Here is a 57,671-nt window from a genome sequence, read left to right as displayed (position 1 = left end):
CGATAGCAGATGATGGGCTAGTTCGCTATCGTCCATAAGTATGACGCTCAACTGTATACGAGCGTGCGATGGCCTGAAAACATGACGCAGCATAGCTGCAGATTCGCTGGGAGCCGGTTGCGGTGTGTTGTAATTGCGGCTTCCCTTGTCAGGGGAGCTGTGCTAGGCGGCTGGCTGTGTCAGTTGAAGCCGAGTAGGGTGAACCATGAGCGAATATCGTAGAAGAATCCGGGATTGTTATGATCGAGCGAATCATCACGACCGGGCACAAAACACGACAGAATCGCTACCATGATCATCGCAATCATCACGAGTAATACCAACAGTCTCAGCCCATGCCGCCAGATCGACGTACGAATAAACGGCGACTCGTCCATGTTCTCATCCGCCACCCACGGACTGAACACAGCTTGCCCTTCTAACAATCGCAGCAGCATAGGCATCGAAGCGAGCGCAATCAACCATCCAAAATCACACATATATCGCCAGCCGAGTCCGCCTTCAATCACATCGACCACTACCAGCAGCAAACCCAGTACGAGCGCACTCATCAGCGTCGCCCAATACGGTCCAGTCATGCGCCGTCGTAACCGTGGCAACACAAACGCGAGCAACATCAGCGGGCACGTAACTAATAAGCCGCCGACCATTGCTTCCGTGAACCCCCACTCAGGCAACGGCGTCGGTTGAATCGATAGGTATGGGAATGCTCCCGTAAAACGCAACGGTAGGAACAAATAGTAGGCGATCATATACGCGACATCAGCCGCTGGTAGCCGAAAGTTTGTCATATCAGTAACAGTCATCTGATACGCACTACCAAAATCCAGTAGACTGCCAAACCGCGCCTTGTTATACGCCATCAACGGTATGACGGCGATCAACGCGGGCACCATAATCGTCAACGGAGCAACTAACGCATGACCAAGGTGAATATGACGAGTTCGAATGCCCGCGACCAAAGCCTTGATGTTCGGCCAAAACAGAGGAATAGCCAGTAGGGCAGCCAGTGAGAACGTTGGCCGGCAACCAAAATTCAATGCAATACACAAGGCGCCGCTAGCCAAATGAGGTAACGACAATGGGGGAGCACCGTCAACTGACCACAGACTTGCGTGTCGACGAGTATCGGCAGACTCGCTCGCAGATACAGCCTCAGTCGGCTGCGGTTGTATTGCGCCAAGCCACAGCCACAATCCCAAGCAAGTGAACATCATTGACGCAGCAATCGGCACCGAATAAAAATTCGTCCGAAACCACAAATAACAAGCGTTGGAACCCAAAATAAACAATGCTACGGCCATTGACGTAGCCGCTACTGAAGCGCGCGGTGCAAACCGATGCACGAGTCGCACCATCATCAGGCAGGCAAACACAAGAAAACCAAACATGAGCAGCAGATCAGCCGCACCAGTCGGCAACATACGACCATTACCGCCAAACAACCATGTGGTCACTGCTTGATATGGCATAAACAGTAGTATTGCGGGCACTACGCCAAAATATGAATACCAATGTCCTTCATAGTAGGCGTAATCCCAATAGATTGGCTTCACACCGGCAGCCATTAATTGATCGCGCGTCACAATACTGTGCGGGTCAGTTGCAGACGCCAACTCGCTAGGTACTTTTAGATCAAGCCATGCGTGACCATGCAGCAGCGCATCCGCCACATGTGCATACTGGTCATAGTCATACGTGTAACCATTCTCATTGTGAAACAGCAACGGTCCAGACGTAGCAATCTGCCAGATCACACTACTCAACGTTGGGATCGCGGCCGCAACAAGCACCGCTGATAACGCGACACGTTGGCGACGATCAGCTAAATCGAGCGGCGTACGCCACAAACGCGAACCCGGACGCCACGCTAACAACACCAGCACTGCCGCTGCAAGCACCACCACGCGCGTCCAACTCCACTGAAATGGCACACGCACGTTCGCACGCATATCTTCAATCGCAATCAATGTACCCTTCGGCTCTTGCACCCACGCGCGAATTGTGCCCGAGACGCCCCCAGTGCGCAAGTAAAGCGATCGCGGCGACCACAATGACATTGACTGCGCGCGCCCCTGCTGGCCTTGCGCGTCGAGCCGCAAGTGAAACACTACTGCTGGCTTGGCTTTGCTCACCAGTGACTGAGACTTGACAAGCTGCATCGCACCTTTCGCAATGTCGACGCGCGCGTATGGAGACGAGCCATCCGCATGAACCTCAAGCCACGCGGACGTTGGATCGTTAACACGTAACATGCCATTATCGGTACGTTCCAAACCGGGACCAAGCGTGTTTGTTGCAGTTGACGTATCGGTGCTGGCAGACAGCGTCGTCCAAAACGGCAGATTAAACGCAAAACATTCGAGCGCAGCAATCAGCATCATCGCCACGCAGGCGACAAGCATCGTACGACGGCGAACCGGGTAGCGGCGAATCGGGTAACGGTGAGATGAAGACACTCCATTATTCTATCGGCTTCATGATCAACGTCATGTCGGGCTGGATTGGAAGAATATTGGACATGTTTCAACGCACACCACACCACAGTCATGGCCGCGGCGTGCCGGCCGCGATCGGCAGGCTGGTGCGCTCGCTGGGCGGTGCCGTCTCCGGCGGCGGCACCGTGCCGTTTGTTGCGCCGTTCGCTGCTTCACACACCTCAGACGCAGGCAAAGGTATGCCTGACGGGCTGGCTGATCATGCAGTCGTACTCGGACCTCTTGTTAAACGTCACATATTTGACGGCCTGACTTGGAAACAGGACGAAACATTGCGATTCGGCTGGGCACAGCTACCGGGGCGGCAAGGGTCTGTACTGTCGCTGGGTGCGTTTAGTGACAATGATCATTTCGCTCAGATCGCGATCGCGGATGATAAAGGCCGTGTGTTTGCTGGAGATGATCCGGCAATGGATACGTACAATATGCAGGCGCGATTTATTTTCGGTAAAGAAGGGCAGGTGCGCTTGCCGGATGGTCCGCGGTTTGGGCATCGGCTGACTCCGGGCGGAGCTGGTGCTGGTGTTGCGGCCGGTGCCGGTTCCGGTGCAGGTCGTCGTGGCAGCGGTGCGCACATGGTGACGTGTGTGCAAGGCGGTATTGTCGGCCGAGATGATGCCGGTCGCATGAGCTGGCTGGCATCATGGTTGAAAACAGGCAATCGGTATACGCTCGAACAAATGCGTGCGGACTTGCCCGGTTCGATGCGTTACGATCTCGAATACCGTGATGCGATTACCATTGCGTTTTTTGCCACGTACTTTTTGCCGTCGATGAATGGTCTGTTGATCGGATTCGGGGCCGGCAATATTTTCCGCCGACTCAACCGTGAAGCGCCCATTGGTGCGATTCGTCGCTGCTTGCGCGATACGCTTGATGCGCGTGCTCACGGTATGCGCGCGTCTGGTCTTGAAGATCATTTCTCCGACCTTATGCATGAAGCAGGCGCGCTTGACCCGGCTACTGGTTTGGATGCGGTGCATGGCGCAGAACCGTTGCATTTATACACGTCGTCGTATTCTGGCGGCTACTTCCTTACATGGAACGCGGAATTGCAATTTCCTGCTATTTTGCAGGCATTGCGTATTGAAGGTAACCTCAACCGGTTCTCGAACGTGAGCGCATGGCTTGAACGCAACGCGCGACTTGGGCTTACGCCGACCGAAGACACAGTAACGCGCGCTGAAGCGGCACAGATTGACTGGATGTTGCTTGAAGATCCAGCGCTCGGCGCATTGCAGCCTGACCAAGCGTTTCCGTCACCTGCCGGCGTAGGCGTGCTCAACGAGACGGATGTTGTGCCGGGTCTTGGCAACGCTGAGGAAACCGGCACGGGTAGCGTGAACGTGAGCGGTAACGGCAGCGCATCCGGTGCTGGCGATACTCGACGTAAGCATAAGCCAGCACACGAGCATGAGGCTGATGGCCGTCACGCCGTATTGCGCTTAGCTGACGAAGCGCGTGCACTGGCACAGCGACTGGCTGAGCAGCACGCTGATCCACTCGGCAGACACGCGACATCATCCGAATGGCTGTATCGCCAAACCGTGTCGACACTACTGCGTCGACTGCGTTTGCCGTTCCGTTTCGATGTTGAATTCCGTTCCAATCTCGCCACTGGTGAGGCTGCGATCGGCTTCACCACATCGGGCCCGTCCATGATGCCGACCAGTCGATACGACGAAACCGAACATATGTGGACGTCATTGAATGAGCATGATCGTGCGGCAATGAGCACTGCATACAATCTGCGCGTGGGACTCATGATGGCCATGCTGCTGTTTGGCGCAGACGATCATATTCGTCGCGTATCGCTTCATATTGATTCAATCGGTCTCGAAGAAGCTGTTGCAGAACAGGATTCTGCAATTTCCGGCATGGTCGGGCAAGTATTACGCAAATTTGAACGTGCACGACTTGGCGATGTACGATTCGGCGGTTCTAAAGCCGACCCGAAAGACGGCGACTTCCACGGCGATCCATCATTGAGCTTGCCACACAGTGTCGAAGAACCGCATGATACTGACTCGCGCGGCAGCGGACAGTCGCAGGCTCAGCAGCAGTCTCAGTCAGCTGAGGAAACTGACAGTGCACATACAGTCAGCGACGATCATACTGGTGATACGCGGTCAACATCAGATACTAACAACGCCGATAAGCAGAGCGTCGACGATCAATTTGAAGATCTCATGCGCGGTATGGACTTCGATGAGGTCGCATTCAGCACGCCGGGTGACAATACTGCTGACGATAGTGACGATCAGGGCACAGATGGATTCCCTGACTTAACTGATCTGTTCGGCGTGTCCAATGGACTTGACACCGAGGCTCAGTCAGACAGTCAGTCAGACAGTGACAGTGATACTTCCGACCCGTTGCACGATGCATTACACACTAATCCAACTGTGCGCACGATGGTCACGGTTACGTTTGAACGCGACCGACTGTTGTCTCGCCTTTATGAAGATGGGTTGCAGCATCCGCTCGACACGTATCGTCAATTCGATGCGTCACTGCAGCTTGATGAGGATGGGGGACTGACACCTACACCGTCGGGATTTGACTTGCGAGACAAGCGGTTCGCGCCGAGCGGTGCTCAAGAAGAGCCGGAACTGTCCGATGTCACATTCGACCCGCAGGCTGCTCGCGTCTTCGGCACCAATGACGCGACAGGACTATCGATTCAACGTGCAGATTTACTGCAACGCGGTGTGACAGAATTCCATCACTTGGCCGCTGACGAGCATATGCCATCGGTAGAAAAAGCACAGCGTGCCATGCGACTCATCGACCGAATCGGCGACCCCGAGTTGAGTAGTCTCGCACCGCAAGTCACGAGCGCACTCATCGACGGTCGTGATACGCCCGATATTGATTTCCAGCTAAGCGCTGGGCTTGATCGAGAACGTTCCAAAGCACACGATCTACTGTTCTCCGGTCAAATCGATCGTGCGCTGGAAACCGTCGAAGCTGAAGTTGAACGTCTTGACCTCATGTACGCCAACAATCCCGGCGTGCCGCGATACTTCAACTCATATGCAGAACGTGTTGTCTATAACCGTTTGTTCGCAACTCCCGGCGAGCAAACCGTGCTCATTCCGGACAACTTGTTCTACGCACACATGGAAATCGCTGACATTCTCGCCCAAATTAAAGGTGCGAAAGCAGCATTGCCACATCTCAACGCAATGGTTTCCTACGCGCCGGCGTATCCGCTGTCACATCTCAGACTCGCCGTGCAACTCGCGCGTCTTGAAGACTGGGATTCAGCGCGTGCCGCATGCTTGAACGCGTTGCGCGTGGCACTCGACCGTGGCGATGCAGCATACGCCTACTACCGGTTTGCATACTGCGAATGGATGCGCGACCAGTTCGCCACCGCCACAGCCGCCTATATCATGAGCGACCATATCAGTCCCGGCCAAATCAACGCGCTAGAAGGTGAATTACGCGAACTCGTCGCACGCGCAGACTCTCAATGCGTACCAGTACCAGACGGAGTTGAGGCAGCTGCGGCTGTGCTCGCCGCGCATGATCTGCCAGTATGGCCGCGCACAGAAGTTGGCGATATTATCCGCGATGCAGCTCGCGTAAGCGTTGACGAAGGCATGTTCGTACCGGCACGCACACTGTCGGTAGCGTGGGCGCGCATGGCTGACGATGATGCTGACGGTATTGACGTGATTCAAGCACAGTTCTTGCGCTCGCTCAACGCCTGACCTGTGCTGCGTCTGGCTGGCTGCGGCTGGGTGCGGCTGGTGTATGGTGCTCGTCAGTGGGCACCGATATAAGGAATAACTATGACGAACGAACAATTGGCATGGGATTTCGATACGCCGGATAACGGTTCAGGTGCTGAACCTGCTGTGGTTGACAACACGGGAATCAACCGGTTTGCGCCGGGTAGTGAGCCGTGGATTGCCGCATTGCAGCCTACGGATGAGGATGCGATGCGGCTCGACCGGCTTGACGTGTCGTCCATGAGCTCCGAAGCGGCTGCGCGGCTATGGGCGCGTGTTGCCGCGTGGGTTGAGTCAGATCAGATCGCATACTATATTGACGACTCGCCTGTTTCTTCCGATGCTGCGTATGATGCGCGGTTGCGTTGCCTGACACGTCTTGAAGCTCAATTCCCGTCTCTTGACTCGCCGCAATCGCCTACGCATCGTGTCGGTGGTACGTTCTCGAATGATTTTGCGTCGGTTCGCCATCCTTCGCGCATGATGAGTCTCGACGACGTGTTTTCGATCGAAGAGTTGCGTGACTGGTATGACGGTGTGCGTCGCGATCTTGACTGGCCTGAGTCTAAGCCATTGCCGATGAGTTGCGAAGTCAAAATTGACGGTCTTGCGTTGAACCTGATTTACCGCAATGGCGTGCTCGAACAGGGCTTAACGCGCGGCGATGGCGTTACTGGTGAAGATATTACGCTTAACGTGCGTACGATTGGCTCAATTCCGGCGAATTTAGGCGGTCCTGCTGAGGATATACCAGAGTTTGTGGAGATTCGAGGCGAAGTATTTATGCGATGGGATGACTTCCGCGCGCTAAACGTTGAGCAGGAGGATGCCGGGCGTACGCCATTTGCGAATCCGCGCAATGCTGCCGCGGGTTCATTGCGTCAAAAAGACCCACGTATTACGGCGACTCGTCGTTTGAGCTTTTACGCGCACGGTATTGGCACATTGCGTTGGGGTGCGGGGCGTGCGGCTGGATCGCATGATGTGGTTAACGATCAGTCTGAAGCGTATGACCTGTATACCAAGTGGGGAATACCGGTTTCGCCGCATAATCGTCGTGTTTCGTCTTTTGACGAGATTCTTGAGATGATCGACTATTATGGCGAGCATCGCGGCGATATTGAACATGCACTCGACGGCATTGTCGTCAAAGTTGATGATCTTGGGCTGCAGCGTTCTTTGGGTGCGACTTCGCGTGCGCCTCGTTGGGCGATCGCCTACAAGTATCCGCCTGAAGAAGTGAATACCGAACTGCTCGACATTACTGTGCAAGTCGGTCGAACGGGTCGTGTGACGCCGGTTGCAGTGTTAAAACCGGTGTATGTTGCCGGCTCGACGGTGGCACGTACGACATTGCATAATCCGTCTGAGGTTAAGCGTAAGGGTGTGCTTATCGGTGACACGGTTGTGGTGCGCAAGGCTGGTGATGTGATTCCTGAGCTGGTCGGTCCGGTTCTGGAACGTCGTCGCGGGCGTGAATCCGCGCTGCGCGAGTTTGTTATGCCGTCGACCTGCCCGTCGTGTGGAGCCAAGCTCGCTCCAGCTAAAGAAGGCGACAAAGATATCCGCTGCCCGAATGTGGAAAGTTGCCCGGCTCAGCTGACTGAACGCATTATTAATCTTGCTTCGCGCAAAGCGTTTGATATTGAGCATCTCGGCGATCAGTCAGCCATCGCTTTGACTAATCCGGAGGAGAATCGTCCTGATTCAGTTGCGACTTATGCGCCGGGAGTAACGGAAATTATCGTCGCTCCCGGCGAGGAGCCGGAGCCCTATGAGCCGGTGTCGGGATTGGAATTGCCACCGGTGCAAACGCCAGTACTTTCCAGTGAAGCTGGTTTATTTGCTTTGACGGCCGCCGATCTGCGTGACGTGCGTGTGTGGCGTGAGGCTGCGATTATTGAAGTCCATGAGACGGTTGGTGATGATGGCAAGCGCCGCAAAGTTCGCCGGCGTATTGGAGGGTCTGGACTATGGCATCAGGTGCCTGCGTTCTGGACTGCGCCTACAGCGGCGAAAAAGCTCACGGCCAAGCAGGTGGCCGGGCGGTCTGGACATGGGACATACCCTGACTATGATGTGCCGGCTGACGCAGTCGTAGTACGTGTCGAACACAAAGTCACGCGCAATGGTGTGACGAGTGATGTGCCGATTATTATCCGGCCTGCTGAGAATACGCGCAAAATGTTTGACGAAATGGACAAGGCTCGTCATGTTGACTTATGGCGTGTGCTTGTTGCTCTGTCGATTCGCCGACTTGGCCCGCCTACTGCGCGTTTGATTGCGTCGACCTTTGGCTCGCTGGACCGGCTTGAACAGGCAAGTGTTGAAGAGCTGTCTGCTATTGACGGCATAGGGTTGGAAATCGCCGAATCGGTGACGAGTTGGTTTGCACAGGCGCGTGAGCCGGGCAATTGGCGTGGTGCGGTGCTTGACGCATGGAAGCGTGCTGGCGTGGGCGTTGGCAAGGCTGAAGTGAGCAGCCTGCCTCAGACTTTGGCTGGTAAGACTGTGGTCGTGACTGGCTCTTTAGAGGGTTTTTCTAGGGATTCCGCCAAAGAAGCCATTATTGAGCGTGGTGGCAAGGCTGCCGGATCAGTGAGTAAACATACCGATTGGGTTGTTGTTGGGGCTAATGCCGGTTCCAAGGCAGCTAAGGCTGAGGAGCTGGGCATCCCCATGATTGATGAAGAGCGATTTAAGGTGTTGTTGGAAACTGGCAAGTAACAGCGAATCGTTCTCAATAAGAAAAGTGTGAACCTGACGCAATGTCAATCGAACATGAGCGGCTTAGAACTGTTGCAAACATTGAGTTCTGCAAATGTTTGATTGTTTGAAAATGTGCGTTTGGCTCACACTTTTCTTATTGAGAACGATTCGCTGCACACAAGTCAGCTCATCAAACTCTTCGCAAGCCCCCTAAATGCAGCGCCTATGCCATCCGACCGCAGCGCACCATCCTTGTCAAGCACCGCCGGGCGCCCTGCCTCGCCAATCTCGCGCAAATCAGGGTCAAGTGGCAATTGCGTCATCAACGGCACATCATAACCGAGCGCATCAGTCAACTGATCAGCCACGCGTTGGCCGCCGCCTTCGCCAAAAATGCGCAGCTTCTCGCCCTTATGCTCATACCAGCTCATGTTTTCCACCACGCCGCGCACTTTCATCGGTACTTGCAACGCAACCAGTCCCGATCGTACAGCCACGTCGGAAGCGCTCGGCTGCGGTGTTGTCACCACTATGAGCTCAGCGTTCGGCAATGCTTGCGCCACGGAAATAGCCATATCACCGGTGCCGGGTGCCAAATCAAGGAGCAACACATCCGGCTCTCCCCACCACACGTCTGATAAAAATTGCTCAAGTGAACGCTGCAAACGCGGTCCACGCCATAAAATCGCCCGGTCTGCACCCGCGAACATGCCGATCGAAATAAGTTTGACGCCCCATGCAGTCACCGGCATAAGCATACCATTGAGATTCGTCGGCTGGGTATGCACGCCAAACAATCTCGGCAATGAAAATCCATAAATATCCGCGTCAATCGCCGCCGTATCATAGCCAAGCGCTGCGAACGTAGCCGCAAGATTTGCAGTAACCGACGATTTACCAACGCCGCCCTTGCCTGAGGCGATTGCGAAAATACGAGTCTTAATACCTGGCTTATTAAATGGATTCTGCTTGCGTTCCGCTTTGAGGTCGGCGACGAGGTCGGCGAGTTTGTCGTGACTCATCGACGTGACTTCAATATGCGGGGTGAGTGTTGCATCTGGATAGGATGTGACCGCACCATTGATCTGGTTGGTAATAGTTTCACTCAGTGGACAGCCGGGCACTGTCAGCTCAACCTGCACGGTTACATCGTAGACTGGCTGTTGCTCGTCAGCGGTGCGCGCTACCGCATTGATCGCTGCAATCATGCCGAGATCGGTAACCGATCGTCCGAGTTCAGGGTCAATCACGCGACTGAGCCGGTCGTAAATGGCTGCTTCGATATGCCGTGCATTTGCGCTGTCTGCTGTCATATATCCTCCTTATTGCCGCGTACCAGCCTAGCGTGCGATCGCGCGGCATGCCAGAGGACATTACGACGTCTCATCGTTTGACGAGGTGCAGGAGCAGTTGCTGTTGTCATTACCGGTGCATATACAGATTTCGTCGTCATTGGGAACGTAAATGTGTTTTTCGTCGGGTGCGACGATCAACATAATGATGGCTGCAACTGCTGCGACGATAAGGATTGCGCCAGTAATGCGCTGCTGGATGAGGAAAAATCGTGTTGGTCTGCCGCCTTCAGTGTCTAGATAATGCTGGATCTGCCATATCGCTTCGGGCGCTATGAGTGAGAGAATTCCCACGCATATGAGGGATATGAGGATTACAATCTCTAACGCCAGCATGGTTTCCTCCTTGAAACGCAACTACCTTATATTATAAGGTCGGTATTGGTTATTTTCGCTGTCACAGCATGCGAAGCGCGGCGAGATGACGTTGACGGGTGACAACGTCAATAATCATGCTTAATAGTCGCTGTCGGCTTTCATCTGTGCGCAAGTCGTCAGCGGTAACTTGCATGATCGTCCATCGTTGATGGTGCAGCTGATTGAACCGTGCCGCATCAGCGCGCATCTGCGCAGGATCGGCATGATATGCACCTTGATAGTCGAATCCGACATTGCAATCTGGGTAAGCAAGATCGAGTAGACGATATCCACCGTCGACTTCGACCCGGTAATTAGGTGTGGGACATCCTAGTCCGCTTTTGGTGAGCAACATGAGCAGCACCGTTTCAGGAGGCGAATCCGTGTCTTCGCGAATGTAGGGGAGTGCTGCAAGGCATGCAGCGCGTCCGGCAAAACGCGGGCTATCGTCAATATAACGCTCTAGGTCTGTTTTTGTTGCTACTTTATCGCGTCGGTCCCGTCGCATCAATGCTGCACCGATAATCGCGAGGTCTTCGATAGTGGCGTGCCGTGCCATTTGAGCCCACGCCATCGCGGGCGCACAAACCCAGAAGCGTTCATAATCTTGCTTGCGATAATCCTCTTTACCGCTAAATGTGTGAAAAATGACGCCTTGTACGCGTTTGCGTATATTAGGTTTTGGTACACATGCATGAATGGAATCAAGGCTGAGTGCGCAATGTTGTGGCACGGGTGCGCCCCAATATCGCAATGCGTTAATATAGCCTATGCGAAGTGGCGCGTTGGTACGTGCGGCCGCATCGTTGCAGCGTTGCCGCTCTTCTCGCCGGTTGGCGATGATTTGTTGGTGTGTAAATGAACTCATGGCGAGACTATAAAGCATTCGCGCGGGAAAGGTGGACAAAAATGGGGTATGTGGTCGAACGGTTGAGTTATCCACAACCCCTTTCTTGTTCTGGTGTGCAGCGAATGGTTCTCAATAAGAAAAGTGTGAGCCATTCGCACATTTTCTAACAATCGCACATTTGCCGACCATAATATTTTCAAGGGTTTTGGGTTGCTCATGTTCGATTGACATAATGTCAAGCTCACACTTTTCTTATTGAGAACCATTCGCTGCGCACACACCACACACAAAAATGCCCTTGACCTGCCAAACAGGCCAAGGGCATTTACCCACCTAATAAATATCAGATGTGGAAATACAGCTCATACTCGAGCGGGGTCGGCGACAGTCGAGCCTGATCGATTTCACCGCGCTTGAGGTCGATCCACGTCTCGATCAGATCATCGGTAAACACGTCACCAGCGGTCAGGAAGTCGTGATCAGCTTCCAGAGCGTCCATAGCTTCGGCCAGCGAGCTCGGCACCTGCTTGATGCCAGCGTGCTCTTCCGGAGGAAGCTCGTAGAGGTCCTTGTCGACCGGTTCCGGCGGTTCGATGTGGTTGAGGATACCGTCGAGGCCAGCCATGAGCTGAGCAGAGAACGCAAGGAACGGGTTGCAGGACGGGTCCGGAGCGCGGAACTCGATACGCTTAGCAGCCGGTGAAGTACCAGCCAGCGGAATACGGATAGCGGCCGAACGGTTACGAGCCGAGTACACGAGGTTGACCGGAGCCTCAAAGCCCGGGACCAGACGGTGGTAAGAGTTCAGCGACGGGTTGGTGAAGGCGAGCACGGAGGAAGAGTGCTTGATCAGACCGCCGATGTACCAGCGGGCGATGTCGGACAGACCACCGTAGTTCTTCTCATCGTAGAACAGCGGCTTGCCGTCCTTCCACAGGGACTGGTGGCAGTGCATGCCAGTGCCGTTATCGCCAGCGAGCGGCTTCGGCATGAAGGTCGCAGCCTTGCCAGCGAGAGCAGCGGTCTCGTGAACGACGTACTTGTACTTCATCAGGTCGTCACCTGCGTGCTGCAGGGAGTTGAAGCGGTAGTTGATCTCCTGCTGACCAGCGCCAGCGACCTCGTGGTGAGAACGCTCGAGGATCAGGCCGACCTTCTGCAGGTTGGCAACCATGTCGTCGCGCAGATCCTGCGTGTGATCGATCGGCGGAACCGGGAAGTAGCCGCGCTTGACACGGTTCTTGAAGCCGATGTTCGGCGTGCCGTCTTCTTCGGTGTCAAGGCCGGAGTTCCACGGCGCTTCAACCGAGTCGACCTCGTAGAAGGAGCGCTGCATGGAGTTCTCGAAACGAACCTTGTCAAAGATGAAGAATTCAGCTTCCGGAGCGAAAGATGCGGTGTCGGCGATGCCGGTGGACTTCAGGTAGGCTTCGGCCTTGCCGGCAACCTGACGAGGATCGCGAGAGTATGGCTCGTCGGTCAGCGGGTCGACGATGGAGAACGCCACGTCGAGAGTCTTGTGCTTGCGGAACGGGTCAACGAATGCGGTGGTGATATCCGGCACCAGCTTCATATCAGACTCGTTGATGGCCTGGAAGCCCTGCACGGAGGAACCGTCGAACGGCATGCCCTCGGTGAACGCATCCTTGATGAACTCGCTCGCCGGAACCGTGAAGTGCTGCTGAACACCGATCAGATCAGTGAAACGTACGGAGACGTATTCGATGCCTTCCTTGTTGATCAGGGCCTCGGCGTCTTCCTTGGACTTGAGTTCGGTCACGGGACCGCTCCTTTCATGAAGTTACTTACAGGCTTACAGTCTAGGAACGTGCGTTTCGCGCGCTCGCAGTTTCGGTTACGAGAATGTTTCGGGACGGCGACATGTATGATGTCAACGGCTGGATTGCCGCATAATGATGCGATTGTCGTGTTACGAGCGATAGTAGCGATACTGGCGATAATGTTCGCTTGGTGAGACTCGATGGTGAGATACAACAAGGGCCTTTCGACATGCATGCACATGACATGCTGTCGAAAGGCCCTTGCAACGAGTTGCGTTACCAATCACCTACCGCGCATGGCACGACGGCTCATACGCTGAGGCTTAGTCGGGTCAATGCCCTTAGGAATACCGTATCCAGCCTTTGTTTGCAGCGTATCGAGACGTTTATTGAGCGTTTCCAGCTCGTCCTTGGTTAAAATAAACCGCACAGTCGGCTTGATCTTGTACCACATCGTGTCCCACCATCCGGTCGGCTGAGACTTCGGGCGGTACGCCTTTTGCTTGACAACAGTCTTACGCAGATCCTTGAGTCGCGTCTGATGTTCTCCAGTGCCCACGTAAATGCGGTAGATCGGAATCTGAGAGCCAGCGGTAACGCCCTTAATACTTTGCTCCTGACGATGCATCGCGCGCTCGACACGCTTGTAATCGCCTTCGCCAAGTAGATAAATACCGTTGTATCCCGTACCGCGCCAGATCATATCGCGGGTCTTCGGATCAATCCACGCCGGCTGCTCAGGGAAGTTGAATCCAGCTTTGTTAATGTTTTTCAGCACGCTCACAGCCGCGCCCGGGCGCCCTTCGAGCTTAGCGTAGCCGACTTTATCGGCTCGATTGGTGAGGACCATTGTCGCGAGCAACATGGCGAGCATGATCGCGGTGATCATGAGCAGAATCCATGTGAACACTGACCAATGGAATACGATGCCCAGAATAATAAACACGATAATCGGTGCGGCAACAGCGCCGGCGATCATCCACGGTAGCTGCTTATCTTCGGCGGCCGTGTACTTGTAGATCTGCTTGATCTGATTGACGGTCGTGGAAATTCGCGAGAAGAAGCCGTTTTTCTTCTTTGCCTTCCCGTCCTGTTCAGCCATGTAATTCCTCACTTGACGTTAACGATTGACACACTATTTCGATATTTTACCAGTATCCCGCGTCGTCACCGCGTGTTGAGTGGGCGCCCGTCTGCTTTCAGTAGTGCCTCACCGAGCGTTTCGGAGAACGTAGGATGTGGGTGAATCAGTCGCGCCGCATCATGCAATGGCACTCGATTGCCGACAATCTGTTCAGCTTCCGCAATAAGATCCGATGCCATCGGTGAAATAATATGCACACCAAGCACGACTGATACGTCAGGATTGGACGTGTACGCACCTGACACAATCGACAGTGAGCCGGCCGACCCAGACATGAGCATGCGTGCGTTACCGAGCATCGGATACACTGTTTCGCTCACGCTATCTAGATCGTCTCGGGCCTGCGCTTGTTCGAGTGTAAGCCCAACACTTGCCGCTTCTGGCGAGGAGAATACGACTTGCGGTACAGTTGCGTCGTCAACGGGACGAGTAGTGAGACCGCAGATCGTTTCGGCTGCGACAATACCTTGCTCAAACGCACGATGAGCCAGCGCTGGACCTTCCGTAATGTCACCGATCGCCCATACGCCGGGCAGGTTAGTGCGGCCGTATGGGTCGGTGACGACCATACCTGCGTTATCGAATTGGATTCCCGATTGAGTCAGCCAAGCATCGTCCGTAATTGGATCGCGACCGATTGCAGCCAATGCGATTTCTCCCCAAACCGTGCGCTGTTCGGCTGGTTCGCTATCGCTGACTTGCCTCGTGTAATGTACTGTTGCGCCAAGATTAGCGCCGGTATCAACTTGTGTGACATTCGTGTGTGTAAGAATCGTCACACCGTGACGTTTGAGTTCACGAGTTAGCGTGACGGCTGCTCGCCGATCCCAGCTTGATAGCACACGATCCTTGCGAATGAGCAGTGTCACAGTGCAGCCTGCTGTGCACCACATGGATGCGAATTCGAGTGCGATCGCACCAGAGCCGATAATGACTGCACTGGCAGGAAACTCATCGAGCTCAAGCGCCTGTGTGGAGTCGATAAGTGCGCCACGAAAATCAATACCGGGTAGCGGTCGCGGTCGAGAACCGGTCGCAATAACAATATTGCGTGCGCTGATCGTAACGGTTGATTCGAGCGGTTGTGCGACTCCGGCGCGAACAAACTGTTCGACAGGGGAGCCGTTTGCACCGGTGATACGCAACGTGCCAGCATTGTCTGCGTTACCGGCGGCACCGGGCGTGCTTATCGCAGTAACTTCACCGTGAAATACCGTCACGCCACGATGCGCAAGCAGTCCAGCAAGTCCTTTAGTCATCGTGTCAACAATATGAAGTCGATAATCATGCAAACGTCCGAAATCAATACCATTCACAGACGCGTTCACACCCAGCTCAGCTGCACGATGCACGGTATCAATCGTATGTGTGGCAGTAATCAGCGCTTTCGATGGAATACATCCGCGATTCAAACACGTACCGCCAAGCGTCGCGTCGCGTTCAATCAGCGCGACAGATTTGCCCAGTTGCGCGGCTCGCAACGCTGTCGAATAGCCGCCCGGACCCGCGCCGATGATTGCGATATCAAAGGATTGAGCCGTCCCCATATGTTCTGCCTCCTTGCTTTGCGCTCGCTTATACAATGCTGCGCAGTACATCTTACGCACATACGAAAATGGCCCCCAACAGGGAGCCATCAACGATCACTCAGGGAAATGCCCGCGCTTCGGATAACGCGGCTTCGGCAAACGCCACCGGCGCACCTGAATTGCGCGACTCCACGCGTACGTGCCCGAACGCATACCCTTGGCAACAGAACGCTCACCGAACTTCTCAATGAGCTTCTTCTTCAGTTTGCGCCACATCAGCCACACATCAATGATCACCGCAAACAGATACACATACATGAGAATCATCATCGGCAGTGACAGCTGCGGCACAACCGTGGTCACGAGAATCGACGCAAACATGATCACGATTGCCACTGGAATAAAGAACTCACCCAAATTAAAACGAGCATCCACATAATCGCGAATGTAAATACGCCACGGCAGACGCTCTGCCTTCGGCATATGGTTAATATCGCCCTTCTGCATTGCCTCATACTCAGCGTCTTCACGCGCACGCAGACGAGCTCTAGCTTCCTTCGCACTCGCCTTACGATCAGCCGGCACAAGCGGACGCAAATTCTGGGCCTGCGCTTGCTTCATCTTCGGAGTAGGACGACCCTTCTTATCCTGCGGTGATTTCGCAGGTGCTGACTCAGCCTTAGTGGTTTCTTCAACCGGCTTTTGCGAGTCTTCTTTCTTGAACGGATTCCATGTCATGACAGTCCACACTACGGCCACGTATCGACGCGTTCGGCCAGTTACAATGGCTTGGTGATACTCGATTTCGCACGAGATACAAGGAGCATTATGACCGTTCTGTCTGTAGACGACATTCGTTCGCGTGTTGACGCCGACTTTGACCGCATTCTCGACGTACTTTCCAAGAAGATTGCGCTCGCATCTATTTCTGCGCATGGTATTACCGGCGAGCATATGAAGCGTTCGGCTGAGTTTGTGGCCGCTGAGCTTGCCAAGGTTGGTATTGACGCGCAGGTTGTTCAATCGCACAATCCGGACGGCACGCCGGGCGCGTGGGAGGTTATTGGTTCGCATATTGTTGACCCAAACGCGCCGACTGTGCTGCTGTATGCGCATCATGACGTGCAGCCGGTGCCGGATAAGGCGGCGTGGGATACGGACCCGTTTGTCGCCACTACGATTGGTGATCGACTGTATGGTCGCGGTTCTGCCGATGATGGCGGTGGTATTGCGATTCACTGTGGTGCGTTGCATGCGCTTGGCGATGCGCTTAGCGTGAATATCAAGGTGTTCATCGAAGGTGAAGAAGAGATGGGATCGGCTAGTTTCATCCCGTTCATCGAAAGTCATCGCGATGATTTTGACTCTGACGTGATTATTGTCGCCGACTCGGGTAACTGGTCTGCGCAAATCCCGTCGTTGACGACTTCGCTGCGCGGTAACACTGGCGTAGATGTGACTGTTCGTTCGCTCACGCACCCGGTTCACTCTGGACAGTATGGTGGCCCGATTCTCGACTCGAACACGCTCGCCGCGATGCTGATTAGCTCGCTGTATGACGAGAACGGTGATCTTGCAGTGCCTGGTATTGCTGCTGACGAGCCGGTTGGTGGATTACAGCAGGACGTAGACGAAGCTGGCGTACGAGCTGATGCAGGCGTGGTTGACGGCTATGAGCTTGCCGGCACTGGTTCGCTCGCGGCGCGACTGTGGACCAAACCGAGTCTGACGGTGATCGGTTTTGACGCGCATCCGGTTGACGGCTCGTTCAACGTGATCAGCCCGGAAACTCGTTTCCGCCTGTCGTTGCGCACTGCGCCGAGCCAGCGTCCAGAAGAAGCACAAGCCGCGCTCGCCGACTTCCTGCGTGCACGCGCGCCGTTTGGTGCTGAAGTCGAAGTTGAACCTACAGACAATGGCATGGGTTGGGCGATGGACCCGAACGCGGAAGCTACGCGTGACGCTCTCGAAGCGATGCGGGAAGCGTTCGGCGTTGAACCGATCAATCAGGGTCAAGGCGGTTCTATTCCGTTCATTCCTGAACTGCAGCGCATCTTCCCGTCCGCACAAGTGCTCGTCACCGGCCCGGAAGATCCGAAAGCCAACGCGCACAGCCCGAACGAGTCCATCAGCCTCTACGGTTTGAAACACAACATCATCACCGAAGCGCTCCTACTCGCCAAGCTCGGCAAGTAAAAGGGTTCTCGGTTTGTGTGTAAGGCTCATGCAAAGGTGCAAGAGCCTTACACACAAACCGGTTATGAACCCTGACCCAAGATGAATAAACTGTGCCAGTCCAGTTCATTCGCGTGTGTTGTGAATGCTATACGGATTGACGATACGAGAGTCACAGTTATTCCGCTTTTTCAAAAACCGGTGATCTTTCGTTCGACGATGGAATACGGTATGCTCGTGGCGTTGACACGGGAGCTATGCGCGGTTCAATGACGGAATGCCGACTGCGCCGACATGGCTGAGATGGGATAATCCCTGACCGATTGAACGTGAATCCGGATAATACCGGCGCACGGACGTCGCTATTCCCGTGCCTTGTTCATGTGCGTTGCGCGCGGTTTATTGCGCCAACGTCCCAGAGGAAAGGCGCGCATTAATGACTGGTGCTCATACGACAATAGACACACCTCCTGCTGCCGCACACGCACCAGCGAACATGATGAGTGCAGCAGCCGCGCCTGCTGCCGCAGTCAGCGCGCGCGACTGGGGATGGCGACACACTACCCGGCGTGATTTCGCATTACGCCACGTCAACTTCGACATTCAACCGGGCGAACGCGTCTTACTCCTCGGCGCATCGGGCGCCGGCAAATCCACCTTGATGGCCGCGCTTGCCGGCGTACTCGGCGGAGCTGACGATGGTGAAGAAGAAGGCTCGCTTACGATCGACAGCGTAGACGCACGACAGGCACGCGGTCGATCTGGACTGGTTTTACAAGACCCAGACTCGCAAATCATCCTCGAACGAGTCGGTGACGATGCTGCGTTCGGCTGCGAAAGCCTCGGCGTGCCACGCGATGAAATCTGGCAACGCGTGCACGAATCGCTCGACATTGTAGGACTCGACGACATCGCGCTCGACCGGTCCACGCAACACCTGTCTGGCGGGCAACGTCAACGACTTGCGCTCGCCGGTGTGCTCGCTATGCATCCGGGCTTGTTATTGCTTGACGAGCCGACCGCAAATCTTGACCCAGCTGGCGTGCGTGAAGTGCATGACGCGGTTCGCCAAGTGCTTGAGCGGACGCATGAGACGATGATCGTTGTTGAACATCATATTGACGTGTGGCTTGATCTTATTGATCGTGTGATTGTGCTCGGCAAACCAGAGTCTAGTGGTGATAGCGACGGTGTGTCCGCAGACGACCATACTGGCGGTGTGATCGCTGACGGTACTCCTGACGAAGTGTTCGCTGCAATGGGCGATGTGCTTGCCGCCGGTGGTGCATGGGTGCCCGGACGACGTATTCCGACCACATACCGCGATGCGGACGGCGTTCTGCAACCGCTTGCCGCGCGCGATCGTGACCCGCAGGTACAAGCACGCGTCTGCTCACCTGAGCCATTACTTATTGCCGACGATCTTTCGTTCGGTCGTGGCAAGCCACTCGGTGAGCATGTGAATTTGTCGTTCTACGGTGGCGAGGTATATGCGTTGATGGGGCCAAACGGTGCTGGTAAATCCACGCTCGCATTAACGCTCGCTGGATTATTACCGCCACTTGCCGGTCATGTGCGTGTTAGCGCGGATATGGTGCCCGATGGTCGCGGCGATGACCCGCACGCATGGACGAGCCGTGAACTGCTTGGCCGTGTTGGCATGGTTTTTCAGGAACCCGAACATCAGTTTGCGACCGGTTCGGTGCGTGCGGAGGTAGCGCTCGGACCAAAATCGATGGGAAAAAGCGACGAGGAAGCAAATCGTATTGCGGATGATATGCTTGCCCGGCTCGGTTTGACTCGGTTCGCACCTGCGAATCCGTACACGCTTTCCGGCGGTGAAAAACGGCGTTTATCTGTCGCATCAATGTTGGCTGCAGCACCTCGCGTACTCATTATGGACGAGCCTACATTCGGGCAAGATTTTGCTACGTGGACGGAAATGCTACGGTTGATTGCCATCGCGCGTGACGAAGGTTCTGCAGTGATTATGGTTACCCACGATGAGCCGCTCGTTGAAGCGCTCGGCGCGTGCCGTGTCATGGTGACGCCGGAGAACGATTCTGACGTGAATGGCATTAGCAATGTCAGTGGTGCGAGGGATGACATTGGCGTAAGACTTGGTGCAGACAGTGCTAGTACTGCCGATGTTGCCAACGCAGAGGCTGCTGACGATGCCACGGTGCGTGCAACCGCAGCCACACCAGTCGTCCGCGTCACGCCACCGTCCGATCGCACGGAAACCGCGCGCCCGGCATCTCCGTCATGGTTTATTGCCAAACTCAACCCGGTCACACGTTTTGCAATGGGACTGCTCATGTGTATCCCCATGTTTTTCAGTCTTGACGTGGTAAGTGCATCGGTGGCGCTTGGCATTGAATTCATACTGTTGTGGATTGGTGGCGTTAATCCTTTAACCGTCGCTCGTAAAACATGGCCGGTTTGGATTGGTGCGGCAGGTGCGTTTATTTCGATCGCACTTTACGGTCAAGCATCCGGCGCAACATACCTGCACTTTGGAGCAATTAATATCACTCAAGGCTCGTTCTATCTTGCGTGTGCCATGTTCCTGCGTGTGCTCGCTATCGCGTTGCCGTCGGTAATCTTGGCGCTCGGTCTTGACCCAACCGATCTTGCGGATGGTCTTGTGCAACTTGTGCATTTACCATCACGGTTCGTGTATGGAGGTTTAGCAGGCATGCGCATGTTCACGCTATTACAGGATGATTGGCGTGCGCTTGGATTATCGCGTCGCTCGCGTGGACTCGGAGACGAGGGTGCGGTTAGACGCGCTATAGCACAGGCATTCAGTTTGCTGGTACTTTCGATTCGTCGTGCTACCAAGCTCGCTACTGCAATGGAAGCGCGCGGATTCGGTGGCGATCAGCCGCGTTCTGCAGCACGCGTATCGAAATTGCATCCGGTTGACGGACTTGGCTATGTGATCGCTGTAGTTGTGCCCGTATTCGCCTTGATCGTCGCCATCACAACCGGCTTCTGGAACCAGCCGCTACTCTCGTAGCTTGTTCCTAACGTTGTTCTCGGCCCCCCTTGCTAGGGGAGCCATGACACAATCAGCGATGCCGCCGCAGCGGGGCGAGTTCAAACACCTCATCCGATGCGGCCGCGACCTCGGGACTGTGCGTGACAATAATCACGCAACGATTCTCATCATGCGCCAACGCGCGGAAAATCGACATAATATCTTCCTGCGTGGCAATGTCAAGATTGCCGGTCGGCTCGTCTGCCACCACGACCTTCGGGTCGTAACTCAACGCTCGTGCAATCGCCACACGCTGCTGCTCGCCGCCGGATAAGTGCAGAATCCGCTCGTTTGCATATTCAGCAGGCAAATGGACCTGTTCAAGCAAACGCACTGCAATATCCTTCTTTGGACGGTCAAACTTCTTGCCTGAAGCATCCATCGATAACGTGATATTTTCCGCCACCGTCAACGCCGGCAGTAAGTTGAAGCTCTGGAAAATCACGCCGATATCGTGACTGCGATAATCGTACCGATCCTGCTTCGCAAGGTCTTTACCGTTGTATACGACTCGACCTTCAGTGGGGGAGGTGAGGCCAGAAATCAGCGAAAGCATCGTAGTTTTGCCTGCGCCAGATGGGCCGGTAACTGCGGTTACCTCTCCGGTACGGAATGTGTGATTGACGCTGTGCAGTACTTTCTTACCGCCTTTTGTGTACGAATAACTGACGTTGTCGAGTTCGAGAATAGGGGTTGATTCAGTCATGATACATGACTCCTTACAAACTGTTGATAACGGAAAACGATGATTGATGATCGCGGTCACGAACGATCAGCGAGAATCTGCAGCGGTTCGTACCGCATCACGAAGACCACAGCTACGAGTGCGGCAATTAGTGTCAAGCCAAGGCCGATCAGCAGCAATTGGCCTACCACCTTGAGACTGACCGTCGCGTTTACTGAAGAAACGTAGTTCACAGCTTGACCCATCATGCCGCGCGGACCGTTTCCGCTCGGCTGACTTGGGGCATTGTTTGCGGCAGAATCAGACGAGTTGCTGGAGTCAGCAGATGAACTATCGTTGTTGCCAGAGGTCGCTTCTCCCGCAGCTCCCGGACCTTGCATACCACGTCCAAACTGTGCGTTTTGACTTGTCAGTTGTGCCTCCTGCTGCTCGACTTGCGCCGCAAGCAGCTGATTCGACACTGGTACTGACGCAATCGCGCCACCTGCAGCGCCCAACGCTAGACCGATCATCGTAACGACCAGCAGCTCGAACGTGAACTGTGCTGCGACCTTGATTTTCTTCACGCCGATCGCCGTAAGCACACCCACTTCGTACTTGCGCTCGCGCACATTAAACAACGTGATCACCACGAGTACTACTGCACCCACGCCGAGCACAATCCATAGCAACGTCAACGCGAATTGCGCGAGATTATTTAATGGCACGAGGCTTGACTCGTACTGTTCAACATCCGCTGAAGACACGGTGTAATCGTCGCTCAGTCCTGCCTTCGTCACATCGGAAGTGAACGTTTCGTAATCGTCCTTGCTGGCAAATACGTACGTATAGCTCAGCTGTGCTGCGGCAGTTTCGGTAGTGTTGCCGTTCGAGTCGGTTGACGAAACGGTAGAGTCAGCGTCGAGACCAAGCGACTTGAGGGGTGAGATGGACGTGTAAATCGCGTTCGCTGGGTCAGACGCGGTCGATCGCATCGGACCGCCCATCTGATTAGACGATTCCGTATCGTTTTCGTAAATGCCGACAACAGTAAGCGTATACGTCGTCGAGTCGTCGGTAGCGTTTTCGACGGTGAACGTGTCGCCAACTGACAAGTTGTTGAAATCAGCGAGTTCCTTGGAAATAATGACGTTGCCGTCTGAATCGGAGTCATAGCCGAATACTTCGCCGTCGCTCATCGTAAACGTGCCGTTTGCGGCGTTGGAGACTGCTTCATCGGAGGAAAAGCCGACGAGGGAGAAGTCGCCGGAGGTCATAGTCATGCCGCCCATGTCTCCGCCGCGGCCTGCGCCCATGTCCCCGTCAGGCTGCTGTTGTGCGTTGTCTGATGAGTTGCCGTTATCGGAAGACGACGAATTGCTGGACGAGTCACTTGATGAGTCGCTTGTTGACGAAGACGTCGAATCTTCAACCGGCTGGAAATCGTCAGTTGCTGCTAACGATGCGGTTTCGGTGTAGTACGTCGACTTAACTGCGCTGGATGCTTTCGCATACGTCTCGTAATCGGATAACGACAGTTGCTTGTCACTCATGGCTTCGCGCATTGCGTCGAAGTCTGGTGCGCTACTGCTGTCTGACGATGAGTTGGAACTGTCAGATGAGTTTGATGATTCGCGTAGCTCGCTGATTGCTTTGCTTCGGTCGAAACTGATTTGCGCGGTGATAGTGGTGTTCTCAAGACCGGTTTCGCGTGCGGTAACTGCGGCCTGACGAATAGCAAGACCGATCGTGGCGGCTGCTGCGATGATGGCGACGATGATGGCGATGAGAATATTGCGCCCCTTGTTGCGTATGACGTTTCGCCATGCGTTTCGTATTATGAACATGCGTGGTCCTTTGCTACTGCTGTTTGATGAGTAGGAGCCGAACTTGGGCGGCTCGATAGTGTCCATAAAACTGCTGTTTTGTGGACATGACCTGCAGTGCTGCTGGACTTAGACTTTTCTCCTTGTGTAATGTTCTTGGAAACTTGCTGATCGTCAGCTGAATGTGGCCGACGGTCGGCAAGCAACGATAATTGTTACCCGCTACGTTCTTAGTTCCCTTGTCAGCGTAGCTGAAGGGTAGTCAACGCATCTGGAACATCTGATACCGGATACTATGCGGTCAGCGGCGTCAGAAGACGCTCGTGTAGCTCATGACGCACGACTCGCTCCCAACCGTCACCTTCCGGACATTGAATAGCGACCACGAGTCCTTGCTCGGGCAGCACGGTGCTAATTTGCCCAAACGCACCATCTGCGCGATAGGACTTCGGGTATGGTGACATCCACCACTGATAACCGTATCCGCATGACCACCCGTCATCATGATGACCAGTCGGCGTATCGATCTGCTTGGAGCTGGCCTGCTTCACCCAATCGGCGCTGACAATCCGTTGACCGGTCGGTGCCCATACACCCTCGTTAAGGAAGACTTGTGCGATCTTCATCATGGACGTGATTGTCATTTCGATACTGCTGCCGCCCATCGCATGACCTTTCGGATCATGCTCCCAAATCGGCCAGCCTTGCCCGAGAGGATTGAATACATGTTGCCACAGATATTCACCAAGCCGCTCGCCGGTGGCGTGTTCAAGCATTCGACCAGCGAGATATGTATCAGCTGACGAGTAACAGAAGTGTGCCCCCGGCGTGGCGGTAACTGGTTTTGCGAGCATGTATCGCAGAAAATCGGGGCATCCTTCACCTTTACGACGTTCGTTAATCATTAAGAATGCGCCGCCAAACCCGCTCGACATAACCAGCAGATCGCGCAACGTGATCTGCTGAATACGCTGATCAAGTTGATTGAGTTCAGTAACGCTCAACTCATCAGCAACTGTGTCAATAAGTAGGTCATCTAACGACATAAGCCCGTTATCAATCGCGATGCCGATTGCTGTAGATGTGTAGCTTTTCGTATGCGAGTAAATGCTACGCGGTCGATCAGCTACCCAATGATGCTCGGCGATCACATGTGATTCGTCGCCTATGGCTAACGCCTCAATCGGCAGTCCGTGCTCGCTTGCGTACTGTACAAAATCGTCAAATAGGCTCTTAACACTACGATCACCCATAATGGCACCTTTGCTCGTTGTAACTAACAATTACTCGTTATGCTACACCCAAACTGGGTGATATATTGCTTACTGAGTTTGCTTGGTTTTTCTTCGCTTAGAGAAAGTGTAATTGGACTACTTTGCTTCTTATCTTGAAAATCGACTCAGATTTTAAACAGTACATTTTTTGATTGATAGGCTAACTACCATAGGGTAATTAATGTTGTGCGTGTTGTCAAAATGTTGAGATTGCAACACGCAGAAGGATTGGTTGTTTTTGAAAAGAAACGCCGAAAAGGAAATGAAGTGTTCTTTGACTTTAGATGTTGATGTTATATAGTTAGGTCTGTATTCATTGTTAACGCAGTGAATACAATGCACACTATGAAGTGTGCAGGAAAGTGAAGCCATAACAATCGAATTTGATGACATGGGTGTTGTCGGCAGGATAACTGCATGTTCGATTGGACTTAGGGGAGGAGTCTCATATGAGACCTATGCTGAGAAAAATAGCTTCAGCTGTTGCTGTTGCTGCGGTATCCTTATCGCTGGTTGCATGCGGGGGGGGGGTGATAAAAGCTCTGGAGGCAGTGATGCATCGCTAACTATTGGTATGCCGAACGGTACGATAAGCTCCAAGCAGTTCAACCCGTTCCTTACTAGTGGCATGACTGTTATTGCGACAGCACCGGTCTACGAGCCCGTGGCGATCGTCAACGCTGTCGATCTATCCAAGGACCCGGAGCCGTGGCTGGCTTCGAATATCGAGTGGTCTGACGATTATAAGAGTGTAAAATTCACCGCCCGTGACGGTGTGAAATGGGCGGATGGCGAGGACTTCACTGCCGAGGATATCGCCTATACTTACCAGTTGTTCGTGGATCACCCTGAGCTGGATCTTAACGCGATCGGTGTGACTGGAACCTCGGTTGATGGCAACGTGGCCACGGTCGAATTCGAGAAGTCCATGTTTGTTAAAACCTCGCAGGTGCTCACCAAGCCGATCGTCGCTAAGCATGTCTGGGAGAAGCTTGACGACGTTACCGCGCTGGACATCGATCTCATGGGCACTGGTCCTTACAAGCTCAAGCAATTCTCTACAGAAGCTGTGACACTTGAGGCTCGCGACGACTATTGGGGTGGTACTCCAGCGGTCAAAACACTTTACCTGCAGTCGTTCAACGACAACACAATGCTGCTCAATGCACTGGGCAGCGGTGATGTCGACTGGGCTCAGATCAGCCAGCCACCGAACGTCGAGACCGCATACATCAACAAAGACAAGGAACATAACAAGAACTGGGCACCGTCCACGATGGGTGTCGACATGATGTACTTGAACACCGCCGAAAAGCCGTTCAACAACGTCGCATTCCGCAAGGCTGTAAACATGGTCGTCGACCGTGCTAAGCATGCGCAAATCGCCCGTGAGGGCATCGTCGATCCGATCACCTCCGTGACTGGTCTGCCGACCGCCGGCAACACGTTTATCATCGACAAGTACAAGGGCCAAGAGACCAAGGTTGATGTCAACGGTGCCAAGAAGATTCTCACCGACGCCGGATATAGCTATCAAGGTGACAAGCTCATCGACCCGGACGGTGAGGTGGTCTCCTTTGAGATTTCTGTACCTCAGGGTTGGACCGACTACGTCACCGGTATCTCTCTGATTGCTGACGAGGTTAAGGAACTCGGCGTTGATGTCAACGTCAAGACCCCGGATTCCGACACATGGACTGAGAACGTGAACAACGGCAAATTCGGTGCGATTCTGCATTGGATCGATACTGGCAATACTGCGTACGACTTCTACAGTGACGTGATGGACGGCCGTTGGCTCAAGCCGGTCGGTGAGGCTGCCTCCTATAACTTCGGTCGGTATGACAATGAGCAGGCCACTGAGGCGCTCAATACCTACGCGAACACCACGGACGAGACAGAACGCCAGAAGGCACTCGAAGAGATCGAGACCATCTGGGTCGAGGATGTCCCCGCGATCTCGCTCGGTAACCGTCCAGATACTGCACAGTACAACACGCGCAAGTTCACTGGCTGGCCGGATGACGACAATCCGTATGTGTCGCCGAACCCGACGCTGTACACGATGGTGTCCATCCTCGCGAAGTTGAAGGCCGTTAAGTAAGTCACACGACCAATGACGACCCGATGACTGAAGGCGGCCGCGCCGGTCAGCGCGGCCGCCTTCAGTCTACTGGTTTCCGCACGAAAGGCAACCCAATGAACGATGATGTTCTTCTTTCTATTTCCGACCTTAGCGTCGAATACGACGTCGATCCGCCCGTTCAGGCAGTACAGCACGTTTCGCTGGAACTGCACCGTGGGGAGGTGCTAGGGTTGGCCGGCGAATCCGGATGCGGCAAGACCACGTTGGCCTATGCTGTGCAGCGCCTGCTTAAACCGCCCGCTGTCATTACTTCCGGCATCACGATCCTGCACGACACGGATGGTGACGTGCTCATCAACGACCTCAACGCCGATCAGATGCGAGCGTTTCGCTGGGACAAGGCGTCGATGGTATTTCAGGGTGCTATGAACGCGCTCAATCCCGTCAGTAACATCGGTAAGCAACTCGCCGATGTATTCACCACGCACCGACCGGGCATGAACAAGGCTGACATCCGCAAGGAATGCTGCGAACTGCTCGATATCGTTGGCGTGGGGGCCGACCGCATCCGTTCCTTTCCGCACGAGCTGTCCGGCGGCATGCGACAGCGCGTTATGATCGCTATGGCGCTCGCTCTGAAGCCGACCTTGATGATCATGGACGAACCGACCACTGCACTCGACGTGCTGGTGCAGCGCGAGATTCTTACGCAGATCACTGAATTGCGCCACAAGTTTGGGTTCTCTGTTATCTTCATCACTCACGATCTGCCGTTGCTGCTCGAAATCTCTGACCGTATCGCCATAATGCGCCACGGACGGATCATCGAAACTGACACGGCACGCAACATCTACTTCCATCCGCAGCAGGACTACACTAAGCGGCTGCTTAGCTCGTTCCCGAGCCTGACTGGCGATCGCAGCGAGTTCTCGTATGGTACGGCTGGACTCGATAACGACAATCTCGACAGCAAAGGAGGGAGCGCAAATGAGCGGACTGCATGACCGTGCCGACCGCGAGCATATCTGGAAGCTCGAGTTCCAGCATGTTACCAAGAAGTACCACGTGCGCGGCAAAGGTGACTTTCTTGCGCTCGATGACGTGAACTTCGAGCTGCAATCCGGACAGATCATTGGACTGGTAGGGCAGTCAGGCTCGGGCAAATCCACGATCGCGAAAATCCTCACGCAGCTCGAGACACCGACTGAAGGCAAGGTACTACTCGACGGCAAGCCGATCCCGCGCTCGGGACATGACTTGCGCTCCTACCGTCAGATTCTGCGCATGGTGTTTCAGGATCCGTTCGCCTCGCTTAACCCCTACCACACGATCCGTCATCATCTTGAACGACCACTGTTGCTCGACCACGTTGTGCCGAAGGGCGAAGTGGACGACGAGGTCGTGCGTCTGCTCGAACGCGTGCGTCTTGATCCGAAGGCGGTGATCGACCGTCGGCCGCACGAGTTGAGCGGCGGACAGCGCCAGCGTGTGGCCATCGCGCGCGCGTTGGCTTCTCGACCGCGCCTATTGGTGGCCGACGAGCCGGTCTCCATGCTTGACGTTTCCCTGCGCCTCGGTGTGCTCAACCTGTTGGCTGACCTACAGAAGGAGGACAATCTCGGCGTGCTGTACATTACACACGATCTGGCCACTGCTCGATACTTCAGTCAGGAGCTGATTGTGCTCAACCACGGCGTGATCGTTGAACGCGGCCCATCCGACGACGTCATCCTCAACCCGCAGCAGGACTACACCAGAAGGCTTCGCGACGCGTCGCCGAACCCGAAACGGTTCTTCGAGCGATATGTCGCTGAGGAACAAGCCAAGGAAGGAGCTCGCTCATGAGATACGCGATTCGTAAGACTATCTTCTACGTTTTCACCGCGTGGGCGGCCATCACTATCAATTTTTTCTTGCCACGTATGCTTAAGGGTGATCCAGTCTCTGCCTACATCAACCAGCATCAGGGCCAGATCAGCCCTGAGGCAGTCGAATCCCTCAAGACCTTGTTTGGCCTTGATGAGGACAAGACGCTTATACAACAGTATTTCGATTATTGGGTGCTGCTGTTTAAGGGAGATCTGGGTGAGTCGTTCTCGAAGGGACTGGCACCAGTTACCGAAGTCATAGGCAATGCGCTACCGTGGACGATAGGTTTGGTGGGCATCGCTACAATCATCTCGTTCGCGGTTGGTACGCTCGGTGGTGCGTACATCGGGTGGAAACGCGGCAGCAAGGCTGACGCGATCGTGCCGGTCACCACGTTCCTGTCTGCCGTGCCGTACTTCTGGATGGGTCTGATCATCGTGTCGGTGTTCTCCAACACGCTCGGATGGTTCCCCGCTTCGCATGCCTATGACAAAGGAGCTGTGCCGAGCCTAACGTTCGACTTCATATCGCAGGTGATTGCGCACGGGTTCTTACCGATTGTCACTATCGTGCTTTCGTCGCTCGGCGGCTGGATTCTCGGCATGCGCAACCAAATGGTCACTGTACTTGATGAGGATTATATCACCGTGGCTGAGGCCAAAGGACTACGTCCCAAGCGCGTCATGCTCGCCTACGCGGCGCGCAACGCTGTGTTGCCGCAGCTGCAGAGCTTCGCCATGTCGCTCGGCTTCATCGTCGGTGGCACGCTCGTCATGGAGCTGGTGTTCTCGTATCCCGGCGTCGGCAAGCTACTGCTTGACGCGACGAATTCCAAGGATTATCCGTTGATGCAGGGACTGTTCCTCATCATCACGCTCACGGTGCTCATCGCGAATATCCTCGCCGATGTAGCCTATGCGATTCTTGATCCGCGTACCCGCCAATCGGAGGAGTAATTATGAACGCGACCGCAACACACAAGGCCTCCGTCACATCCAACGCCTTAGAATCACGACGCAAAAGGCAGTTCAAGCACATCCTGAGCCGATTGATGCATTCGTTTGCGATGTTCCGCAACCCTAAGTCGATCGCCGGCCTGTGCATCATGCTGTTCTTCACAATCATCGCGGTTTTCGCGCCGATCATCGCGCCATACGATCCATTGGAAAAAGACTACACCTCTCTGCTGCAGCCACCGAGCGGCAAGCATTGGCTCGGCACTACGCACATGGGCGAGGACGTGTTCTCACAGATCGTCTGGGGTACTCGTGGTGTGCTTGTTGTCGGCCTAGTGGTCGGCGTGCTAGCCACCTGCGTGTCCGTAATCATTGGTGTCACCGCTGGTTACGTCGGCGGGTGGAAGGGTGACTCGCTATCCGCGCTGAGCAACGTGTTCCTCGTTATTCCGCAGTTGCCGTTGCTTATCATCGTGGCCTCGCAGTTCGACAACCCATCCATCCTGCTCATCGCGGCCGTGCTGGCGGTGACAGGCTGGGCGTGGGGCGCGCGAGTTTTGCGTGCGCAGACGCTGTCGCTGCGCAACCGTGACTTCGTACAAGCGTCGAAGGCCAACGGTGAGCCTATCTGGCGCATCATCTGCGTGGAAATGCTACCAAACCTCATGTCGATCATCGCGTCGAGTTTTGTAGGTACCGTCAACGCAGCAGTCCTGAACCTGACGACGCTCGCGTTTGTTGGCGTGATCCCGATCACTAACCTCAACTGGGGTACCGTGCTCTACTGGGCTCAGCAGAACGGCGCGTTTCCGAACTACTGGTGGTGGTATATCCCGGCTGGCCTGTGCATTGCAGTGCTCGGCATGGCTTTGTCGCTGATCAACTTCGGCATCGACGAGTACGTCAACCCGAGGCTTCGTTCGGCCGGCGAACTTGCCCGAGCGATGCGCAAGAAGGGATTCAACCCGCGCTCCAGCGTAGCCAAGGTCGGCCAGCTGTCCAGCGCGGCATCCACGAAGAAGTAGCCAATCCGGTTCGCTCCCCTAGCCTTGGTGGCGAGGAGGGAGCGAACCATATCAACGTTAGCTATACGCCACATAGGAACTATGCAAGGAGCAATGATGATCCTTAACCCAGTGAATACGCAGACGCTCGACTTTGGATGGACACTATTCGCCGACAATCTCGAAGCTGCGCCCACTGCGCTACGCGAAAGGCTTGCCTGCGGTATCTCCGCGAGCGTTCCCGGCGAGGCTGCAGTGGATTTACTGAATGCTGGTTTAATCCCCGACCCGTTCGACGCTGACAACGAGGTGGCGGTGCAGTGGATCGGAGATATCGACTGGCGGTACGAATGTCGGTTCGATTGGCATGACGACGGTGCCATTCGGCACGACCTAGTTGCGCTCGGTATCGACACTATCGCGACGCTGACCTTGAACGGACAGTTGGTCGACGCCGTGGAGAACGCTTTTCGCACTTACCGTTGGGATGTGCGAGGCATGTTGCGTGATGGGGAGAACTTACTCACGGTCCGGTTCCGGTCACCGGTAGCTGTGACCGACGAACTGGAGCACCGGCGCGGATTTTATCCGCACGCCGAACGTTTTGCCTTTAATCAAATTCGCAAGCCAGCTTACGGATTTGGCTGGGATTGGGGTATTGCTGTGCCGAGTGCAGGCATCATTCAGCCCATTGCCATTGAATCATGGTCGGGTGTGCGAGTGTATGATATTCGGCCACTTGTAGATGTTGAACTAGCTGATGTTGGCAAAGCTGATTGTGGCACTCTCGATATTGCAGGCTCGATCGAACGAGCTGACACCGGTCGTGTGACCGATATGATGCATCCGTATGCGGACAAAATGCCAGTTGATCTTGACATTTGTGTTGACCATGGCGATACGCATATCGAACAACGCATCACGGTTCCTGCAGACCGAACCACCTTCCGGATTCGGTTAGATGTGAATCAACCTGACTTGTGGTGGCCTATCGGATACGGTGGTCAGCCTCTGTATGATATTTCTGTCACACCGGTGGCGTTGCACTCTGATGATTATTCGATCGGATGGCACGGTCGGATTGGCTTCCGCTCTGTTCGCGCGAATACATCCATTGATGAGCTTGGACGTCCGTTCCAGTTAATTGTCAATGGGCAGCCAATCCATGTACGTGGCTACAACTGGATACCAGCATCGGTGTTTGTTTCACAGGTCACCGCTGATGACTATAAGCGTCTCATGCGCGATCTTATCGAGTCAAATACTAATATGTTGCGCATTTGGGGTGGGGGCATCTACGAATCCGACGACCTGTACGAGCTCGCCGACGAACAGGGTATGCTCATATGGCAGGATTTCATGTTTGCTTGCGCTATGTATCCTGAAGAAGTTGACATGGTCGCGCAGGTCGAGGACGAGGCTCGCGAACAGATCGTCCGCTTGAGCTCGCATCCTAGCCTCGTGATTTGGAATGGCTCCAACGAGAACTATGTTGCGTACGCGCAGTGGGATGACTACCGGCAGGGACTGCGCGACGAAGACCGTGCGCCGGACGCCTACGGCGGGCGCGAGAAGCCGTGGGGTGAGCTATATTACGATACGGTAATTCCAAAGCTGCTCAATCAGCTTGATCCAACGCGACTGTATCTACCGAGTTCACCAATGAGCTTTAATAAGCATGCCGCGCAATCTTCTGATGTAGATGGCACTATTCACATCTGGGATGTATGGAACAGTGCCGATTATCGCAAGTACGCCGACTATACACCACGGTTCGCTGATGAGTTTGGATATCAAGGACCGCCGGCATGGAGCACACTGACTCGAGTGGTACATGACAAGGTCATGGACCCATTCTCACCGCAAATGCTGGCTCATCAGAAGGCAAATCTTGGCAATTACAAGATCGCACGTGGCATGCGTTCCCACTTGACGCCTGGTTCATTTGATGACATGGACTGGTCCGCGCAAGGTGGTGCTCGATGGCTGATTGATACTGACCGCTGGGATAATATCGAGGACTGGCATTGGGCAGCACAGTTGCAGCAAGCACAGGCCGTGCGTTTCGCCATTGCCCATATGCGTTCGCTGGAACCAGTGAACGCGGGTATCCTCATTTGGCAAATTAATGATGACTGGCCAGTGATCTCATGGTCGGCTGTTGACTACGATGGGCATCGTAAGCCGTTGTGGTATGCATCAAAACGAGCCTACGCACCATACTTCGCCACCATTCAACAGTCTGTGTCTGAAACTCGTCTTGCTGCTGCATGGCCCGGCATCAAACCTGAACCGGACGGAATATCGTTGCATGTCGTCAATGATGGTATGACCTCTGTCGACGGTACATGGTCGTTGCGGCGCACAATGTTGGATGGGACAGTGCTGGCTGAGGCTGATCTTACATGTGCAGTCGGGGCACATGATGCGGTACATGTGGAGATTCCTGATACCGTGGCGCAGTTCGACGACGTGTCGAACGAGATCATCGTGGCAGATTTCTTCAATGGTGATGGTAGTGCGTCATTGACCTTCGATCGGGTGATCTATGATCCGGTTGATGTTATTGACCAGCGGTTGCACTCCGATGCGATAGAAACCACAATCGAGGCGTCAGCAAACGCAGATGGATATCTGCTAAGCGTTCGTGCGACTTCATATGTGCGTGATCTGTTTTGTATGGTGGACAAGGTGTGTGATACAGCATCAGTAGATGATGGCATGATCTCTTTGCTGGCAGGGGAGGAGCTCGTGCTACATATCTGTTCGCCGGTTGTCGACGCTCCTGATCGGTTCACGGCTCCGAACGTGCTGCGCAGCGCCAACGATTTGCGTCATCGTTGAGGCAATGGGCGCGGCTTCTTTATAGAATAGGAGCCGCGCCCATGGTTGTGTCGTGTGCAGGGGAACACACACGGTTTTTTGACTTTTGTGTGTCGTATGGCAATATAGTACTAAACCGCTTTAGTTAACGGTGGAAACAACTGTCTGCCGTCGACCGTAGGGTGGATGACAGGTCCAAAGGCCATGCCTGAGCATGCTCGGCAGAAAAACATATAAGTACATACACAAGGAAGTGAAAGGCGATAATGTACCTCAAACCTGAAGCGCAGATAAACCGCGGCAAACGCGTTCTTCGCCAGCGCGTAGAGCCTTATGTTCACCCGATCGTGACTCCATTATCGGTTGAATCATTTGACATTCCCGGCGAGCCAATGCCGACCGACGAGTTCTTTGACAAACTCAATCGCGGTGAAATTAATTTCACACCGTTTGAACTCGGTCATGAATGGGGCACCACATGGGGCACTGTTTGGTTCCGTTTGACTGGTCGCGTACCAGCTGGCTATCCGAAAGATGGTCGTCCGCTCGAACTGGTCATTGACCTCGGCTGGTATCCGCATTCATGTGGTGGTCATATTGAAGGACTTGTCTATCGCGCTGACGGTACTGCTATCAAGGCTGTCCATCCGCTAAACACATGGGTGCCGTTTATGGATGCAGACGGTAACGCGCAAGTTCCAGTCGCCGAGGATGGCACGTTCACGGTCTATCTCGAAGCTGCCAGCAATCCGTTAATCCTTGGCGTTCCACCGTTCGTAGAAACCGAGCTTGGCGACCATGCTACAGGCAAGCCAGAAGAACCGTACGTCTTCAAGTCTGCGAATCTCACCGAATTTGACCAGCGGTTTGAAGACTATCGTGTTGATCTCGATGTTGTAATCCAGCTCATGGAACAGGGCGATAAAGATACACCTCGCTACTGGCAGCTTGCTAAAGCGTTACAGCGTTCGCTTAACGTATTCGATGAGCAACATCTTGACTCGGTGGTTGCAGCTCGTGCTGAACTCGCTGGCGTGCTCGCTAAGCCTGCGAACGCGTCTGCTATGAACGTGAGTGCAGTTGGTCATGCACATATTGATTCTGCGTGGCTGTGGCCAGTGCGCGAAACGCGCCGCAAGGTTGCTCGCACGGTTGCGAATGCACTCGCACTCATGGATATTGATCCTGACTATCAGTACGCGATGAGCTCAGCACAGCAGTATGCGTGGCTTGAGGAAGATCATCCAGATATTTTCAAGCGCATGCTTGAACGTATCAAGGAAGGCCGATTCATTCCGGTTGGTGGCATGTGGGTAGAATCCGACGGCATGTTGCCGACTGGTGAGTCGCTCATTCGTCAAATCAGCTACGGCAAGCGCTATTACAAGGAGCATCTCGGCGTTGAACCGAAGGGCATTTGGCTCCCCGATAGCTTCGGCTATACCGGCGCGTGGCCGCAGATTGCTCGTCGTGCCGGCTACGAATGGTTCCTCACTCAGAAAATTTCGTGGAACGACACCACAAAGTTCCCACATCATTCGTTCATGTGGCAGGGCATTGATGGAACGTCAATCTTCACGCATTTCCCGCCGTCCGACACGTACGCAGCATGGTGCAATGTGCAAGAGTTGACTTACGCCGAGAAGAATTTCCAAGACAAAGATCTCGCTGACCGTTCGCTCTTGCTCTTCGGTTTCGGTGATGGCGGCGGCGGTCCTACGCGCAACATGATGGAGCATCTGCATCGTTACAAGAATCTCGAAGGCGTATCGCGCGTAACGCTCGAAGGCCCGAACGAGTTCTTCGACAAGGCGCGTACGCAGCTTGAGGAGAATGCTGGCCCAGAAATGCCAACGTACAAGGGCGAGCTGTATCTCGAACTGCATCGTGGTACGCTCACCTCGCAGCAGGATATGAAGCGCGGTTGCCGTACTGAAGAATCGTTGCTGCGTACGGTTGAGTATCTTGGTGCTGCCGCGACGCTCGCTGATCCGACGTACACGTATCCGAGTGAGGAAATAGATGGTATCTGGAAGACGCTGCTGCTCGACCAGTTCCACGACATTCTGCCTGGCTCTGGTATTGCGTGGGTGCATCGCGAAGCGCGCGCAAACTATGCACGTGACTTGAAGCGGCTTGCTGATATTGCTGCGGACGCGTGCGCAGTACTTCGCGCATCCAATCCGAACGCGGATGTGTTGCCTGCCGCTCGTATCAGCCAGTATCATGCGGATGGACTGTCGTGGCACGTGCGTCTGGTTGACGATCGCGGCGATGCGCTGCCGACGTTGCTCACCAAGCTTGATGACGGTCGCGTGAGTATCTCCAACGGCGTGATTTCAGCAACGATCGAAACGGATGGTACTGTCTCCTCGCTGATCGACGAGAAGAACGGTCGCGAACTAGTACCTTCTGGCGCTCGCATCGGTCGCTACGAACTGATGAAAGATGAGCCAGCCGTATGGGATGCGTGGGATATCGAACGCGAGTCGTTACTCGTACGTCACGATCTGACTGGTTCAATCGTTTCGGCTGACGTTGTTGACGGTGCGGCAACGATTACTGTGCGTACGGAAGAAGACAACACGGTTATCGACACGACGATTACGTTGCGTCCCGGCGCAAGTCAGCTCGACTTCCATACGAGTGTTGACTGGCAAGCTAGGGAGCGCTTCCTTAAGGTCGATGTGCCGCTGGCAATCGTCGCCGACCGTGCGACATACGACTGCCAGTACGGACTCGTCACTCGACCGATCGTCAAGAACAGTGCCTCCGACGAAGCGAAGTTTGAAAACTGCACTAACCGATTCGCAATATTCAACGAAGCTGGATATGCAGCGGCTGTTGTCAACGGTTCTATTTACGGTTCCGATGCTGCGCCGATCAACGCGGATGCGTCGCTCGGCACTGGCTCCGGCACTATGTTCCGTCTGTCGCTGGTATCCGCGCCGGTTTATCCTGATCCGCGCACTGATATCGGTCGTCATGATTACAACTGGGCGGTTGTTGCCGATGCGACGATCGAGCGTACGCTCGACGCGGCTGCGACAATGAACGCTCCCGAACTGCACGACGTGCCTGATATTGCGCCGCTCGTAAGTGTCGAAAATGAGACTGGCACGGCTGTGCTGGACTGGGTTAAGCTCGCCGACGACGGGTCCGGTGATCTGATCGCGCGCGTTTACGAATCAGCTGGCGGTCGCGCAACTGCAACCGTACACGTGAACGACGGATTCGGCGGTGTATTGCAAGGCGCAACGATTCGCGAAACGAACGTGCTTGAAGGCGAAGCAATTGCCGATGACTTGCCAATCGCTCTCGCCGGCGACGCCGGTCAGCCGGCCGAAGGCGCGACACTTCACCTCGGCCCATTCCAACTCGCCACGCTACGCATCTCGCGCGCGTAGTGCGCGTCGATAATGCAAGTCGAGCTGTCTCGCGAAGCGGCCCTATCTCAGCTCCCCAAGGGGAGCTGAGATTTCAACCGCTTCGCGAGACAGCTCGCCCTGCAATTTAGAACGCGCTTTGTGCGCGTTGTATTGGCTCTCCTATCGGCAACATCCTCGTTTATCTAACGGCATGATACAAACGCCTATCATAGATAGCGGGGGTGGTTGTCTATGATGAGGTTCACTAATAATGGGGTTGAGAATCGGTTTCCCGGCGCGGATCGTACACTACCAGAGCACGCCGCTATACGCCCAGCGGCAGTAGCTGGTGCATTCTATCCCGCCGACGCACACGAGCTGCGCTCACTCATCGATGAACAACTCGACTATGCGCGAGGCCTACTACACGATACGGGATTCGCACACCGATTGCCAGCTGGCGCACCGAAAGCCGTCATCGTGCCGCACGCAGGATACGTATACTCTGGTACAACTGCCGCACTCGCCTACGCATTACTCGAACGCGGTCGCGGCACTATTCATCGCGCGGTCATTATCGGTCCAACACATCGCGTGCCAGTTCGCGGCATCGCATGCCCAACCGCATCTGCTTTCGCCACACCACTCGGCACCGTTCCCGTTGATCACGATGCAGAACAACAAGCACTCGCAACTGTACCATCACTGAGCATCAACGACGCAACTCACGCACGCGAACATGCAGTCGAAGTACAAATACCATTCTTACAGCGCGTACTCGGCGACAATCTGACCATCGTAGCGATGAATGCCGGTGACGCGTCTCCTCGTGAAGTCGGTGACGTCATCCGCGCACTGTGGGGCGGTCCAGAAACCGTGATCGTGATTAGCTCTGATCTGTCCCACTATCATCCGCACTACGAAGGGCGAGAACTAGACGATGAAACAATCCAACGGATCGCCACTCGTGACCTGCCAATTCGACCCAACCGAGCGTGTGGTGCGTACCCAGTCAATGGACTGCTCGACGCATGCTTACGTAAAGGGTTGCCTGTGCGATTCCTTGGATGCGCAACATCCGGTGACGACGGTGACGTTGCGCTCGCTGCCGCAGATGGTGTGCATGCTGACCGACCTGCGATGGCTGAGCCTGATACGCCGGTTGTGGGCTATGCTTCATTTGCCGTGTGGGAAGACGCAACGTCAGAAACTGGCACGTCTAGTGACACGGATAATGATGCGGCTGACATCGCAACAAACACAGTCATCAGCGATCAGCAGCACTCAAACGACAGTGATAACAGTAGTCTTCCAGCCGATGCAGGCACTATTCTCATCAATCTTGCACGCACTGCACTTGCGCGATATCTCGGCGTGAACGATCCCAGTGAACCGACTGCGGCTGATATCGTCGCAGCTCACGCATGGCTCCACCAGCCCGGTGCGAGTTTCGTCACGCTACGCGAACATGGAAACTTGCGCGGCTGCATCGGTACGATCGAAGCCTACCGTCCGCTCGGACGCGACGTAGCTGAACATGCGGTAGACGCTGCCGTACGCGATCCACGATTCATGCCAGTAGATGCCGATGAATTTGCGCAACTGAATATTGAAGTATCAGTACTCTCTAAGCCGGAACCGATGCGCGTCGGCTCGCGTGCTGCGCTCGAACATGCGCTACGGCCGGGCGTGGACGGACTCATTATTGACGACTGGCATGGTCATCGTGCTACGTTCTTACCACAAGTATGGCAGGAACTGCCCAATAGTCACGATTTTGTCGCTCACTTGTTGCGCAAAGCTGGATTATCGCCACGTTACGATTGGCAAGACGGTAGCGTGGAATGCAGCCGGTACACTGTGCATGCGTTCGAGGAACAATCATGACAAACGTAAGCAGCACAACCACCGCTGCTGGAACCTCGACCAGCGTAACCTCACTGCCGCCGCAAGCTATCGGCCGCTGGCAACATCGGCTAGCAGACGGTCGCGTATGTTGCGACGTGTGCCCGCGACATTGCACTTTGCGTGACGGCCAACGAGGCTTCTGCTTCGTACGATCTAATCACGACGGCACTATCGTGCTCGACACATACGGACGAAGTTCCGGATTTGCAATGGACCCAGTCGAGAAGAAACCGCTCAACCATTTCTATCCCGGCTCGTCAGTACTCAGCTTTGGTACCGCCGGCTGTAATTCGGCCTGCCGATACTGTCAAAATTGGTCGATTTCCACATCCCGTCAATGGAGTACGCTCGCCGTCGAAGCAAGTCCTGAACGCATCGCACGCACGGCAGTTGACTACGGTGCGCGGTCGGTTGCGTTCACCTACAACGATCCGATCGTATTTGCTGAATATGCAATCGATACAGCCGAAGCATGCCGAGAACTTGGCGTGAACGCGATCGCTGTCACGGCCGGATACATGTCTGCTGTAGCGCGAACAGACTTCTACCGAGTAATGGACGCTGCAAACATTGATCTCAAAGGCTTCACCGAAGACTTCTATCGCAATGTTACCGGCACGCATCTGGCGGATGTGCTCGACACCATTGCATACGTGTGCAATGAAACCAATGTCTGGGTGGAATTGACCACATTGCTCATCCCCGGATATAACGATGACGATGCGCAGCTACATGCTGAATGCGTATGGATTCGCGAACACTGCGGACGCGATGTGCCACTACATTTCTCTGCGTTCCATCCCGATTATCGAATGCGTGACGTACCGCCCACGCCGCTTGATACGCTCACACGCGCTCGCGATATCGCGATAGGGGAGGGGTTGCGGTTCGTATATACCGGCAACGTGACCGACCAAGATGGAGACACAACATGGTGTCCGCAGTGCGGGGGTACGTTGATCGTGCGCGACTGGTATGAGATCGAGTCATACAGGCTGACCGCAGATGGACGATGCCCGGAGTGTGGCTGCGTAATTCCCGGCCGGTGGGATACTACGGCTGATTTCCAAGGGTTTGGCCGGCGCAGCTGGCGCATCCCCATGCGGTAGTCGCGCGGTAGTGGGTTCTGTAAAACCCAGCGTGGTCATACAATCCCAGTGCGGACCCACTGTGGGCATAGACTGTTCACGAATCCATGACTTGTCAGCGCGTCATGAACAGCCTATGCCCACAATGTGCCTGATCTGCAGGTCGTGAACACTAGAAGTCAATTTCCATGCCGTCGTAAGCGCTGATGAAACCTTCCTTACGAGCGGCTTCATCCATCTCAGCTTGTGTGGTGCGCCCATTATGTGAAAAATGATTAGCGACAAAAATAGTATGCTCGTCAGCAATACCAAGTTGAATCATACGGTCACGTACACGCAAGTTATCCTCAAAATTCATGTGCATACTGAGTGATACGCCATGCAACGCATGATTGCAGTCAAGCGACACATAATCATAATGACCGCCAACTCGCTCGAGCTCAGCCCACGTATTATCTGGAAACCAGCCAGTGTCGTGAGCATACAATAACGTGCGCTCGCCGTCGCTTAAGGAATAGAAGAGACTATCTGCGGCGTGATGACCGTGAGCGGCCTCGAACGCATGTGCAGTGTATCGCCGTGGTTCTTCATTTGAGTGTTGATTATCTGGTGAGCTGGCCACAATAAAGTCATCACCGGGACGAACAGTAGTGAACGAGATATGCTCTTCGTCATGGCGTTGCTCGAGGAAAAATGCGCGCTCGTGGAATCCATGTACGGTTTCAGAGCCGTAGACTTCGAGATGGGGTGTGGGATTGTTGATAACGTAACCATCCATGCGGAACGCAAGATCTTCGCCATAAAAGTGATCGGAATGCCAGTGCGTAACGAGTAGTGAACGTACGCTCGGCAGCGGGAACCGATCACGCAAGTAATGCAAATACGTATCTCCTGGAAAATCAAGCAGGATCGCATTGTCAACGATGGCTTGACATTGCGTGCGAATCTCTTTACCGCCGACTTCACTGGCGTGACGACACAGGTCGCATGTGCAGAAGATGCCGGGAATGCGTTCTGCGGCTGCGGTACCGAGTTGTTTGATTTTCATCATGGGCTCCTTTGCTGGGCGATTGGTGATAGTAGAGGATGGAATGGATGAAATGGATGAGCTGTAACAATGTTGGTTCGCTATTGTGCGTGAGTAATTTGCTCGCGTGAATGGCTATGAGAATCGCGATTGTTTGCGCTGAATAAGTCGATGACCGAGCACACTAAATCCAGCTCCGGCACAACTAGTCAGCAGAATAATAAGAAAAATAATGCGATATGCTGTTGCACTGGTAATACTGCGGTCAATAATCGTACCGAACATCGGATATGCGAAGAAAGATGGCATATAGCCGAGGAATGAGGCAACGGACATAACGGTTGCAGCTTGATCGTTGGGCACATCGTATTCGCCGATCGGCACGTAGTAGATAGCACGAGTTGCGTAGCATATGAGGGCCAATACGCACGTGACTATCATGCAAACGACGAGCCATGAGTCATGTTTAGGTATGACTATGAGCGGAATCGAACATGCGGCACATGCGACAAACAAGAGAGATATCCACCGTGGACTATCCGTGAATTGTTTAGCGATCCGACCGGATATCAGCGCGGCAACGATAGGCAGTATGCCAGTATTGACAAGACCGTACACAGCTGCTTGTGTGTCGCTGAGACCAAATGACTGCTGCAATAGAGGTAGAGTGTAGGTAGTTGCAGCGATGTATGTGGTGTATCCGCACATAGTAGCCAATCCAGTTGTCCACACGATTGGCATATGCAGCGCGTTGCGGACTAACGTCACACCAGATGTTTGGTGTTGTGTTACAACGGCTGATTGATCGCGACGAGAAGCGAGGCGACGTTCGTGTAAGAAATCGTCAGGAATACCATGCAACACAACCACTGAAAAGACGATCATGAGCAACGCATAGCAGACCATCGCTGTACGCGCTCCAGCAATTGGCGTAAGTGAGATCATCAGTAGTAGCAATGTGATCATGTTGGCGAATAATCCCATAGCACCGCGCATGGCTTCCTGCACGCTAAACAAGGCAGCCTGATGCACGCCGTCAGATAATCCACGTGTACTCTTCTGAATAGTTGGCCAGTACAATGCTTCCCCAAATAAACCGAAGCAAGCGAACGCAATCGTTAGATACCACAGCGGCAGATGAGATGCTATGGCAAGTGACATGGCAATCAGCCCGTAACCGATCAAATCAAATGCAATGACTTTGCGGATGTTGAGAAAATCTTGTATCCAACCTAGTGCAAGATAGCCAAACACTTGCACAAAGCCGGCTACTCCAAGTAAGAAGCCCAGCTGCGCGTTGGTAACGCCCAACGCTTGACGAAATGGCTCGTAGATCACGCCTTTGATAGACAGGAACCAGTAGATGCACGAAGATAAGGAAATCACGAAAAACGTGCGTGTCCCCTTGGCGTCGGTTCCTAGATATCGAGACGTGAACTCAAGCATGGGTTGAACACTCCTTAAGGGTTGAAGTACTACTGTGATGCGAAGCAATAGTGGCTACAACTACGTAGCTATGTGAATAGAGTAACATTATTAATCAACTAAAGCGAATTAGTAAAAAATCACAACATGTTGCTCTTTTGTATGACAAATGTCGTGTTTTTTTGTGGGCTTCTTTGATATGAAACGCCGATAAAATGCTTATATTTCAATGATTCTAAAGATCGATAATTGAGGATTTGCTAACAATGCAGTGATGTGCTAATCTCTAACTAAAGCAATTTAGTAGCTGGAATGAAATATCTCGAAGTCGAGAAGTTTTCAAACAAAGCGCTATCCACCACAATGAAGAGGAAAGGAGAGTGATATCGGTATGCGATTCGGCGTTAATTACACTCCGTCGCATGGTTGGTTCCATGCTTGGTTAAACCCTGATTGGGATTCCATTGCCAAGGATCTTGATCAGATTGCTGGGCTGGGATTAGACCATGTCAGGATTTTTCCTTTATGGCCGATTCTGCAGCCTAACCGTACTTGGATCAATAAGCAGGGGCTAGACGATATACGCCACATGGCTGAACTTGCCGGCAATGCTGGACTTGATGTGTTCTGCGACGTGTTCCAAGGTCACCTATCCAGTTTTGATTTCATTCCGTCATGGCTAGTTACGTGGCATGATCGCAGCATGTTCTCCGATGCAGAGGCTCTTGAAGCTGAACGCACATTGGTCACAGCGGTGTATGACTCATTGGCAGATTTGCCAAACTTCCGTGGCTTGACACTCGGCAACGAGTGTAACCAGTTTTCAGATCGTAGCCATCCGCATCGTATGTCAGCGGACGAACATGATACTGATCGTTGGCTCACCTCAATGATGGCTCCAATCGCGCAGAAAGCAGCTTCATCTGGCCGAATACTGCTCCATAGTGAAAACGATGGCGTGTGGTATTTGGATGGTCATCCGTTTACTCCGCGGCAAGCGGCAAATCTAGGCGACGTAGCTACTGTACACTCGTGGGTGTTTAATGGCACGGCGCAGCGGTATGGATCAATGTCAGAAGTTGGTGTTTCTCATGCTGCGTACTTGATTGAGCTTGCTAAAGCATTCACTCATGAAGCAGATCATCAGGTTTGGCTGCAAGAAGTTGGTGCTCCCGAGAACGTGGTTAAGCGTGAGGACGCTCCAGAGTTCTGTCGCCGCACTATTGAACACGCGTTAGACTGTGACCGTCTGTATGGCATCACATGGTGGTGCTCGCATGATGTGGACAGTTCAATGAGCGATTTTCCTCCATTTGAGCATGCGCTTGGTCTGTTCGATAATGACGGCAACATTAAGCCGATTGCTAAGACTTATGCGGGACTGATTGAGCAATATAAGCGCAATGCTGTTGCTGCTCAGCCACGAAGTAGAGCGATTATTATTCCTGTTAACGATCATGACCTACCTACATGCCGTTTGGCATGTGCTCCAGGAGGGTCAATTTTTGAGCAATGGATGGCTATGGAAGAAAATGGTGAACGTCCTGCGCTCATCGCATCTTCTATTGCTCATGACGCGGACGCATTGAAGCGACGCGGTATTAATGAGTGCATCACATGCGACATTGTTGCCGGAGATGCCTACTCGGCGGTATCCGATCCATCGTTGGAACGGTAGCTGTCGTTTATCTAACCATCAATCTAACAACTATCAATCAATAATCACCGAGAGAAAGAATAACAATGACACTGAAGTCACATCTGAAGATCGCCTCCGCAGCAGCACTTGCGTTGTGTATGGGACTTTCCGGCTGCGGTTCTTCCGCTGGTGGAAGTGCCGATTACGTCGATAAAGTCAAGAATGGTGAAATCAAGGGTGAGATTACTTTCCAGACTTGGAATCTGAAAGCAGCATTTGAGGATTACTTCAATGGTCTGATTGCAGATTTTGAGAAAGAAAATCCCGGAACTAAGGTTAAGTGGATTGATCAGCCGGCTGACAATTATGCCGACAAGCTGTCTGCTGACGCTTCTGGTGGTACATTGCCGGATGTTATCAACTTTGATCAGAATACCAGCTATCCATTGGCTAAGAACGGCTACTTGATGGATATGGCCAAGGTTGCAGGCGATGTCAAGGATATATATCTGGAAAAGGCTTGGGATGTAGCAACATGGAAGTCAATTGATGGCGGTACGTATGCACTGCCGTGGTATCTTGCTACTGGTCCATCGCTGTTTAATACTGCTTTGTTTGAGAAAGCCGGCCTTGACCCGAACGATCTGCCGAAGGATTTCGACGAACTGTTCGACGATGCACTGATTATGGCAAAGAATGCAAATGGCGACTTTTCAATGTTCGGTAGGACTCCCACTCTTGAGTCTTTCGGTGAGTATGGTGTGGAACTCATGAACGAGGATCAGACCAAGTTCACATTCAATAATGAAAAAGCTGTGGAGTACCTCAATCGTTTCAAGGAAGTGTACGATGCCGGCGGCTTGCTACCAGAAACGTTGAGCCAGAACTATACAGGTGTTGACAAGAGCTTCCAGACAGCTCGTATTGCTTATATGGCCGGTAGCGCACATAACATTCAGCAGATTAAGGATGATGCTCCGAGCGTCTATAAGTCGCTGGTCTTTACGCCGCAGATCGTTAATGCTGCTCCAAATATGAACCCTCAGCTGGTTGGTGTCTCTTCAAAGACTAAGAATCCGGCTACTGCAGTCGCCTTTGCAAAGTTTGTGACTAATGCTAAGAATCAGCTCGGTTTCGCTAAGGAAGTCAACATTTTCCCGTCGGCTAAAGAATCTCTCGAAGATTCGTATTTCACTGAAAGTGATGGTTCTGACATCGCTGAGGTTCGTGTAATGGGCGCTGAGCAGATCAAGGAAGCGGTTGCCTATTCGCCGGCTGTATACAGCGAGGCTATGAAGTCTAATCTCCGTGAAGAAATCGCCAAGGCGCTGCAAGGTGAGAAGTCTGTGCAGCAGGCACTTGATGATGCTGTTGACTTCTGCAACCAGCGACTGGAGGAGTAATACATGACTGCCGCAACCGATAAGCGGGACCGCGGCGACAAGATCGCCGCCCGACGTGGTACCAACCAGTCGGGCGGCGGCATCACGAGCCGCATCCGTCGCAATGGTGTTGCCACCCCGTGGCTATTTCTGTCCGTGGCCTTGGTGGTGACTATTCTCTTCTCTATTGTTCCATTCTTCCAAACCGTTATCTACGCCTTCACCAATGCGCGACGTTTAGGTAGCTGGAAGTTTGTAGGACTAGATAACTTCATCAAAATGGCGCAAGATGAGCGTTTCTGGATTGCTCTGCAAAACTCCGCACTCTACGCCATCGTTGTTATGCCCATGATGGTATTTTTGCCGCTATTGCTAGCGCTACTTGTGCAAAAGCAAGTGCCATTCATTGCAGTGTTTCGCACTGGCTACTATGTGCCTGTAATCATTTCGATGGTGGCTGCTGGCATTATGTGGCAGTGGATGCTTGACTCGCGTGGCATGGTGAATTCACTATTGCAAGCGTTAGGCTGGATTACTTCACCAATCCCATTTCTCACGGATCGCTGGTTACTGCTTATATCTTCAATGGTTGTCACCATTTGGAAAGGCGTTGGCTACTACATGGTCATTTATTTGGCTGCGCTTACCAATATTCCAACTGATTTGTATGAAGCGGCATCTATTGATGGCGCTGGCACATGGCATCAATTTTGGAATGTAACCATTCCAGGAGTGCGTAACACAATGGTACTCATCGCGGCGCTTTCTTCAGTGGCGGCTTTCCGCGTCTTCACGGAAATTTATGTGCTGTCGAATAACACTGCTGGTATCGGTGGTAAAAGTATGACGATGGTCATGCTCATCCAGCGTGAAGGTACTGGTCTCGATGCACAAGTCGGGTACTCCTCAGCGATTTCATTGGTCATGTTCCTCATCACTGTGGGCCTTATGGTCGCATCGCTGCGTATGCAAATGGAGGATCAGTGATGAATAATAATGGTATTCAGCGTGGCGCTGCAGCAGGTTCCAAATCAAAGAAAATCGTTGGACTGATTATTCGATATCTTGTGCTGCTTCTAGTTCTAGTGATTCTGGTTACTCCATTAGTTTGGCAGCTATCAACTTCACTCAAGGGCAAAGGAGTTGGCCTCTATACTCGTCCACCACAATTTTGGCCTGAGGATGCTTCTCTCGCTGCTTACGGTGAAGTCACGCGTATCGTGCCGATTCTCAAATACACGATCAACTCAGTCATCGTCGCTATCATTTGTTTGATCGGTAACGTGTTTGGTGCTACTGCGGCTGGATATGCGCTTGCTAAGTTCCAGTTCAAGGGTCGTAAGTTTGCAATGGGAGTATTCATCGTTGGTATTGTTATGCCGACGGAGACGATACTTATTGCACGTTATATGCTTATGCAGTCTTTGAGTCTGAACAACACGTTGCTTGGTATTGCTCTACCATCATTGGTTGGCGCTATGAACGTGCTACTTATGCGCAATGCTATCAGCGGTATCCCTAGCTCTCTCGAAGAGGCTGCCATGATTGATGGTGCTAACGCATGGCAACGATTCATACGCATCATCATTCCTTCAGTGAAGGGAACGATGGCTGTTGTAGCTATTTTCTCCTTCGTCGCTGCTTGGGATGACTTCCTGTGGCCGCTACTTGTTATGTCTGATCAGAACAAGTACACGTTGACTATTGGTTTGAACTATTTGCAGGGAACATTTGCGAATGATCCCCGTGTGGTGGCCGCCGGCACGATCATCGCGATTATGCCGATTTTGATTCTGTTCTTCGCTCTTCAGAAGTACTTCTTCCAGGGCGTCGGAGAAGGAGGTATTAAGGGATGAGTAACAACAAACGCCCCAATATTTTGTTCGTGCTCACTGATGATCATGCATCACCCGCTATTAGCTGCTATGGCAATCAGTTACATCTCAACAACACACCAAATATTGATCGAATTGCCGCTGAAGGTGTACGTTTTGACCGAGCATTGGTTACCAACTCGTTATGTGCACCTTCTCGCGCCACAATCTTGACTGGCACCTATAGTCATGTCAATGGTGTCACGACGCTCGATACGCCTATCGACTCAAGTCAACCGACGTTTGCATCACTGCTACATGATGCAGGATATACTACGGCATTCTTCGGCAAATGGCATATGGGACATGGAGCAGGCCATGACCCTCAAGGATTCGATTATTGGGAAGTTCTTCACGATCAGGGCACCTATATTGATCCGTTACTGCATACGTCTAATGGTGATGTGCAGACTGAAGGTTATGCTACGGATCTACTTACTGACCACGCACTTGCGTGGCTTAGTCAGCAACATGGCGATAAGCCGTGGTGTATTCTGCTGTGGCATAAAGCTCCTCACCGGCCTTGGGTGCCTCATCCACGCCATATAAACTTATATAACGATCCCATTCCAGTTCCAGAAACATTCTGGGATGATTATTCTGATCGTGCCACTCCCGCTCACAAAGCCACAATGCGTATTGCTGATGATCTGGCTGACGTAGACCTGAAAGAGGACCCACCGGAGGGGCTTAATTACGAGCAACTTGCTGTGTGGAAGTATCAACGGTATTTACAAGATTACTTGCGTGTAATCGCTGCTATTGATGAGAGTGTGGAACGCTGTGAGCAAGCTGTGAGCGAGCGCGGAGAACACGACGATACGATCATGATCTACGGGTCTGATCAAGGCTTTTTCCTAGGCGAGCATGGTTGGTTTGATAAACGATTCATGTATGAAGAATCACTACGTATGCCACTTTTGCTGTCATGGCCACGTCGTGTACCTGCAGGACAAGTGGTATCCAATCTCGTTTCGAACGTTGATATCGCGCAGACTCTGCTTGATGCTGCGGATGTGCCATGCATCGACCGTATGCAAGGAATGAGTTTGTTACCGCAGATCACTGGTGTACCGGATGCACAAGTTCGTGATGCATTCTATTACCGGTATTACGAACATGATGATCATATGCATCATGTATGGGCGCACTATGGCATTACAACCGAGCGATATAAGCTCATCTATTACTATGCGGATGGTTTGGGGCTAGCTAATACCAGTGATGTGACCTATCCACCTGAGTGGGAATTATTTGATCTGAAAATAGATCCGCATGAGATGCATTCGGTATATAACGACCCACGATATGTTGGTGTTCGAGATGCGCTTAAGAAGCGGATGCTTGAGCTGCAACAAGAGCTGGGAGACAAGCCATATGAGAGGCCGACTCCAGCTCAAAGGCAAGAGATTATCGGCAAACGATAATTTGAATACTGTGATTCGACCGATGACGTTTATGTGTGTGGCTAATACTCATCTCATCGGTCGAATCGCGGGTTTGTCTCGATACGTGCCATTCAGGAAGGGAATACAGATGAATGAGCTGTTCTCCATACTGGTCAAGCCGACTGGTGCTTATTGCAACCTTGATTGTGAATATTGTTTCTTCATTTCGAAAGATCAAGTGTTGCCCGGAGACCCAATGATGAGTGAAGAGACTCTTACAGTCTTTTTGCATCGTTATCTTGACGAACAACCTGATGGTGATGTTACTGTGGCATGGCAGGGTGGGGAGCCTACTATGCGCGGTGTATCGTTCTTTGAGCTTGCATTGCCACTCGCTGAACAACTTGCTCGACCAGGACAGCGCATTAGGCATGTACTACAAACGAATGGTACGTTGCTTGATGATCGATGGTGTCGATTACTCGCTGCACATGATGTGCTAGTCGGTATTAGTGTTGATGGTCCTGCTGAATTGCATGACCGATATCGGGTGAATAAAGCAGGTCGTGGCAGTCATACATCAGTCATGCGTGGGTGGCACCTTCTTGAAGGTTATGGTATTGCACGTAATGTGTTGTGCACGGTACATGCGGCCAACGAGAGCCACCCTTTAGAGGTATATCATTTTTTCCGCGACGAAATGCATGCTGAACACGTGCAGTTCATCCCTATTGTTGAACGTGTGGATGAAGCGCATGCGGCATCTGCCGAAAATTGCTGGCGCAGAACTGATGGCAGTCGTATTTTGTATCGACAAGCGGGACGTCATGTCACCAGTAGATCAGTTAATCCAGTTTTGTGGGGAAGATTTCTGAACACGATATTTGACGAATGGGTACAGCAGGATGTTGGACGCGTATTTGTTCAGCAGTTTGACGTAATGCTTGGCAACATGTTCGGTCAGTATTCGTTATGTGTCCATGCTCCTCAATGCGGCAATGCGCTTGTTGCCGCGCATAATGGTGATGTATTTTCTTGCGATCACTGGGTAGAAGATGAGTATCGTCTTGGTAATTTCCTTCATCAAGAATTCCGCGAGATGATCAATACACCTAGACAGCATCAATTTTCCTCGTTTAAGCAAAATCTACCAGATGATTGTTTAGAGTGCTCAGTGCGTTGGGCCTGCCAAGGAGGCTGTCCTAAAGATCGATTCTCTCCAGATTTGAATGGCACATATCGGCTTAACTACTTATGCGCGGGTTACCGCAGTTTTTTCCAGCATGCTATGCCGGCTATGGAGCGTATGGCACAGCTCATTGATAATGGTTTGCCTGCCGCGATGATCATGGATGAGATTGCAACTAATGACACGAGTTTCTTTGATATTGATACCATGCGTAAGGAGGGGCGATATGAACCGATTCCCGCGTAGTGTCTATGGTGTGGGTAATGAGCCTGATCCTCGATTTAGTCTTGCTAATGAACGTACATTTTTGGCATGGTGTCGTACTTCGTTTGCAATCGTATCGTTGGCTATAGCGTTGGACAATATTAGCGTGGCCATGATTCATGACGTAAAACGCTTTGTAGTAATGCTTGCTCTTGTCATTGGTTCGGTGTTGCCTGTGCTGGCATGGATAGATTGGGCGCGTGTAGAGAAAGCTATGAGATTAGGACATGCTCTGCCTAAATCTGTGACGCAATTTGTGTTTGCTATTGCGACTACTGTATGCGCTGGATGCGTGACAATTGGTGTGTTTGCAACATGGTCGTGGTTATGATGAATGACGATGCATTGAATAATTACGATCGTGTAGTTGATAAAGGTATGCAAATAGAACGAACGCGGTTAGCGTGGAAACGAACTATGTTAGCTACGGGAATTTTGTGTTGCGTAGGACTTAAGGCGATGCAATATTTTGATCAACAATGGCGATTTATGACATTATTATTAGTGTTGTTATTTTTGATCGAATGTGGCGTATATCTGTTCCGTAAGTCTCGATATGTAGCTTGGTTCGTTCATATAGATCAGCAAGAGTCTGTTGATCGACCTATTGCTGGTTTAGGATTATGCGGCATTGCTTGGTTATTGTCGACTTTGTCAGTCACTTGTCTTGTACTAACGCTGATGTGACCGGCACGCAGTTGATAGCATAGAATGATGAGATGAAATGGATTATTTCAGGTAGCCTCTTAATGTAATTTGCATGAGTCTTTGTGAATAAGTTTCTTGCATATACTTGCATATATTAGAAGTTAGATGATGTTGTATATCCACGTTTGTACAGGGTTGTCGAAAGCATCAGGTGCAACATGAATCTGAAAGGTGTTATTATGGCGGTTCCCACGGCAGATGGACGGCGGGGCAAAATAGCTTCTACCTCTCGGTTCACGCTGAAAGATATTGCTGACGAACTTGGCATTTCTCAAACTGCGGTGTCGTTCGCAATTAATGATCGTCCTGGTGTTTCTGAAGAGACAAAACGTCGTGTTAAACAACTGGCTGCACAACATGGTTGGAGTCCCGTATATGCGGCGCAGGCACTAGGTTCGTCAAAGACTATGACTATAGGATTTGCCCCTTCACGATCAACCGATGTCCAAAATGAGACGTTTATGTTGCATTTCATGGCTGGATTGCATGCGTCATTTAGCCATAAAGGATATGGTTTACTGTATCGTCCATGTTCTTCGCTTAAAGAAGAAGTAGCTGTCTACCGTGATTGGGCAAGGCGCAAGCGTGTAGACGGTGTCATTCTTGTAGACCTACGTGCTGATGATCCTCGACCTGCGTTGCTTAAAGAACTTGGGGTACCTGCAGTGTTGGCTGGCGGCCCTGATCCCAGTGATGTTGTCCCGTCATTGTCAATTGATGATTCACGGACGATGGAAACAATTCTTGATCACCTATCTTTGCTGGGACATCGTAAAATTGCTTATATTTCAGGCGATCCGGATCTTGACTACAGCAAAGAACGTAAGAATGCATTCCTGCGATTCGCTGAACAGAAGCATCTCGACGGAGCATATGTCGAATTTACTGATTTTGATACCACGAAAGCAGTGGAATCCACGCAACGGTTTCTTGCATCGCACGAGCCTCCCACGGCGTTCATTTACGAAACAGAAATTCTTGCGGTATCTAGTTTACGATCGATTACGGAGATTCTTGTAGCGCGTATTGCTACGGATTCAACGGTTGGTGTTTCTCGGCGATATCCATATAATCTGCCGGCCATTGTTAGTTTTGAAGATAGCTTTATTTGTGAGGCTACGTATCCTTCAATTACTGCAGTGCATCGTGACGCTGGTGAATATGGTACAAAGATCGCGAATTTGCTGCTCAAGTTGTTAAATGGTGAACAGGTGAGTGGGAATCGCAAGATTTTGACTCCTAAACTCATCATTCGAGAGAGTACTAAAAACGTCGTGGTATGACGCAAACGATCGGAATGCGAGCGAGATTTCTCTATATTCCGCTCGCTTTTCGTTGCGGAATCGTTGCGGAATCGTTGCGGAATCGTTGCGGAATGATCAGTGAGATGTGTTGCGATTTTTGACTGAGTATATTGTATTTCGCGAATTGCCGTATCGAACTAGGAGTCTTTTAGCAACAAGAGATTTGAGTAGTACTCGTGCACGAGTATCAGATACATTGAGTCGTTGCGCAACCTCGTTTGTTTTCAGCTGATCGCCGTTGGCAAACAAGTGAAAGACTTCTGCCTCTTTACCAGTAAGACTCAAAAGGATACTTGCAACATCAGGCTCCTGTTGTATCTCTTGCTGATGGGAGTGAGTTGATGCCGTAATCGGCAGAACGAGCGTTGTACGGTCGGGATTGAGTTCTTCTATGAGTTCAGGGTCAGGTAACCCAGCGGAACGAGTTCCTTCGCGCATGGTGTCGAATCCGCTGCCGGCGCGTTCGCCAATGCCGAGTAAATTGAACATTTTCATAATTGTTTCGTTGCGTACGTCAGATACGCCGCCGAGTTCAATTACGGATGGTTCAATGCGTAACGCACCTGGATTGCGGAATGTTATGCGCTCGTTGCCATAACGGACTATGACTACGCCTGTTCGTCCCAAATAATCAGCATGTCCGAGTGCATTAGTCAGTGCTTCGCGCACGGCTCGACGCAATGGTGTGTCATCGTTACGTATCAAGCCATCGGATAAATTAAACGGCACTGGTAGACCATCGGTGAGCTTAGTAATAACTCGTAGCCAAAATCCGAACACGTTGCCTGGCCATGTTCCGTCTGCTGACATCACTCGATCGTCCCAACGTTGTTGCGTAGGATCGCTCACCATACGAAAATCAAGTAGATATTTCGAGAACTCGTCAGTGATGTATCTTTCGTCGCCAAACATCAACAAACCGGCACGCGTGGGATGCAAATTGCGGTCGCCGGATAGGCGTTGTGCTGCTCCTAATTTCCACAATAATTCATCGTCAGGCAGCTTTAGCCAAGGATGATCAGGATGACGTGTTCGGAACATGTTCTTGTAGGCGTTCAGAGTATCATGATCGATAGCTTCAAGCCCTATCTCTTCTACGACTGTCTTGTCAATAGACTCGTCGTCTTGATCTCGCAGCATCGAACGAATTTCATCGTTTGAGCATCGGTAGTCGCCTTCGCCTTTTCGCCGCCATGTGCCAGTTAGAGGATTTTTACCCGTATATACAGGTCTAAACGAACGAGGCGCACGAGGAACATCAATAATGATCACATCTTTATCGTCAATATGTTCAATGCGAACGTCCTCGTCTACGAGAATGTTTGAACTCACTGTATTGCCATCATTGACGTTGTTCCAGAACATTGACACAAGATTGTGCACATTCGGTACGCCAACAATACGTAAATTACGTTTGTTATCTTCTTCAATGCCAAGAGCGATGGTGCCGCCATTAGTGTTTGCAAATGAGCTATACGATTGCCATAGGCTGGTTGGAATTTTGCCGTGTGTAGAGAGTTTGACTTCTAAACGACCGTTCTCGTGCATGTGCTGTATGTCGGCTATATTCATCGATGATCACCATCCTCTCATTTTTGTTTTTTCTATTATGCCAGCTAAGAGAGGCGTTACACGCAACTGTAAAACGGATGCTTAGATATTTCATCATCGTTACCGACAAGAAATTTGAGTAGTACACGTGCACGAGTGGCAGTGTCATGAGGCTGGGGTTAGCACAAACAATAAAGTGGTCTGATTGGATGACAATCAGACCACTAGAAGTTCTGTTAGCAAAAATGACCAAAAATAGTCAATTCGTTAACGTATTAACGTATTAATACCGCAAGATACTGGTTTTTAGCAACCTCACGCAGCGTTCTTGACTGCGGTGGCGATGGATACTGCCGGGTCAAGGAACGGGATAAGCGTGGACTGGAACGCGTGGTAGAGGTCAGACTTGCCTGGCCACACGGTGCCGATCACATGGTTATCCTTATCGAGCTGGTGGAACCACGAACCACCTTGGTGATCGATCACATGCTCATCCACGTATTGCGCGAACGTCGCATACCACTGTGCATACTCATCCTTGCCGGTCGCAGAGTAAAGCGTAGCAGAAGTGTTCAACGACTCAGCTAGCGTCCAGTGCATGCGATCAGTAACCACTGGCTTGCCGTTCCAATCGGTCGTGTATGCAAGGCCGACAGTGCCGTCAGCGTTCCACGCGTCAGCCACAGCGCGCGCAAACAGGTGTTCGGCGGCTTCAATGTACGGCTCAGCACCTTCAAGGTTGGCGAACGAGCTCAGTGCCCACTGGGTGATCAGTCGTGCCCACTCGATGCCGTGGCCCGGGGTAGCGCCATACGGCTTAAACTGATCGTCTTTCTTATCGGCGTTAAATTCAAGTTCAACGGTCCAATCAGAGCTAAAATGCTCAGGAATACGCCACTCGTTATTCTTCGCCCAGCCGATCACGTGATCGATAATACGGCCGGCACGCACGCGATACGAGTTGTCGCCAGTCGCATCTGCTACAGCGAGGAACGCCTCAGTGGTGTGCATGTTCGCGTTCAGGCCACGATAGGGGTCAAGCTCAGTGAACTCAGTGTTCCACGTATCGACTGCCAGTCCGATTTCCTCATCCCAGAAATGCTTATCATACGTAGCCAGCGCCTCATCGAGCAGCTCTTGTGCACCCGGGCGACCAGCCAGCAGTGCCGAGGATGCAGCCAGAATCACGAATGCATGTGCGTAGCACACTTTGCCGGGCTCGGGAGTGCCGTCTTCGTGAACCTGCGGATACCAGCCGCCGTTCTTGTCATCATGCAGAACGCCGGTCAATCCAGCTAGTGCCTTATCGGCCAGTTCGCCAGCGCCCGGGTATCCGAGCATGTGGCCGATTGAGTACACGTGTGCCATGCGGCTAGTGATCCACGTTTCTTCACCATGTGACGGATCGATGGTACCGTCAGCGTTCAGCCATCCGGAACCGCCAACAGCTGCGGGGAAGCCCTTACCAAAATTGAGTAGTTCGTAAGTTTCGGACGCCATGAAGATGCGGTTGGCTTCAGTGCCGAGCAGATACTTAGGATTGGTGCTCATTACGTTGTCCTTTCTTAGTTTTGTCATTATTATTGTTACGTCACTGAGGCGATGAACTCAAGTGCGTAGCGACATGTCATATCGTTCGGAAAACGTTTACCATATTACTGTTGACCAATATGACTTGATTGGCAGCAAACTGATAGTAAACACTTACCGTTCAACGCGAATACCGAAATAATCCATCACCAGCTCGCAGAACATCATGTTCGACCAGCTGAACCATTCGCGCGTGTATTTGGTCGGGTCATCGACGTCAATACCCTCATGCATGAGATGTGTACCAGCGTCGGTTGCGACGAGACGGTCAAGAATATGGGCTTCATACGCATGGTCGCCACTGGTCAATGCCTCAACGGCCAACGCGATCGGCCAGACGTAACGTGGCGGCGTATGCGGCGAGCCAATACCCTTGAGATACTTGCCCTCGTAATAGTACGGATTTTCGTCGCTGAGCAAGGTACGGCGCGTGGCAAGATACGTCGGATTATCGGGCTCGCAATATCCGAGATACGGTGCGGCCATGAGATCTGGTACATTGCTGTCGCCCATAATGTTATAGTGACCGAGTCCGTCAGTCTCAAACGCCCAAATTGTTTCGCCATCACGATTCGTCGTCTTCGCATACGTATTGATACCGTGATCGACTGACTCACGCAAAGCCTTCGCGCGCGCAGCAATCTGCGGGTCAGCAAGATCATCACCGAGCTCACCGCCGAAAATACGCTCGAGATAGTCCATGACCACCACTACGAACATATTTGATGGCACGAGATAGTGGTATGTGCAAGCATCATCGCTCGGACGGAAGCCTGACCATGTCATGCCAGTGACTGCGACAGGGGAGCCTTTTCCGTCGTTGACGAGTGTTTCAGTAGGAATAGTGGTGTTGCGGATAAAGAAATACGGTGAGCGTGCCGCATGATCTTGCTCAGTTTCAAACACGTCGAGAATGGTCTTGACACCGGAGATAAATTCGGAATCAAACTGACTCGTGCGGCCAGTGTTGGCATACAGGAGCCATGCCAGCTGAATTGGGTAACATAGTGAGTCAACCTCATATTTGCGTTCCCACAGCCACGGGCTGGTACGGTCGGAGCGATCATCTGGGTCCCATGTGTGCCCATTTGGCTCTTCATTGAACGCGTTCGCATACGGGTCGATGCCGATAAATCGGAACTGCTGACGTACGAGTCCTTCGATCATATCGGCTAAATCAGGGTCATCTTTGGCGATTACAAGATACGGTCGCACCTGTGCGGTCGAATCGCGTAACCACATGGCTGGGATGTCACCAGTGAGTAGGAATGTGGTGCCGTCCTCATGACGCTTGACGGTGGTCAGTAGCGTGTTTGCGAAGCAGGCGTTGAAATTTTCGGCCCAACGTGTGTGCTCGTCGCCGCACAGATCGGTAATGCGTTGCATGAACGCCGCGACGGATTGCGGTACTTCGGTGTAGGTCATGCTATCCAACTTCTTTGTTAACGTGATTAATGGATTAATGCAATTACATTCTAAACTGCTTTAGCTATCCGACACGCCATCGCTGCCGTAAGTTGCGGTAAGTTGCGGCGGGCTGTGGCGGGCTGCCGTGCATTACAAAACCGCCACGCACGAAGACGCACTAACGACGAGTGGCGGAAATGTCTCACTGAGCAGCGCTCAGTGAGACATTTCCGCCACTCGAGGGGAAAGGGAAGGAGCCTAAACGCCTACAAGCGTCTCAAGCTCCGTCAGCTCACATGATCTGGCAGAACTCAATAACCTCGTGGTTGGGCCCAAGCACGTTGAAGTAGCGAATGCCATGCTCCCAGAACGTGTCAATGTGCTGGATAGAGCCTTCAACAAAGTTCAGACCGAGCTTCTGCGCCTCAGCAAACGACGCCTCAATATCCGTCGAGTCGAGCGCGAAGTGGTTGATCGCACCGTTTTCCATCGGTGTTGGGTCCATCGTCCACACCTCAAGCGTGAGGTTGTTCAAACGTAGAAATGTGCAGCGGTCCTCGCCGTTCGGGTAGATACCAAGGCACTCAAAACCGAGCTTCTCGTAGTAAGCGATAGTGCCTTCGAGATCAGTCGTAGGAATACCGACGTGCTGCACGCCAGTAACAGTGTCGCGGATAGACATGGTACAGTTTTCCTTTCGCTGTGCCGATTTTCGATTCGCTATATTGCTTGACTGTGCTTGAACTGAACTCACTGAGCCGCTTCGGCGAGGTAATCCGGCATAACTTCCGGATACTTCGGCCATGCGCCAGCCTGAGTGCACACGTAAGCTGCAGTGTTCACGGCTGCACGGTGAGCTTCAGCGAGCGAAGCGCCGAG

At 52.7% G+C, this 57,671-nt stretch carries 40 protein-coding genes and 1 riboswitch (1 of these 41 only partly in view); of the genes, 22 read left to right on the top strand and 18 right to left on the bottom strand.

Annotation, left to right across the window (positions count from 1 at the left end; translation table 11 throughout):
* Positions 1 to 179 precede the first annotated feature (179 nt).
* The gene (locus BHAP_RS02140; protein WP_094729179.1) at positions 180 to 2,405 is read right to left on the bottom strand and encodes a hypothetical protein; all 2,226 of its coding nucleotides are present in this window, start codon (positions 2,403 to 2,405) and stop codon (positions 180 to 182) included.
* Between the two features lie 116 nt (positions 2,406 to 2,521).
* On the opposite strand from BHAP_RS02140, the gene BHAP_RS02135 reads away from it, so the two are divergent.
* Positions 2,522 to 6,217, top strand: coding sequence for a tetratricopeptide repeat protein (locus BHAP_RS02135; protein WP_094729164.1), 3,696 nt, complete (start codon positions 2,522 to 2,524; stop codon positions 6,215 to 6,217).
* Between the two features lie 81 nt (positions 6,218 to 6,298).
* Positions 6,299 to 8,965 carry an NAD-dependent DNA ligase LigA gene (gene ligA, locus BHAP_RS02130; protein ID WP_094729163.1) on the top strand — a complete coding sequence of 889 codons (2,667 nt, stop codon included), beginning with the start codon at positions 6,299 to 6,301 and terminating at the stop codon, positions 8,963 to 8,965.
* 164 nt (positions 8,966 to 9,129) lie between these two features.
* Here ligA and BHAP_RS02125 read toward each other — a convergent pair whose 3' ends face one another.
* The 7 genes from BHAP_RS02125 to BHAP_RS02095 all read right to left on the bottom strand — a co-directional run bounded on the left by BHAP_RS02125 (position 9,130) and on the right by BHAP_RS02095 (position 16,698).
* Positions 9,130 to 10,260: an Mrp/NBP35 family ATP-binding protein gene (locus BHAP_RS02125; protein WP_094729162.1), complete on the bottom strand. Its 1,131-nt coding sequence runs from the start codon at positions 10,258 to 10,260 to the stop codon at positions 9,130 to 9,132.
* A 60-nt stretch (positions 10,261 to 10,320) separates the two neighbouring features.
* The gene (locus tag BHAP_RS02120) at positions 10,321 to 10,635 is read right to left on the bottom strand and encodes a DUF6199 family natural product biosynthesis protein (protein ID WP_094729161.1); all 315 of its coding nucleotides are present in this window, start codon (positions 10,633 to 10,635) and stop codon (positions 10,321 to 10,323) included.
* Between the two features lie 61 nt (positions 10,636 to 10,696).
* Positions 10,697 to 11,215: a hypothetical protein gene (locus BHAP_RS11815; RefSeq protein WP_244569252.1), complete on the bottom strand. Its 519-nt coding sequence runs from the start codon at positions 11,213 to 11,215 to the stop codon at positions 10,697 to 10,699.
* Between the two features lie 634 nt (positions 11,216 to 11,849).
* On the bottom strand, positions 11,850 to 13,286 hold the full coding sequence (glnA, locus tag BHAP_RS02110) for a type I glutamate--ammonia ligase (protein WP_094729159.1): 1,437 nt from the start codon (positions 13,284 to 13,286) through the stop codon (positions 11,850 to 11,852).
* 284 nt (positions 13,287 to 13,570) lie between these two features.
* Entirely contained in the window at positions 13,571 to 14,389 is an 819-nt protein-coding gene (locus tag BHAP_RS02105) for a DUF4191 domain-containing protein (protein ID WP_094729158.1), read from the bottom strand.
* 65 nt (positions 14,390 to 14,454) lie between these two features.
* Complete coding sequence (locus BHAP_RS02100; RefSeq protein WP_094729157.1) at positions 14,455 to 15,978, bottom strand: FAD-dependent oxidoreductase; 1,524 nt, start codon at positions 15,976 to 15,978, stop codon at positions 14,455 to 14,457.
* A 96-nt stretch (positions 15,979 to 16,074) separates the two neighbouring features.
* The gene (locus tag BHAP_RS02095; RefSeq protein WP_094729178.1) at positions 16,075 to 16,698 is read right to left on the bottom strand and encodes a DUF3043 domain-containing protein; all 624 of its coding nucleotides are present in this window, start codon (positions 16,696 to 16,698) and stop codon (positions 16,075 to 16,077) included.
* A 90-nt stretch (positions 16,699 to 16,788) separates the two neighbouring features.
* Between BHAP_RS02095 and BHAP_RS02090 the strand changes: the two genes are divergently transcribed.
* Positions 16,789 to 18,156: a dipeptidase gene (locus tag BHAP_RS02090; protein ID WP_094729156.1), complete on the top strand. Its 1,368-nt coding sequence runs from the start codon at positions 16,789 to 16,791 to the stop codon at positions 18,154 to 18,156.
* 217 nt (positions 18,157 to 18,373) lie between these two features.
* Positions 18,374 to 18,510: riboswitch (TPP riboswitch) on the top strand.
* 61 nt (positions 18,511 to 18,571) lie between these two features.
* Entirely contained in the window at positions 18,572 to 21,157 is a 2,586-nt protein-coding gene (locus BHAP_RS02085) for an ATP-binding cassette domain-containing protein (RefSeq protein WP_094729155.1), read from the top strand.
* A gap of 52 nt (positions 21,158 to 21,209) precedes the next feature.
* On the opposite strand, the gene BHAP_RS02080 is transcribed toward BHAP_RS02085, so the two are convergent.
* The 3 genes from BHAP_RS02080 to BHAP_RS02070 form a co-directional block, all read right to left on the bottom strand.
* Positions 21,210 to 21,884: an ABC transporter ATP-binding protein gene (locus tag BHAP_RS02080; RefSeq protein ID WP_094729154.1), complete on the bottom strand. Its 675-nt coding sequence runs from the start codon at positions 21,882 to 21,884 to the stop codon at positions 21,210 to 21,212.
* Between the two features lie 56 nt (positions 21,885 to 21,940).
* The gene (locus BHAP_RS02075) at positions 21,941 to 23,689 is read right to left on the bottom strand and encodes an ABC transporter permease (protein ID WP_094729153.1); all 1,749 of its coding nucleotides are present in this window, start codon (positions 23,687 to 23,689) and stop codon (positions 21,941 to 21,943) included.
* A gap of 272 nt (positions 23,690 to 23,961) precedes the next feature.
* On the bottom strand, positions 23,962 to 24,921 hold the full coding sequence (locus BHAP_RS02070; protein ID WP_094729152.1) for a serine hydrolase domain-containing protein: 960 nt from the start codon (positions 24,919 to 24,921) through the stop codon (positions 23,962 to 23,964).
* 595 nt (positions 24,922 to 25,516) lie between these two features.
* On the opposite strand from BHAP_RS02070, the gene BHAP_RS02065 reads away from it, so the two are divergent.
* The 9 genes from BHAP_RS02065 (at position 25,517) to amrS (ending at position 40,065) form a co-directional block, all read left to right on the top strand.
* Entirely contained in the window at positions 25,517 to 27,046 is a 1,530-nt protein-coding gene (locus BHAP_RS02065; protein ID WP_211279664.1) for an ABC transporter substrate-binding protein, read from the top strand.
* Between the two features lie 23 nt (positions 27,047 to 27,069).
* A complete protein-coding gene (locus BHAP_RS02060; RefSeq protein WP_244569250.1) occupies positions 27,070 to 28,032 on the top strand; it encodes an ABC transporter ATP-binding protein in 963 nt (320 codons plus the stop codon).
* Positions 28,016 to 28,873 (top strand): ABC transporter ATP-binding protein, encoded by an 858-nt coding sequence (locus BHAP_RS02055; RefSeq protein WP_211279663.1) that lies wholly within the window; start codon positions 28,016 to 28,018, stop codon positions 28,871 to 28,873. The genes BHAP_RS02060 and BHAP_RS02055 overlap by 17 nt, the downstream gene beginning before the upstream one ends.
* On the top strand, positions 28,870 to 29,853 hold the full coding sequence (locus BHAP_RS02050; RefSeq protein ID WP_094729150.1) for an ABC transporter permease: 984 nt from the start codon (positions 28,870 to 28,872) through the stop codon (positions 29,851 to 29,853). Before BHAP_RS02055 ends, BHAP_RS02050 begins: the two co-directional genes overlap by 4 nt.
* A gap of 2 nt (positions 29,854 to 29,855) precedes the next feature.
* On the top strand, positions 29,856 to 30,878 hold the full coding sequence (locus tag BHAP_RS02045; protein ID WP_094729149.1) for an ABC transporter permease: 1,023 nt from the start codon (positions 29,856 to 29,858) through the stop codon (positions 30,876 to 30,878).
* Between the two features lie 93 nt (positions 30,879 to 30,971).
* A complete protein-coding gene (locus BHAP_RS02040) occupies positions 30,972 to 33,701 on the top strand; it encodes a glycoside hydrolase family 2 protein (RefSeq protein WP_244569248.1) in 2,730 nt (909 codons plus the stop codon).
* A gap of 245 nt (positions 33,702 to 33,946) precedes the next feature.
* Positions 33,947 to 37,087: an alpha-mannosidase gene (locus tag BHAP_RS02035; protein WP_094729147.1), complete on the top strand. Its 3,141-nt coding sequence runs from the start codon at positions 33,947 to 33,949 to the stop codon at positions 37,085 to 37,087.
* Between the two features lie 213 nt (positions 37,088 to 37,300).
* Positions 37,301 to 38,935: an AmmeMemoRadiSam system protein B gene (gene amrB / locus BHAP_RS02030; RefSeq protein ID WP_094729146.1), complete on the top strand. Its 1,635-nt coding sequence runs from the start codon at positions 37,301 to 37,303 to the stop codon at positions 38,933 to 38,935.
* Complete coding sequence (gene amrS / locus BHAP_RS02025) at positions 38,932 to 40,065, top strand: AmmeMemoRadiSam system radical SAM enzyme (RefSeq protein ID WP_169713145.1); 1,134 nt, start codon at positions 38,932 to 38,934, stop codon at positions 40,063 to 40,065. The genes amrB and amrS overlap by 4 nt, the downstream gene beginning before the upstream one ends.
* A gap of 151 nt (positions 40,066 to 40,216) precedes the next feature.
* On the opposite strand, the gene BHAP_RS02020 is transcribed toward amrS, so the two are convergent.
* Both BHAP_RS02020 and BHAP_RS02015 read right to left on the bottom strand, forming a co-directional pair.
* Complete coding sequence (locus tag BHAP_RS02020) at positions 40,217 to 41,095, bottom strand: MBL fold metallo-hydrolase (protein ID WP_094729143.1); 879 nt, start codon at positions 41,093 to 41,095, stop codon at positions 40,217 to 40,219.
* A gap of 111 nt (positions 41,096 to 41,206) precedes the next feature.
* The gene (locus BHAP_RS02015) at positions 41,207 to 42,517 is read right to left on the bottom strand and encodes an MFS transporter (RefSeq protein ID WP_094729141.1); all 1,311 of its coding nucleotides are present in this window, start codon (positions 42,515 to 42,517) and stop codon (positions 41,207 to 41,209) included.
* Positions 42,518 to 42,887: 370 nt separating this feature from the next.
* On the opposite strand from BHAP_RS02015, the gene BHAP_RS02010 reads away from it, so the two are divergent.
* The 9 genes from BHAP_RS02010 (at position 42,888) to BHAP_RS01975 (ending at position 52,223) form a co-directional block, all read left to right on the top strand.
* Positions 42,888 to 44,174 (top strand): glycoside hydrolase 5 family protein, encoded by a 1,287-nt coding sequence (locus BHAP_RS02010; RefSeq protein WP_094729139.1) that lies wholly within the window; start codon positions 42,888 to 42,890, stop codon positions 44,172 to 44,174.
* Between the two features lie 65 nt (positions 44,175 to 44,239).
* The gene (locus BHAP_RS02005; protein ID WP_094729137.1) at positions 44,240 to 45,538 is read left to right on the top strand and encodes an ABC transporter substrate-binding protein; all 1,299 of its coding nucleotides are present in this window, start codon (positions 44,240 to 44,242) and stop codon (positions 45,536 to 45,538) included.
* 3 nt (positions 45,539 to 45,541) lie between these two features.
* Positions 45,542 to 46,504, top strand: coding sequence for a carbohydrate ABC transporter permease (locus BHAP_RS02000; protein ID WP_094729136.1), 963 nt, complete (start codon positions 45,542 to 45,544; stop codon positions 46,502 to 46,504).
* Positions 46,504 to 47,373: a carbohydrate ABC transporter permease gene (locus tag BHAP_RS01995; RefSeq protein ID WP_094729134.1), complete on the top strand. Its 870-nt coding sequence runs from the start codon at positions 46,504 to 46,506 to the stop codon at positions 47,371 to 47,373. The genes BHAP_RS02000 and BHAP_RS01995 overlap by 1 nt, the downstream gene beginning before the upstream one ends.
* On the top strand, positions 47,370 to 48,818 hold the full coding sequence (locus tag BHAP_RS01990) for a sulfatase family protein (RefSeq protein ID WP_094729132.1): 1,449 nt from the start codon (positions 47,370 to 47,372) through the stop codon (positions 48,816 to 48,818). The genes BHAP_RS01995 and BHAP_RS01990 overlap by 4 nt, the downstream gene beginning before the upstream one ends.
* Positions 48,819 to 48,927: 109 nt before the next feature.
* A complete protein-coding gene (locus tag BHAP_RS01985; protein WP_094729130.1) occupies positions 48,928 to 50,214 on the top strand; it encodes an anaerobic sulfatase maturase in 1,287 nt (428 codons plus the stop codon).
* On the top strand, positions 50,195 to 50,563 hold the full coding sequence (locus BHAP_RS01980; protein WP_158216406.1) for a YidH family protein: 369 nt from the start codon (positions 50,195 to 50,197) through the stop codon (positions 50,561 to 50,563). Before BHAP_RS01985 ends, BHAP_RS01980 begins: the two co-directional genes overlap by 20 nt.
* A complete protein-coding gene (locus BHAP_RS11410; RefSeq protein WP_158216405.1) occupies positions 50,560 to 50,919 on the top strand; it encodes a DUF202 domain-containing protein in 360 nt (119 codons plus the stop codon). Before BHAP_RS01980 ends, BHAP_RS11410 begins: the two co-directional genes overlap by 4 nt.
* Positions 50,920 to 51,119: 200 nt before the next feature.
* Positions 51,120 to 52,223, top strand: a complete 1,104-nt coding sequence (locus BHAP_RS01975) for a LacI family DNA-binding transcriptional regulator (protein ID WP_094729126.1) — start codon at positions 51,120 to 51,122, stop codon at positions 52,221 to 52,223.
* A gap of 96 nt (positions 52,224 to 52,319) precedes the next feature.
* Here BHAP_RS01975 and BHAP_RS01970 read toward each other — a convergent pair whose 3' ends face one another.
* The 5 genes from BHAP_RS01970 to BHAP_RS01950 all read right to left on the bottom strand — a co-directional run.
* Complete coding sequence (locus BHAP_RS01970) at positions 52,320 to 53,816, bottom strand: ATP-binding protein (protein ID WP_094729124.1); 1,497 nt, start codon at positions 53,814 to 53,816, stop codon at positions 52,320 to 52,322.
* 294 nt (positions 53,817 to 54,110) lie between these two features.
* Positions 54,111 to 55,346, bottom strand: coding sequence for an AGE family epimerase/isomerase (locus tag BHAP_RS01965; protein ID WP_169713144.1), 1,236 nt, complete (start codon positions 55,344 to 55,346; stop codon positions 54,111 to 54,113).
* A gap of 153 nt (positions 55,347 to 55,499) precedes the next feature.
* Complete coding sequence (locus BHAP_RS01960; protein WP_094729120.1) at positions 55,500 to 56,810, bottom strand: glycoside hydrolase family 125 protein; 1,311 nt, start codon at positions 56,808 to 56,810, stop codon at positions 55,500 to 55,502.
* Between the two features lie 274 nt (positions 56,811 to 57,084).
* Entirely contained in the window at positions 57,085 to 57,474 is a 390-nt protein-coding gene (locus tag BHAP_RS01955; protein WP_094729118.1) for a VOC family protein, read from the bottom strand.
* Between the two features lie 68 nt (positions 57,475 to 57,542).
* Positions 57,543 to 57,671: the 3' end of a carbohydrate kinase family protein gene (locus BHAP_RS01950; RefSeq protein WP_094729116.1), read on the bottom strand. Its footprint extends 768 nt past the window's final position; only the last 129 of its 897 coding nucleotides appear in the window; the start codon falls outside the window, past its right edge; the stop codon is at positions 57,543 to 57,545.

This window comes from Bifidobacterium hapali (assembly GCF_002259755.1).
GTDB lineage: Bacteria > Actinomycetota > Actinomycetes > Actinomycetales > Bifidobacteriaceae > Bifidobacterium > Bifidobacterium hapali.
The sequence above is the reverse complement of the archived record's forward strand: the minus strand, read 5'-3'. Positions and strand labels throughout refer to the sequence as shown.

Excerpts from the sequence above, each read along its gene's own strand:
- BHAP_RS02140 (WP_094729179.1), bottom strand. The coding sequence starts at position 2,405 with ATGCTTGTCGCCTGCGTGGCGATGATGCTGATTGCTGCGCTCGAATGT.
- BHAP_RS02135 (WP_094729164.1), top strand. The coding sequence starts at position 2,522 with ATGTTTCAACGCACACCACACCACAGTCATGGCCGCGGCGTGCCGGCC.
- ligA (WP_094729163.1), top strand. The coding sequence starts at position 6,299 with ATGACGAACGAACAATTGGCATGGGATTTCGATACGCCGGATAACGGT.
- BHAP_RS02125 (WP_094729162.1), bottom strand. The coding sequence starts at position 10,260 with ATGACAGCAGACAGCGCAAATGCACGGCATATCGAAGCAGCCATTTAC.
- BHAP_RS02120 (WP_094729161.1), bottom strand. The coding sequence starts at position 10,635 with ATGCTGGCGTTAGAGATTGTAATCCTCATATCCCTCATATGCGTGGGA.
- BHAP_RS11815 (WP_244569252.1), bottom strand. The coding sequence starts at position 11,215 with ATGGCACGGCACGCCACTATCGAAGACCTCGCGATTATCGGTGCAGCA.
- BHAP_RS02105 (WP_094729158.1), bottom strand. The coding sequence starts at position 14,389 with ATGGCTGAACAGGACGGGAAGGCAAAGAAGAAAAACGGCTTCTTCTCG.
- BHAP_RS02100 (WP_094729157.1), bottom strand. The coding sequence starts at position 15,978 with ATGGGGACGGCTCAATCCTTTGATATCGCAATCATCGGCGCGGGTCCG.
- BHAP_RS02095 (WP_094729178.1), bottom strand. The coding sequence starts at position 16,698 with ATGACATGGAATCCGTTCAAGAAAGAAGACTCGCAAAAGCCGGTTGAA.
- BHAP_RS02090 (WP_094729156.1), top strand. The coding sequence starts at position 16,789 with ATGACCGTTCTGTCTGTAGACGACATTCGTTCGCGTGTTGACGCCGAC.
- BHAP_RS02085 (WP_094729155.1), top strand. The coding sequence starts at position 18,572 with ATGACTGGTGCTCATACGACAATAGACACACCTCCTGCTGCCGCACAC.
- BHAP_RS02080 (WP_094729154.1), bottom strand. The coding sequence starts at position 21,884 with ATGACTGAATCAACCCCTATTCTCGAACTCGACAACGTCAGTTATTCG.
- BHAP_RS02075 (WP_094729153.1), bottom strand. The coding sequence starts at position 23,689 with ATGTTCATAATACGAAACGCATGGCGAAACGTCATACGCAACAAGGGG.
- BHAP_RS02070 (WP_094729152.1), bottom strand. The coding sequence starts at position 24,921 with ATGGGTGATCGTAGTGTTAAGAGCCTATTTGACGATTTTGTACAGTAC.
- BHAP_RS02065 (WP_211279664.1), top strand. The coding sequence starts at position 25,517 with ATGCCGAACGGTACGATAAGCTCCAAGCAGTTCAACCCGTTCCTTACT.
- BHAP_RS02060 (WP_244569250.1), top strand. The coding sequence starts at position 27,070 with ATGACTGAAGGCGGCCGCGCCGGTCAGCGCGGCCGCCTTCAGTCTACT.
- BHAP_RS02055 (WP_211279663.1), top strand. The coding sequence starts at position 28,016 with ATGAGCGGACTGCATGACCGTGCCGACCGCGAGCATATCTGGAAGCTC.
- BHAP_RS02050 (WP_094729150.1), top strand. The coding sequence starts at position 28,870 with ATGAGATACGCGATTCGTAAGACTATCTTCTACGTTTTCACCGCGTGG.
- BHAP_RS02045 (WP_094729149.1), top strand. The coding sequence starts at position 29,856 with ATGAACGCGACCGCAACACACAAGGCCTCCGTCACATCCAACGCCTTA.
- BHAP_RS02040 (WP_244569248.1), top strand. The coding sequence starts at position 30,972 with ATGATGATCCTTAACCCAGTGAATACGCAGACGCTCGACTTTGGATGG.
- BHAP_RS02035 (WP_094729147.1), top strand. The coding sequence starts at position 33,947 with ATGTACCTCAAACCTGAAGCGCAGATAAACCGCGGCAAACGCGTTCTT.
- amrB (WP_094729146.1), top strand. The coding sequence starts at position 37,301 with ATGATGAGGTTCACTAATAATGGGGTTGAGAATCGGTTTCCCGGCGCG.
- amrS (WP_169713145.1), top strand. The coding sequence starts at position 38,932 with ATGACAAACGTAAGCAGCACAACCACCGCTGCTGGAACCTCGACCAGC.
- BHAP_RS02020 (WP_094729143.1), bottom strand. The coding sequence starts at position 41,095 with ATGATGAAAATCAAACAACTCGGTACCGCAGCCGCAGAACGCATTCCC.
- BHAP_RS02015 (WP_094729141.1), bottom strand. The coding sequence starts at position 42,517 with ATGCTTGAGTTCACGTCTCGATATCTAGGAACCGACGCCAAGGGGACA.
- BHAP_RS02010 (WP_094729139.1), top strand. The coding sequence starts at position 42,888 with ATGCGATTCGGCGTTAATTACACTCCGTCGCATGGTTGGTTCCATGCT.
- BHAP_RS02005 (WP_094729137.1), top strand. The coding sequence starts at position 44,240 with ATGACACTGAAGTCACATCTGAAGATCGCCTCCGCAGCAGCACTTGCG.
- BHAP_RS02000 (WP_094729136.1), top strand. The coding sequence starts at position 45,542 with ATGACTGCCGCAACCGATAAGCGGGACCGCGGCGACAAGATCGCCGCC.
- BHAP_RS01995 (WP_094729134.1), top strand. The coding sequence starts at position 46,504 with ATGAATAATAATGGTATTCAGCGTGGCGCTGCAGCAGGTTCCAAATCA.
- BHAP_RS01990 (WP_094729132.1), top strand. The coding sequence starts at position 47,370 with ATGAGTAACAACAAACGCCCCAATATTTTGTTCGTGCTCACTGATGAT.
- BHAP_RS01985 (WP_094729130.1), top strand. The coding sequence starts at position 48,928 with ATGAATGAGCTGTTCTCCATACTGGTCAAGCCGACTGGTGCTTATTGC.
- BHAP_RS01980 (WP_158216406.1), top strand. The coding sequence starts at position 50,195 with ATGAACCGATTCCCGCGTAGTGTCTATGGTGTGGGTAATGAGCCTGAT.
- BHAP_RS11410 (WP_158216405.1), top strand. The coding sequence starts at position 50,560 with ATGATGAATGACGATGCATTGAATAATTACGATCGTGTAGTTGATAAA.
- BHAP_RS01975 (WP_094729126.1), top strand. The coding sequence starts at position 51,120 with ATGGCGGTTCCCACGGCAGATGGACGGCGGGGCAAAATAGCTTCTACC.
- BHAP_RS01970 (WP_094729124.1), bottom strand. The coding sequence starts at position 53,816 with ATGAATATAGCCGACATACAGCACATGCACGAGAACGGTCGTTTAGAA.
- BHAP_RS01965 (WP_169713144.1), bottom strand. The coding sequence starts at position 55,346 with ATGAGCACCAATCCTAAGTATCTGCTCGGCACTGAAGCCAACCGCATC.
- BHAP_RS01960 (WP_094729120.1), bottom strand. The coding sequence starts at position 56,810 with ATGACCTACACCGAAGTACCGCAATCCGTCGCGGCGTTCATGCAACGC.
- BHAP_RS01955 (WP_094729118.1), bottom strand. The coding sequence starts at position 57,474 with ATGTCTATCCGCGACACTGTTACTGGCGTGCAGCACGTCGGTATTCCT.